The 57671-nt window shown below is 59.8% G+C and carries 47 protein-coding genes and 2 tRNA genes (1 of these 49 running past the window's edge); 24 read left to right on the forward strand and 25 right to left on the reverse strand.

Going from position 1 to position 57671, the window contains the following annotated elements:
- Positions 1–7: 7 nt before the first annotated feature.
- Genes B149_RS0103180 through rpmH form a run of 5 tightly spaced genes read right to left on the reverse strand, consistent with a single transcriptional unit; the run spans position 8 to position 3555 of the window.
- Positions 8–1096 carry a protein jag gene (locus tag B149_RS0103180; RefSeq protein ID WP_018123717.1) on the reverse strand — a complete coding sequence of 363 codons (1089 nt, stop codon included), beginning with the start codon at positions 1094–1096 and terminating at the stop codon, positions 8–10.
- 51 nt (positions 1097–1147) lie between these two features.
- Entirely contained in the window at positions 1148–2800 is a 1653-nt protein-coding gene (gene yidC, locus B149_RS0103185; protein WP_018123718.1) for a membrane protein insertase YidC, read from the reverse strand.
- Between the two features lie 4 nt (positions 2801–2804).
- Positions 2805–3050: a membrane protein insertion efficiency factor YidD gene (gene yidD, locus B149_RS0103190; RefSeq protein WP_018123719.1), complete on the reverse strand. Its 246-nt coding sequence runs from the start codon at positions 3048–3050 to the stop codon at positions 2805–2807.
- Positions 3050–3433: a ribonuclease P protein component gene (rnpA, locus tag B149_RS17725; RefSeq protein WP_156816726.1), complete on the reverse strand. Its 384-nt coding sequence runs from the start codon at positions 3431–3433 to the stop codon at positions 3050–3052. The genes yidD and rnpA overlap by 1 nt, the downstream gene beginning before the upstream one ends.
- Positions 3421–3555, reverse strand: coding sequence for a 50S ribosomal protein L34 (gene rpmH / locus B149_RS0103200; RefSeq protein ID WP_018123721.1), 135 nt, complete (start codon positions 3553–3555; stop codon positions 3421–3423). Before rpmH ends, rnpA begins: the two co-directional genes overlap by 13 nt.
- Before the next feature lie 223 nt (positions 3556–3778).
- Between rpmH and B149_RS18660 the strand changes: the two genes are divergently transcribed.
- Both B149_RS18660 and B149_RS18665 read left to right on the forward strand, forming a co-directional pair.
- Positions 3779–4432: a lactate utilization protein gene (locus B149_RS18660; protein WP_018123722.1), complete on the forward strand. Its 654-nt coding sequence runs from the start codon at positions 3779–3781 to the stop codon at positions 4430–4432.
- Between the two features lie 3 nt (positions 4433–4435).
- Positions 4436–5182 (forward strand): UPF0280 family protein, encoded by a 747-nt coding sequence (locus B149_RS18665; RefSeq protein WP_018123723.1) that lies wholly within the window; start codon positions 4436–4438, stop codon positions 5180–5182.
- A gap of 4 nt (positions 5183–5186) precedes the next feature.
- On the opposite strand, the gene B149_RS0103215 is transcribed toward B149_RS18665, so the two are convergent.
- Positions 5187–6140, reverse strand: coding sequence for a GGDEF domain-containing response regulator (locus B149_RS0103215; protein ID WP_018123724.1), 954 nt, complete (start codon positions 6138–6140; stop codon positions 5187–5189).
- Between the two features lie 74 nt (positions 6141–6214).
- Between B149_RS0103215 and B149_RS0103220 the strand changes: the two genes are divergently transcribed.
- The 6 genes from B149_RS0103220 to B149_RS0103245 all read left to right on the forward strand — a co-directional run bounded on the left by B149_RS0103220 (position 6215) and on the right by B149_RS0103245 (position 23938).
- Positions 6215–9262: an AsmA family protein gene (locus B149_RS0103220; protein WP_018123725.1), complete on the forward strand. Its 3048-nt coding sequence runs from the start codon at positions 6215–6217 to the stop codon at positions 9260–9262.
- Positions 9263–9265: 3 nt separating this feature from the next.
- Entirely contained in the window at positions 9266–9847 is a 582-nt protein-coding gene (locus B149_RS0103225) for a DUF1318 domain-containing protein (RefSeq protein WP_156816727.1), read from the forward strand.
- Positions 9832–17919: a CHAT domain-containing protein gene (locus B149_RS0103230; protein ID WP_156816728.1), complete on the forward strand. Its 8088-nt coding sequence runs from the start codon at positions 9832–9834 to the stop codon at positions 17917–17919. The genes B149_RS0103225 and B149_RS0103230 overlap by 16 nt, the downstream gene beginning before the upstream one ends.
- 218 nt (positions 17920–18137) lie before the next feature.
- The gene (locus B149_RS0103235) at positions 18138–19517 is read left to right on the forward strand and encodes a DUF4139 domain-containing protein (protein ID WP_018123728.1); all 1380 of its coding nucleotides are present in this window, start codon (positions 18138–18140) and stop codon (positions 19515–19517) included.
- Positions 19518–19527: 10 nt separating this feature from the next.
- Positions 19528–20739 carry a hypothetical protein gene (locus B149_RS0103240; RefSeq protein ID WP_018123729.1) on the forward strand — a complete coding sequence of 404 codons (1212 nt, stop codon included), beginning with the start codon at positions 19528–19530 and terminating at the stop codon, positions 20737–20739.
- Positions 20740–20770: 31 nt separating this feature from the next.
- Positions 20771–23938 (forward strand): beta-phosphoglucomutase family hydrolase, encoded by a 3168-nt coding sequence (locus B149_RS0103245; RefSeq protein WP_018123730.1) that lies wholly within the window; start codon positions 20771–20773, stop codon positions 23936–23938.
- Positions 23939–24088: 150 nt separating this feature from the next.
- Here the strand turns inward: B149_RS0103245 and B149_RS18820 are convergent, their stop codons facing one another.
- Positions 24089–24412 carry an IscA/HesB family protein gene (locus tag B149_RS18820; protein ID WP_245533184.1) on the reverse strand — a complete coding sequence of 108 codons (324 nt, stop codon included), beginning with the start codon at positions 24410–24412 and terminating at the stop codon, positions 24089–24091.
- Between the two features lie 150 nt (positions 24413–24562).
- On the opposite strand from B149_RS18820, the gene pyrR reads away from it, so the two are divergent.
- Genes pyrR through B149_RS0103270 form a run of 3 tightly spaced genes read left to right on the forward strand, consistent with a single transcriptional unit; the run spans position 24563 to position 26240 of the window.
- A complete protein-coding gene (gene pyrR, locus B149_RS0103260) occupies positions 24563–25111 on the forward strand; it encodes a bifunctional pyr operon transcriptional regulator/uracil phosphoribosyltransferase PyrR (protein WP_018123734.1) in 549 nt (182 codons plus the stop codon).
- On the forward strand, positions 25108–25644 hold the full coding sequence (gene thrB, locus B149_RS0103265; RefSeq protein WP_018123735.1) for a homoserine kinase: 537 nt from the start codon (positions 25108–25110) through the stop codon (positions 25642–25644). Before pyrR ends, thrB begins: the two co-directional genes overlap by 4 nt.
- Positions 25641–26240: a hypothetical protein gene (locus tag B149_RS0103270; RefSeq protein WP_018123736.1), complete on the forward strand. Its 600-nt coding sequence runs from the start codon at positions 25641–25643 to the stop codon at positions 26238–26240. The genes thrB and B149_RS0103270 overlap by 4 nt, the downstream gene beginning before the upstream one ends.
- 105 nt (positions 26241–26345) lie before the next feature.
- On the opposite strand, the gene B149_RS0103275 is transcribed toward B149_RS0103270, so the two are convergent.
- Entirely contained in the window at positions 26346–28445 is a 2100-nt protein-coding gene (locus tag B149_RS0103275) for a methyl-accepting chemotaxis protein (protein ID WP_018123737.1), read from the reverse strand.
- A 247-nt stretch (positions 28446–28692) separates the two neighbouring features.
- Positions 28693–29037, reverse strand: coding sequence for a PAS domain-containing protein (locus B149_RS0103280; RefSeq protein ID WP_018123738.1), 345 nt, complete (start codon positions 29035–29037; stop codon positions 28693–28695).
- A 353-nt stretch (positions 29038–29390) separates the two neighbouring features.
- Here B149_RS0103280 and B149_RS0103285 point away from each other — a divergent pair, with 353 nt between their 5' ends.
- On the forward strand, positions 29391–30842 hold the full coding sequence (locus B149_RS0103285) for a catalase (RefSeq protein ID WP_018123739.1): 1452 nt from the start codon (positions 29391–29393) through the stop codon (positions 30840–30842).
- 77 nt (positions 30843–30919) lie between these two features.
- Positions 30920–31450, forward strand: a complete 531-nt coding sequence (locus B149_RS0103290; protein WP_018123740.1) for a ferritin-like domain-containing protein — start codon at positions 30920–30922, stop codon at positions 31448–31450.
- Positions 31451–31586: 136 nt separating this feature from the next.
- Here the strand turns inward: B149_RS0103290 and B149_RS0103295 are convergent, their stop codons facing one another.
- From B149_RS0103295 to B149_RS0103315, 5 genes are all read right to left on the reverse strand, one after another.
- A complete protein-coding gene (locus tag B149_RS0103295) occupies positions 31587–32381 on the reverse strand; it encodes a dimethyl sulfoxide reductase anchor subunit family protein (protein WP_018123741.1) in 795 nt (264 codons plus the stop codon).
- A gap of 2 nt (positions 32382–32383) precedes the next feature.
- The gene (locus tag B149_RS0103300; RefSeq protein ID WP_026167427.1) at positions 32384–32944 is read right to left on the reverse strand and encodes a 4Fe-4S dicluster domain-containing protein; all 561 of its coding nucleotides are present in this window, start codon (positions 32942–32944) and stop codon (positions 32384–32386) included.
- Positions 32945–32956: 12 nt separating this feature from the next.
- Positions 32957–35209, reverse strand: coding sequence for a molybdopterin-dependent oxidoreductase (locus B149_RS0103305; RefSeq protein WP_018123743.1), 2253 nt, complete (start codon positions 35207–35209; stop codon positions 32957–32959).
- Entirely contained in the window at positions 35187–35831 is a 645-nt protein-coding gene (locus tag B149_RS16295; RefSeq protein WP_018123744.1) for a TorD/DmsD family molecular chaperone, read from the reverse strand. Before B149_RS16295 ends, B149_RS0103305 begins: the two co-directional genes overlap by 23 nt.
- A gap of 78 nt (positions 35832–35909) precedes the next feature.
- Positions 35910–37244: a LuxR C-terminal-related transcriptional regulator gene (locus B149_RS0103315; RefSeq protein ID WP_018123745.1), complete on the reverse strand. Its 1335-nt coding sequence runs from the start codon at positions 37242–37244 to the stop codon at positions 35910–35912.
- A gap of 79 nt (positions 37245–37323) precedes the next feature.
- Between B149_RS0103315 and B149_RS17730 the strand changes: the two genes are divergently transcribed.
- On the forward strand, positions 37324–37731 hold the full coding sequence (locus B149_RS17730; RefSeq protein ID WP_018123746.1) for a hypothetical protein: 408 nt from the start codon (positions 37324–37326) through the stop codon (positions 37729–37731).
- Positions 37732–37865: 134 nt separating this feature from the next.
- Here the strand turns inward: B149_RS17730 and B149_RS0103325 are convergent, their stop codons facing one another.
- Positions 37866–38978, reverse strand: coding sequence for a linear amide C-N hydrolase (locus tag B149_RS0103325; RefSeq protein WP_018123747.1), 1113 nt, complete (start codon positions 38976–38978; stop codon positions 37866–37868).
- Between B149_RS0103325 and B149_RS18520 the strand changes: the two genes are divergently transcribed.
- The 6 genes from B149_RS18520 (at position 38944) to B149_RS0103350 (ending at position 43738) form a co-directional block, all read left to right on the forward strand.
- Positions 38944–39423, forward strand: coding sequence for a hypothetical protein (locus tag B149_RS18520; protein ID WP_156816729.1), 480 nt, complete (start codon positions 38944–38946; stop codon positions 39421–39423). The genes B149_RS0103325 and B149_RS18520 overlap by 35 nt on opposite strands.
- A gap of 26 nt (positions 39424–39449) precedes the next feature.
- On the forward strand, positions 39450–39758 hold the full coding sequence (locus B149_RS0103330) for an HMA2 domain-containing protein (protein WP_018123748.1): 309 nt from the start codon (positions 39450–39452) through the stop codon (positions 39756–39758).
- Positions 39759–40256: 498 nt separating this feature from the next.
- On the forward strand, positions 40257–40448 hold the full coding sequence (locus B149_RS0103335) for a hypothetical protein (RefSeq protein ID WP_018123749.1): 192 nt from the start codon (positions 40257–40259) through the stop codon (positions 40446–40448).
- An 11-nt stretch (positions 40449–40459) separates the two neighbouring features.
- On the forward strand, positions 40460–40990 hold the full coding sequence (locus tag B149_RS0103340; protein ID WP_018123750.1) for a hypothetical protein: 531 nt from the start codon (positions 40460–40462) through the stop codon (positions 40988–40990).
- 63 nt (positions 40991–41053) lie between these two features.
- Positions 41054–43192, forward strand: a complete 2139-nt coding sequence (locus tag B149_RS0103345) for a heavy metal translocating P-type ATPase (RefSeq protein WP_018123751.1) — start codon at positions 41054–41056, stop codon at positions 43190–43192.
- A gap of 123 nt (positions 43193–43315) precedes the next feature.
- Positions 43316–43738, forward strand: a complete 423-nt coding sequence (locus B149_RS0103350; protein ID WP_018123752.1) for a magnetosome protein MamC family protein — start codon at positions 43316–43318, stop codon at positions 43736–43738.
- A gap of 144 nt (positions 43739–43882) precedes the next feature.
- Here the strand turns inward: B149_RS0103350 and B149_RS0103355 are convergent, their stop codons facing one another.
- The 6 genes from B149_RS0103355 to B149_RS0103385 all read right to left on the reverse strand — a co-directional run bounded on the left by B149_RS0103355 (position 43883) and on the right by B149_RS0103385 (position 46969).
- Entirely contained in the window at positions 43883–44314 is a 432-nt protein-coding gene (locus tag B149_RS0103355) for an HMA2 domain-containing protein (protein WP_018123753.1), read from the reverse strand.
- A gap of 521 nt (positions 44315–44835) precedes the next feature.
- Positions 44836–44913: transfer RNA gene (locus tag B149_RS0103365), tRNA-Glu, on the reverse strand.
- 6 nt (positions 44914–44919) lie between these two features.
- Positions 44920–44994 (reverse strand) — tRNA-Gln (locus tag B149_RS0103370).
- 60 nt (positions 44995–45054) lie between these two features.
- On the reverse strand, positions 45055–45402 hold the full coding sequence (locus B149_RS0103375; RefSeq protein ID WP_018123755.1) for a hypothetical protein: 348 nt from the start codon (positions 45400–45402) through the stop codon (positions 45055–45057).
- Between the two features lie 31 nt (positions 45403–45433).
- Positions 45434–45919 (reverse strand): DciA family protein, encoded by a 486-nt coding sequence (locus B149_RS0103380; RefSeq protein WP_018123756.1) that lies wholly within the window; start codon positions 45917–45919, stop codon positions 45434–45436.
- 66 nt (positions 45920–45985) lie between these two features.
- Positions 45986–46969 (reverse strand): universal stress protein, encoded by a 984-nt coding sequence (locus B149_RS0103385; RefSeq protein WP_083909137.1) that lies wholly within the window; start codon positions 46967–46969, stop codon positions 45986–45988.
- 87 nt (positions 46970–47056) lie between these two features.
- On the opposite strand from B149_RS0103385, the gene B149_RS0103390 reads away from it, so the two are divergent.
- From B149_RS0103390 to B149_RS16305, 4 genes are all read left to right on the forward strand, one after another.
- Positions 47057–47965 carry an ArsR/SmtB family transcription factor gene (locus B149_RS0103390; RefSeq protein ID WP_018123758.1) on the forward strand — a complete coding sequence of 303 codons (909 nt, stop codon included), beginning with the start codon at positions 47057–47059 and terminating at the stop codon, positions 47963–47965.
- 49 nt (positions 47966–48014) lie between these two features.
- Complete coding sequence (gene ahcY / locus B149_RS0103395; RefSeq protein WP_018123759.1) at positions 48015–49442, forward strand: adenosylhomocysteinase; 1428 nt, start codon at positions 48015–48017, stop codon at positions 49440–49442.
- A gap of 192 nt (positions 49443–49634) precedes the next feature.
- Positions 49635–50555 carry a YitT family protein gene (locus B149_RS0103400; protein ID WP_018123760.1) on the forward strand — a complete coding sequence of 307 codons (921 nt, stop codon included), beginning with the start codon at positions 49635–49637 and terminating at the stop codon, positions 50553–50555.
- 61 nt (positions 50556–50616) lie between these two features.
- Positions 50617–51564 carry an NADase-type glycan-binding domain-containing protein gene (locus B149_RS16305; RefSeq protein ID WP_018123761.1) on the forward strand — a complete coding sequence of 316 codons (948 nt, stop codon included), beginning with the start codon at positions 50617–50619 and terminating at the stop codon, positions 51562–51564.
- Here B149_RS16305 and B149_RS0103410 read toward each other — a convergent pair.
- The 4 genes from B149_RS0103410 to B149_RS0103425 form a co-directional block, all read right to left on the reverse strand.
- The gene (locus tag B149_RS0103410) at positions 51561–52802 is read right to left on the reverse strand and encodes a molybdopterin molybdotransferase MoeA (protein WP_018123762.1); all 1242 of its coding nucleotides are present in this window, start codon (positions 52800–52802) and stop codon (positions 51561–51563) included. The two genes, B149_RS16305 and B149_RS0103410, sit on opposite strands and share 4 nt — an antisense overlap.
- 66 nt (positions 52803–52868) lie before the next feature.
- On the reverse strand, positions 52869–53300 hold the full coding sequence (locus B149_RS0103415) for a hypothetical protein (protein ID WP_018123763.1): 432 nt from the start codon (positions 53298–53300) through the stop codon (positions 52869–52871).
- A gap of 1205 nt (positions 53301–54505) precedes the next feature.
- On the reverse strand, positions 54506–56110 hold the full coding sequence (locus B149_RS0103420; protein ID WP_018123764.1) for a SulP family inorganic anion transporter: 1605 nt from the start codon (positions 56108–56110) through the stop codon (positions 54506–54508).
- 411 nt (positions 56111–56521) lie between these two features.
- Positions 56522–57671, reverse strand: partial view of an L-cysteine desulfidase family protein gene (locus B149_RS0103425; RefSeq protein WP_018123765.1) — the 3' portion only. 164 nt of this gene lie beyond the right edge of the window; 1150 of the gene's 1314 nt are visible here — the last part of the coding sequence; its start codon lies off the right edge, out of view; it ends in the stop codon at positions 56522–56524.

Here is a 57671-nt window from a genome sequence, read left to right on the forward strand (position 1 = left end):
GAATACGTTATCGTCTGCCGTTGTTCCTGCGGCCGCCTCCGCGGCGTTTGGGGATGATCAGCACCCGCTTGAGCGGGCCGTCTCCCTTGGAACGAGTGAAGACAGTGTCGTCTTCCTGCAGGGCGAGGTGCACCACGCGCCTGTGGTAGGAACTCAGAGGCTTGGTGCTCTGGGTGCGGCCGTGGTTGCCGGCCTTTTCAGCCAGGTGGAATGCCAACTGGCGGAGTTTGTCATCCTGTCGTTCGCGATAGTCCCCGGTGTCGATCTGAATGCGCACCGAGGCTTCCATGCGGCGGGAGACGAGGCGGTTCGTCAGGTACTGGAGCGAGGAGAGCGTCTGACCCTCGCGACCGATGATCAGCCCGCTGTTTTCCTCGTCGTCGATGAAGACCTTGACGCGGTCGGGATCGAACGTGACGTCCAGCTTGGCTTCGCCAACGATGGGTTCGAGCATGCGACCCAGTATTTCGCGCACGGCCTTTTCGACTTCAGCCTTGTCCAGATTCTCCAGGGAGCTGACGGTTTCGTTGCCGGGCTCGGGAGCGTCGCCCTCCTGCTGGAACTCGGCGACGTCATCGACGGGTGCCTTCGGTTCGACAACAGCTTCGTTGCCGGGTTCGGGGCGGTCCGGGATTTCCTGCTCGGGGGCGGACTCGGCTTCGCCCGCTTCCGATGCGGCCTTGAGTTCGGGGTTCGGCTGCGGCTTGGGGGCGGCCCTGCGCTCCTTCTTCGGAGCAGGGGCGTCCTTTTTGGATTCCTTGGCAGGCTTGTCCTTGCCCTTGGTCTCCTTGGGGGCCTTGTCATCTTTCGGAGCCTTGTCAGCCTTTTTCGGCTTGGGCTCGCGCTTGGGTTTCTTCTGACCGGACTTGGGTTCGCTCTTCTTCTGCGATTCATCCATCAGGGAATCGGCCTTGAACGCCTTGCGCGGACGGGCCTTGATGGTGGCCTTGCGCACGCCGACGATACCGAAGACGCCGGTGGAGCCGCCCTTGATGATCTCGATTTCGAGTTTCTCGCGGTCCAGGTCAAAGTGACTGCATGCCGTCTTGATCGCTTCGTCCAGGTTTTTGCCCTGGAATTCCTTGAATTCGCTCATACTGGTTCCTTCGTTCGGGAGGGGGCCTTGCCTCGTGTTGCTTCGTGTAAACTAGGCCGCTTTCTTCTTGCTGCTTTTCGACGTGATGAGCCACTGCTGCCCGATGGAGAGCACGTTGTTCATCAGCCAGTAGACGACCAGTCCGGCGGGGAACTGCAGGAAGAGGAACGTGAACACCAGCGGCATGAACATCATGATCTTCTGCTGGGTCGGATCGCCCGTCGAAGGGGTCATCTTCTGCTGGAGGAACATGGTGGCACCCATGATGATGGGGGTGATGTAGAGCGGGTCCTTGGCGGACAGGTCTGCAAGCCACACAATGTCGGTTCCGGGCAGGTACTCGATGAACGGAGCGTGTCTCAGCTCGATTGCTCCAAGCAGCGCCTTGTAGAGACCGAAGAAGACGGGAATCTGAACCAGCATGGGCAGACACCCGCTGGCAGGATTGACCTTGTACGTTTTGTACAGGGCCATGGTCTCCTGATTGAGGCGCTGTTTGTCGTCGCCGTATTTTTCGCGCAGCTTCTGGATCATCGGCTGCAACTGCTTCATCTTGTCCATGCTCTTGTAGCTCTTCTGGGAAAGGGGCCAGAAGATCACCTTGATGATGATGGTCAGGATGATGATGGCCATGCCGTAGTTGTTGACATACTGGTTGAAGAAGACCAGCGCCATAAGCATGGGCTTGGCGAGCGGGTCGAACCAGCCGAAGTTGACGGCCTGGTCCAGATCGTTCGGCATGCTGGCCAGCAGGCCGCGGTCTGCCGGTCCCAGATAATAGGACGTTTCAAGCGTTTTGCTCATGCCCGGCTGGAAGGTGTCGGACTGGTCCACCGCCATGCGGAAGATGCCGTTCTGCACGCTGGCGAACAGGGATGCATCCGGATTGTTCGGGACGATGGACATGATGAAGTAGTTGGACTCGATGGCGCCCCACTTCAGGCCGCCGGCTGCGGAGACGCCTTCTTCCTGAAGCGTCTCTCGGTCGTCCTCTTCGCTGCGGCCGTCATTGACGAGCCACGCGATGCGTGTGGGGTTGTACTGGTTGTCCTCGGCGGTCATGGACTTGGCTGCGGCGGTGAATGCCACGCCGGCCTCGGTACCGCGCTCCTCAAGGTTCACCATGGTCAGTGCCTCGGTGATGAGGTAGCTGTCGGAGTGGATGGTCAGGCGGCGTTCCAGTTCAAAACCGGCTGCGCGACCCTTGAAGACCAGAACGTGTTTTTCGCCCTCGCCAATGGAAATCTGTTCGGCACCTTCATACGCCCATTTGCCGTTGAGCCAGGTATGATTCTCGGAACCGCGCCTGCGGATGATGACGCCAAGCGGGCCCTTGGACACGGACTTCGCGCCGATCAGGTCCACCTGCTTGGAGCCGGCTTCGATACCCTCATGGTAGTTGCGAAGGACAAAGCGTTCCAGCACACCGCCGGAGGTATTGAAGGTGGCCCGAAACAGCGGGGTCTCGACGTGGATGTCCTTGCCTGCGGTGGGCACGAAATCCTGCGGGGAGGGCGTTCCCTGCTCACCGTTTTCTCCGGCCAGCGGGTTGATGGGTGCCGGGGCTTCGCCTTGGGCCTGTTGTACGGCCTGTTCCTGCACGGGAGCGTTGCTCTTGGGCGCGGGCTGGGGGAAAAGCATTTGCCAGCCGACGAATACGGCGAAAGAAAGTGCCAGAGCAAGTATGAATCTTTTGTTGTCCATTTGTTTACTGTCTCGCTTTGTGGTTCAGAACGGGCCATTGGGCGGGGACGGGGTCATAGCCCCCCTTGCACAGGGGCTGACAGCGCAGCAGACGCCACGACGTCAGCAGCAGCCCCTTGAAGGCGCCGTGCACGATGAATGCTTCCCGGGCGTACTCGGAGCACGATGGAAGAAACCGGCAGGAGCCGGGAAGAAGGGGGGAGATGCAGATCTGGTAAAAACGGATGAGCGCCAGAAAGATGTAGCGCATCACGTCCTCTCTGCGGAACTCTCTGCCGCCTTGCGCTGCAGGTGTTTCAGCGCGGGCAGGAGTTCGTCCGTGGCGAGGGCAAGGTTCAGGCTTTTCGGATCGAGATTTCGCTTGGGGACCACGACGATGTCGAGCGGGAGGTCCACCTTGTCCTGATGCAGCCTGAAAAACTCGCGCAACACTCGTTTAACGCGGTTGCGCGTCACTGCGTGCCCCGTTTTCCTGCTGACCGTCAGGCCCACCTTGAAGGAGGGCCTGTCCGGCTGCAGCAGCCCGAAAAGTATAAAATTTCGAGTGAAATGTTTGCTACCCTGATCAAAACACTTCACATATTCGGGGCGTTTCAGCAGCCGACGCTGCCTCGGCCATGTTAGATGCCTAATCTCTTGCGTCCTTTCGCGCGGCGGCGACGGATGGTGGCGCGGCCGTTTTTGGTGCGGGAGCGCACGAGGAAACCGTGGGTACGCTTGCGACGGATCTTACTGGGCTGATAAGTGCGTTTCATGGTTGTATATCTCCTAAAATGATGGTGTCTGTTCCTATGGCGTCGAACGGTTGCATATAGCGAGAAGAAGCCCGTTCGTCAAGGGGTTCTTGCCCGTGCTCCCCGGTGCGCGCCAAGCCTTTCGTCCGTTCGGCTTTTGCTGTACATACTGAAAAGAGTCAAGCCCGCATTTGTGAACATGCGTAAAAAAGATATCCGGGGTCAGCCCCCGGCAGGAGGAATCATGGAAAATCCCACCCAGATTTACTGGAATCTCAAGCTCGTCGCCGCCGCCGGAGCGCTTGAAAAGAACGGCTACGAAGCCAAGATAGTGGAGTCCAAGGAAGAGGCCGCAACCCTGATCAAGGATGAGCTGTTGCCTTCTCTCGCGCCCAAGACCGTTTCGTGGGGCGGTTCGCTTTCCTTTACCGCCACGGGACTCTACCACGCCATCCGTGATGCGGGCGACTACGAGATCATCGACACCTACGACAAGAGCCTCGAAGGTGAAGCGAAGATCCAGCGCCGGCGCGAAGCGCTCGACAGCGACGTCTATTTCACCGGCACCAACGCCCTGACGGAGAACGGCTGGCTGGTGAATCTCGACATGATCGGCAACCGCGTGGCAGCCATGACCTTCGGTCCTCGCAACGTGGTGGTGGTCTGCGGCCGGAACAAGCTGGTCCCGGGGCTTGAAGAGGCCATGCAGCGCATCAAGGATTACTCGGCTCCGGTCAACGCCATGCGCCTCGATATGAAGACTCCCTGTCGCAAGACCGGCGTCTGTCACGACTGCGACAGCCCCGAGCGCATCTGCAACACGTGGACGATTCAGGAAAAGTGTTTCCCCAAAGGACGCATCCACGTCATCCTCGTAAACGAAGACCTCGGATTCTAGACCGTGAAGCGGATTCATTCCGATCCGAACCGCAGGTACCGGGACTCTGTCGCGCCATCGGGGAACGAGGTCCGTTTTCAGGTGGCGGTTGAGCAGACCGACCTGTTGGTCGTGGCCCGTGAAGACCTCTCCCGCGAAGTGGCGGGGGTGGTCTCCGGGCTGCGCGGATCCATCAAGAACCATATCCTTTTCCATCCGGAATTCGCGGAATCGCTCGTGCCGGTCGAGGTGACCGATTCGGCTCCTGAAATTGTCCGGGCCATGGCGACCGGATCGGCTCCGTGCGGAGTCGGTCCCATGGCGGCGGTGGCCGGAACAGTGGCCGAGTTTGTGGCCCGCGAATTCGCAACGCGCTCGCCGGACATCATCGTGGAAAACGGTGGTGACATCTTCATGCACTCCACGCGGGAAAGAGTCGTGGCGCTGTTGCCGGATCCGGAATCCGGAGCGAGCATCGGCATTCGGCTCACCTGCGACCGTTTTCCGCTTTCCGTCTGTTCATCCAGCGCCACCATCGGTCATTCACTGAGTCTCGGAGCCGGGGAGCTGGTGACCGTGGCGGCGAAAAGCGGCGCGCTTGCGGATGCTGCCGCTACGGCGCTGTGCAACATGCTTCGCAACCGGTCTTCCATCAACATGCTTTTGGCTGAGGCAGAACGCCTGTCGGCCTACGGGCTCGAAGGCGTGTTCGCGCAGGTGGACGGGCAGGTCGCCGCCTGGGGCGAGGTGGAGCTGGTGGCTGTGGAGTAGGTGCTCAGGCCGCGCTTTCGATGCGGTTTTTACCTTTGTCCTTGGCCTGATACAGCGCGTTGTCTGCGGCTTCTATGAGACTCTCGCCGCCCGTTGAACCGTCAGGAGTCGCCGTTGCGAGCCCAATGCTGACAGTGACGTACTTGGCCGCGGGCGAGTCCGGATGTTCGATGCATTCTCCCTCAAGCTGCTTCATGATCATCTCGGCCACGTCCTTTGCTCCGGTGGAATCCGTGTTCGGCAAAACCACGACGAATTCCTCGCCGCCGTAGCGTGCCACCATGTCAGCGGCACGGCGTGTCGATTCCTGCAGAATCGCTGCTACGCGCCGCAGGCATTGGTCACCCTGGATGTGTCCCTGCGAGTCGTTGAACTGCTTGAAGTTGTCGATGTCGATGAGCAACAGCGAAAGCGGCATCCTGTCCCTGCGGGCGCGCTTCCATTCCTGTTCGAAGCGTTCGTCAAACCAGCGGCGGTTGCCGACGCCGGTGAGTCCGTCAATGCTCGAAATCTTGCGCAGCTTGGCGTTGAGTTCTTCGAGTTCCTTTTCCCTCGCATGCCGCATCTGCATTTCCTCACGCAGCTTCAAGGCGGAGCGGACTCTGGCCTGAAGCTCCACGCGACTGACGGGTTTCTGGATATAGTCGTTTGCTCCCGCGGAAAACGCGGCCTGAAGTCGCATTTCGTCTTCCACGCCGGTGACGACGATGATGGGGATGTCCTCGGTGGCGGGGTCGGCCTTGAGCAGGCGCGTGGCCTGAATACCGTCCACGCCGGGCATGTTGATGTCCATCAGGACAAGGTCGGTGCAGTCTTCCTTCGAGCGGCAGCTTTCAAGGATGCTATGGGCTTCATCGTAAGAATATGCGGAAACGATATTGGAATACCCGGCATTGCCGAGTATGGTAGTGAGAAGCAACTGGGAAGTCTCGGAGTCGTCGATGATAAGTATCTGCATCTTTTGGATGTTACCATCGAATCGACAAATGAGCGAGAGGTTTGGAAAATAAAATAACGGGTTCAAGGTATAACGTGACTTCTTCCCGCATCCGGCCATGGCTCAAATGGGGGCTTCTCCTGACAGCCGGGCTCCTGCTCCTGCTGGCGGCTGTGCCCTTTTCCCTGAACACGCAATTCGTCCGGGATACGGTGCTCGATGCCGCCCGAAATGCCGTCGGTGCTCCGGTGGATTTGGACGAGCTGCGGTTTTCCTATTCAGACGGTGTCACGCTTCGCGGGCTCCGCGTTGAAGGCCCTGCCCCGATGGAGACGTTTGCTCTTGAGGAATTGATCGTCCGGCCGGGTTGGAATGAATTGCTTTCAGGCCGGGTGGCGCTTGATATCCAAGGGCGCGGTGTGCGGTTGAACGCGTCATTGCCCGAATCGGCAGAAATGGAAGAGCCAGAGCCCGAATCCGGCGGGCTGCCGGATATTCCGGGGCTGCTGCACCAATTGCAGGTTCCGCACTGGCTGATGCTGAAAGCGCGAATTGAAGATGTCGCCGTGAAACTTGAGACGGGTGAAAAGCGTTTAAATCTCTCCGAAACACGCCTTTTCGCCGATGTGGATGGCGGCTCCGGCAGGGCGAATGTCGGTTTGACTGGCAACAGCTCAAAAGGGGCCGTTGCCATTGCGGCGTCGGTCTTGCCAGAGGTCGTTTCCGCCGAGGCCACCCTGCCCGGGCTTGAGCTGACCGCCGAAATCGGGGATGAAAACCTCGTGGTCTCCGTTGAATCGGATATCGCACGTCTGACCGAGTTCGCCTCGCCATTTCTTCCCCCCGAACTGCCGTCGGTTGCAGGCCGGTTCCGGCTGGCCGCGTCAGGACCGGTCCCGGACCAAACCATTTCATTACAGATACAGGCCGGGCTTGAGAATCTGAGGGCATCCGGCCCTTCGCTTCCTTTTCCGGTCGAACTGAAGCTGGTGGAGACCTCGTGCAAAGTCGTTTTCGAGCCAGTGGGCGAATTGTCCGTGCGAGAGGGAAGGTTGCAACTGCCGGGGCTCAACACGACGTTCAGCGCACGTTATGCTCCTTCCGGCAAGTGGTTCGCAGCCGCATCCGGGCTGCGACTGGATATCCCGAAACTGATGGCTCTTGCGGCACCGCTGGTTCCGGAAGACGTCAGGCTCGGTTCCGGCTCCGTGGAGCTTCGGGCGCTGGCTGCCGAAGGTGACGGCGGTGGCCCGGCTGCCGCCTCGGTGGAAGGGCTGGAGTTTGCGTTTGGCGACATGCGGGTGCCCGGCGATGTGCGCGTTGCGACTCTGGACGGCTGGCTTGATTCCGCCACGGTGAGACTGGGCGAGGTTCCTGTGGCGGATGTGCTCGGTTTGCGCATCCATGGACGTGAAGTCGGTCTTCCCGCGCTGGATCGTCCTCTTTCGGGCACTGTTCATGTAGCCGCCAGTGGATTGAGCGCCATGCCAGCGGTTCGCGACCTCGCGCTACAGGCGGCGTTGGATGGCGGAGCCGTGCGTTTTGACCTGTCCGGAGCCGTGGCGCGTCGCTTTTCGCTTTCCGGAGATGGCAGCGTCAACCTTGCCGCGCTCGGTGAATACCTTTCCCTGCCCGCAGACTCCGGTACCGTGAAGCTCGCATTCGACACGGAAGGGATCATGCCGGAACCGGAGAAGCTGCAGCTGCCGGATGGGAGTTTGACTGCATCTGCTTTGCTGGGGCTGACTGATTTTCTGGACCGCCTCATGCTGAATCTGCGCCTGGACGCGGTGAGGCTGCCTCGCGTTGCCGGCGGTATCCTCGTCAGCTCCACGGAGCCGCTGGAAGTCGGGCTGCAAAACGGGCTGCAAAGGATACGGGTGGAGCTGCCCGTGGACATTTCCGGTGCCGCGCTTCCGGTTTCGCCCCGAGTTATTGGTTCCGCAACCATAACGGATCTGGATCAGGCGGAGTGGAACGTGCGTACCAAACTGCCCGAACAGTCGCTTCAGCTCGATTCAGGCGGCACGGCCAGCGGCATTACGCGCTTGCTTCGCAGGGGCGGCGATCCGCTCTCTGCGCTGCTGTCCACGGTTTCGGCCCGTACAAGGCATCGCGTGGCTCTGGATGGCGCCTCGGGCTTCGATGGACGTGAGCTTTCCGGCAAGGCGGAGTTGATTGCAGAGGCCGACCTTCTCCCGGACGAACGTCTGGAGGGCGGGCTGACGGTTTCCCTGCATGAACTTGCTGCCCGTCTCGGCGACATCCGCTTGGATGGCCTGCAAGGGGAAATGCGCCTGCGTCGGGCGTTTCCTCTGCTCGTTAATGAGCAGAATCAGCAGCCTGACGAAGCGGGGCTGAGTCACAGGGTGCTGGAGCGCGGCGAGGCGCAGCGGGATGAGGCATCCGAACCCGCGTGGGGCGAAGGGCGGCTGTACTTCGATGCGCTTGAGGTGGGTGGCCTTCCGGTTCCCCTGTCGCTGAGTCGCGGGGAACTCGTACCCGAGTTCGGCGCCGCACCGGGGCTCAGGCGTTTCGGTTTCGACCTGCTTGGCGGTTCCGTGCGCGGCAGTGCGGTGCTCGATTCGGGGCCGGACCCGGAAACGCGGCTCGAAGCGGTGTTCACGTCCGTGGATTTCTCGCGCCTGCTGGATGCGGCCCTCGCCGATCCGGTGGCCGCCGGGGACGCCAGTGTCAATGGCCGGGTGCGCATGACCGTTCCCGTACAGTCCGACGTCAGGCGTATTCTGGAGGAAGTGGGTCTTGAAGCCCGAATCCCGAGCATCGGGCCTTCGACGCTCGACGCCATGCTAGCGGCCATGGATCCGCACGGAGCGGATTCCGCCATCGCGGCCCAGCGGCGCATGGTGGCCATGGGCGGTCCGAGAAATCTCGTGATTACGGTGCGCAACGGCCGCCTTTCCCTTGAGGGCGAAGTGGAGGCCTTTGGCGTGCGCCTGAAACTGCCGCCCGTGCGCCGGGTTTCGCTTGCGGACCTGCCGGTGCGTGATATGATGGAACCGCTCGCCGAAGCCCTCGGCTCGGTGGGACGCATGGCGCGGCTCTGGCGCGCCGCAGCCATAATTCTTGAAGATGACGGAATCCGCTTTTCAAAGCGGCGTCCGGTATCGTCCGCGAGGTAGACCATGAAACGCATACCGATGATTCTTCTGCTCGTCCTTCTGGGTGGCTGCACGCTGGCCGAGGTCAACGTGGAGGTGGCCGGGGAGCGCACCTCTCTGGAAAAACAGGTGCTCGGCTCCTACAACGCCCTGACGCAGCGGGCCATGCTCTCGTCCTCGGTGCGCGGCGTGGACCCGCTCGGCAACGTGGAGCGTCCGCCTGAGCTGAGCGCCGACGGTCAGGAAGCTCTCGATGCGGTGCAGACATTGGCGTTTCATGCGGATGATCTGGACGCCTTCCGCCGCCTCGGCTGGGTGGGCGAAGGGAACGACGGCCTGCTGGCCCGGTTCCCCATGGATCGTGAAGGCGCGCCCGACGATCTTGCCGGATTTGCCGACGGCTACGGGCAGAACGAGTTCGAGGCGGTTGTCTCGGAGATCAACGCCTCGCGTCTTGTGCTCATGCGCCGCGTCATCCGCACTGATGACCGGTTCACCGAAGCGGACTTTCCCGAGATTCGCACCGTGTTTGCCCGGCTCAATGCCAGACGCGCGCTGCCGGGCGAGCGCATTCAGGGCCCGGACGGGCAATGGACGGTGAAATGATGCTGCGAAGATTATTGCCGCTGCTCCTGATCCTGTTTGCCGCAGTGCCCGCACAGGCCCGACGGCCGCTTCCGCCGCCGGATGTGCAGCGCGACCAGTTGACCTTCAGCACGTCCGCCGTGACGGATTATGCCCTTTCACCGGACGGCACGCGACTGGTCATGGCGGTACGCGATGCGGGCTTTGCCCGGCTGATGCTCGCGTCCGTCGATCCTTCCGGGGCGCTGCCGCGCGTACTCACCCCGGAACCGGCTGGCTACTCCGATCCCGCCTTTTCCCGTGACGGGAGCGCCATTGCCTACCGCGCCGACATCCTCGACGCCAAGGGCGACATATTTCTGCTCAAGCCGGATGATCAGAACCCACAGCCGCGTCGCCTGACCGGAGCGGAAACCGAGGATTTCTCACCTTCCTTCGGCCCGGACGGAGCCATCTGGTTTCTGTCCAGAACCCCCGGCAGCGCCGAAACCGTGCTGAATCGCCTGAGACCCGACGGTGAAATCGAGCCGATCCTTTCACGAAACGACATGCGCTCCGCCTCGGTTTCGCCGGATGGGCGGCATGTGGTTTTCCTCTCTGCAGGCGATGAAGCCCTCTATCATTATGATACCCGGACCGAAGCGGTTCGTCGCCTGACTCCGAAGGGCGTGCGCGCAGCCGACCCGACATGGAAGGGGAACGAGCAGGTTCTTTTTGTCCGTGAGGGCGTGCGCGGAGCACAGCTTTCGTCGCTGGCGCTGGACTCAGGCGCCGTGACGCGGTTGACCGTTGCGGGACGCGGCGGGGGAAATCCGTCGAGCTGCTCGGGCGCGGCCTGTGACGGTATGGTGTTTCTGGCCGACTCCGGTAGCGGCAGCAATGTCTTTCGACTGCCTGAGGCCGGAGAAATCCGGCTCGGTGATGACGCCGAAGGACAGATGACCATTGCCCGCCGGGCGCTGGATGCGGTGCCGGAAGATTTTGCCATGGCCAGCCTCGCCCTTCGTCGAGTCAAGGATCGGTTCCCTGACAGCAGAGAGGGCGACCTTGCCATGATCCGGCTGGGTGGATTGCTTGAAGCCGAAGGCTTCGACCGGGAAGCTGCCAGCGCCTACGCGCAGGTTTCCGAGCGCGAGGGATCGCTTTTTGACGAAGCCAGAGTGCGCATTGCGTATATGGAAGCAGTGCAGGATGTTTCCGCCTCGGTGCAACGGCAGACGGCACTTGCCGATGCTATCGACGCTGTCCGGAAAGCGTCCGGAAAGCCTTCGCCGGTGGCCGATCTGTTGGTGGCTTCCCTGCTGCAACGCTATGGCAGCGGTGCGGCGCAGCTGCGCGAGGGGCTTCGTCTCGCCGGGCGGGCTGTGAGCTCGGAAGATGCTCGTCCCGACATCCGTGCCGAGGCTGCCTTGCTGGAAGCCGGACTTGTGCGTCGGTTTACGCCGTCCGCTGCGGTGGATTCCTATGTTGACGTTGTCAGGCGGTTCCCCGACTCCGTGCAGGCCGCGACTGCCGCTCGCCGAGTTCTGGATGTGGTGGAGAACGAGGGGCCGCCGGAGTCGGCCACCGAACGTCTCACGCTGTTTGCCCAGCGCCGCGAGGGGCGGGTGCCCTATCTGGCCGCCGCCGCGCTCAACCGCGTGGGCGACCTGTTGCTGAAACGCGACGAAACGCCCGGAGCCAGAAGCGTCTACCGACAGGTGCTGACCGAGTTTTCCGATTCCGGGCGACCAGCGGCCGCCGCGCGATTGGCCCTTGCGGAGCTGCTTTACCGCGAGGCCCGCTATGCGGATGCCGTGGACCTTTACGAGGGCGCGCTCGGGCCGGAAGCCGTGGAGGATGATGTATACCGTCTTGCGCGGCAGGCATATCTGGAAAAAACCTCGGCCGCGGGCAAGGATCTTCTGCGGCGGGGCGAGGTCCGGGCGGCCAGCAGCCTCTTCGCAGATCTTATCCGTTTTGACGATACCTATCTGCCCGGGCATCGGGGCTGGATTCGCGCCGCATCGGCTTCCGGTGAGCTGGATCAGGCCGTATCGCGCTACCGCGAAGCCGTAAGGACGAACCCTGCCGACCCGGTCTCGGCCTACAATCTCGGGCTTGCCATATCATATCGCGAGACCGCACCCGCGCTGCGCGAAGCGCGAAAGCTCCTGCGGCAAAGCATCCGGATGGGCGGCAACACCCGCTACAATTTTCTGACTCTCGGCTATGTGGAAGAGGCACTTGAAAAAGCCTACGGCGAGCAGGGCGGGTACGAGCGCGCTCTCTCGGCGTACGAAAAGGCGTGGTTCCTCTCCCCGCAGGGCAGCGCGGACCGGGCCGATGCGGCCCTGAACCTCGGTAACGTGAACCTTGCGCTGGGTCGCAGCCTCGCCGCATACCGTTTTTACGTGCAGCGCATGGAGTCGGGCGAACCGTTTGTCTCGTCGGACACGGAACTGCTTTTTTACCGGCATCTGGGAATGGCCGCTTTCCGTGTGGATGACCCCCGGATGACTGTCGAGGTGTTTCGCAAAGCGCTTGCCATGGTCCGGCAGCGGACTGCGCCGCTTGCACCGTCCAAGGCGTTCGGCAAACTCTCCGAGGCCATACGCGCCCGCGCCCTGCGGCCTGCCATGGAAGATGAGTCGCTGAAGGAAAAGGCTCTGCCTCTGGCACGCCGTCAGGCGGAGATTGACCGGGAACTGGTCGAAGTCGGGCAGGATGTGGCCGGACCGCCGCCGTCGCCGCAGTGGTATGCGTATCGCGACGCAGTTGCCGACCTGCTGGAGCGGGAGGCCGAAGTGATGCGGTCCGCAGCCGCGTTTGCCCCGGATGCTTCGGTGGGCGCCGTGTTCGAGCATCTGCACGCGCAGGCGGCGGCAGCTCTTGAAGAGCCGCTGCGGATGGCCGAAGCCGAGGCCGAACTCGCCAACCGGCTGGCCCTCGCCCTGCAGGATGCGGGCAGGTTCGCCGAGGCCCGCGAGGCTTTCGAGGCCACGCTGGAAGTCAACCGGCGCATCGGTGCCGTGCGTAATTACGGTATGCTCACCCGTGCCGCGGCGTACAACGCTTTCCGGAATGCCGGGGATTATACCGGCCGCGAACGCGAACGATTGCTTGACGATTCGGCAGAGCTTTTCCGTACGGCGCGCGATTTGGTGCAACAGCATGGCGTGCCAAAGCGCGAAGGTGGCGGCGGTGCGCTCATATCTATTGATATTAGCACCTCGCCCGACGAGGCAATGGCCACCCGTGCCTCGCAAGGATTCTCGGCGGCGCAGGAAATCCGTATCTGTGAAACGTTTCTGGCGCGCATCGCCCTTGAGCGGGGCAGATTGGGGCAGGCCGCCGACTTCTATGCTCCGCAGCTTGCCGCGTCGTCAGGTGCGGTGGAGCAGGGGGATACGTACGAGGTCTCGGTGTTGGAGCATCGCGCCGCCCTGCTGGACAATGCTTCGGACCGGCCGCAACGCGCTTTCGAACGTTTCGCCCGTTCGGCCGAACTGGCGATCCGCGCCGGAAGCCGTCCCGGGGCTATGGTCAACTTCATGAACATGGCGCACAGCCTGTCCGCAATGCGTGGCGAATCGCGCATCGACGGGGTGCACCGCCTGCACCGGCTCACGCGCCGGGCCGCGCGGCTGCTGGAGCGAGCCTTTGCCACGGAAGAGGCCGAATGCCGCAACACGCTGGCCGCTTTGCTTATGGGACTCGCACCGCGTGGCGAATCCATGCAGGAGGCGGTTCTGCGCACGACCATGCTCGCCGACGCGGGAAAGCACCTGCTGCGGGCGACGGACCGGCTAGGCGGCATGCAGCGTCCCGACCGCGACGCGCTCTCGCTGAGGGCGGCGGCGGAATTGAACCGTGCGCGGCTGGCCCGTATGGCCGGAGCCGATCCGAAACCGTTTTTCACATTGGCGCTGGAGGCGTCCCGCAAGGGACTGCTGCCGCGTTTCGAGTGGCGCGCTCTTGCCGGGCTCGGACAGTTTGATGCTGCGCTGGAAACGCTTCGTGGTGTGCCTATGTCCGGGCTCGGTTGCGGAGCGGGAGAAATCGTCTCCACGTTCGCTCCCATGGTGGGTGATATGGTGAATGCGGGGCGCACCGAGGATGCCCTGAATCTCGCTGAAGAGCTTCTTGAGCTGGAGCGCGTGAACCGCATGGGACCGATGTTCCATGCCCGCGTTCCCGATGCCGAGGCGGATATCCTTGTGCGTACCGCGCCGCGTCTCTTGCGGATACGCTCGCTGCTGGCGCAGGAGGATGGGGAGCAGGCCGAAGCGCGCACCCGTGAACTGTTGGAGCAGGAACGGGAAATCTTGCGGAAGGTGCTGGGCGAGGACGCCGATCGGCTGCCGGGAGTGGCTCTGTTGGCGCGCAGCCGTACCGAACGCAGTTGGCTGACGGTGCTCACGGGACTCGACGAGGCCCTGAACCGTGCAGCCGATGCGGCCGTGCGTGATCCGGGAGGCGAGGCCGCGGCAAAGGTCGCTGCCGCGCGGGACAGCTATCGCAGCGCGGTGGACATGGCCCTTGAGGAAACCCTGTTCGACGAAAACGCCGGGGCGCTGGAACTGTTCCTGCCGCGCGCGGCGGAGGTCGCGGATGTGCAGTTCTCCCCGGTGCAGCCGCTTGATATCCGCATGATCTTTCCCGATGGGAGCGGCGGGTTTCTCTCCTTCCTCGTGACCGCCGACGATGTCTCGGTGCAGTCTTTGGCATCCGCGCCTGAATGGGGGGGCGAAGATGTGGCGGTGGCTCCGGCGGTGGGAGCGTTGCCCGAAGGCCGGGCGGTCGCCCTGAGTCTTACGCATTTCCTTCGCGCCGCCGATGGCCTCAAGCCGTTTCGCAGGCGTTTGATGACGGTGGGACCGCGACCCGTGATTCCCGAGTTTTTCGAAAGCGTCGAGGGCAACCGTACGGCTGCTGCGCATACGTTGGCGGTCACGGCTCCGAGCGGTGTCCGCGATTCCGCCCCGGCGCGTCCGGGACTGCGGGCGATGCCGGAGCCGGTGACCATGAACGAGGGCGTGCGGCTTCCGCTGGTGGCTTATGCGCGTGATGGTGCCTCCCTTTCCTCGACGGCCTTTGCCCCGCTTGCCGACGGCGATGCGTATGCCATGGCGCATCTCTTCGCGCTTTACGGTCTGCCGTCCATGTATTCCGGGCCGGTGGATGATTATCTGGCCGCGCTGCCGGAAACGTCCCCTGAGGGAGCTTCGGCCAACGGAACGCTTTTCGGCCATCCCGGCCTGACGCCGGAGCAGGACGCCGCATTGGCGCGTGATCGCCTGCGGACTCTGGTGACGCAGGGGCAGGAGAATTTCCGTTCCGGCAACAACGAGGCCGCGCTGGCGTCATTTGCCGATGCTGTGGCCATTATCGACGAGACACCTCAGTATCGATCCAATCTCCCCGCCGCCTTGTCCTTTGCGCGAGAGGCCGCCTACCGGGCCCGGCGTTATGACGAGGCCGCCCGCTTCGGGGGCAGGCTGGTGGACATCCTCGCGGAATCCGCACCGGACAGCCCGCGCCACGGCGACGCCCTGATCAAGTACGGCGTGCTTCTGGCGGCATCCGGACGCTACGGCGAGGCCGTCCCTGCGCTGGAGCGGGGCACCGCGATTCTGTCTGAAACCGGAACCCTTGAGGAGCACGCCGAAGCTCTTGCCCAGTTCGGCAACGTGCTTGAGCAGTCCGTGAACTTTCCGGCGGCGCTGGGCAAGTTCGAAACCGCCGCAGAGCTCGCGGACGAGGCCGGACGCGACATGCTTCTTGCGCGCCAGCATTCCAACATGGGGCGCATTCTGGACCTGCGCCTTGATGAGTATGTTCGCGCCAAGCGGCAGTATGAAAAGGCCTTAGAGATTCATCAGCTCATGGGCGACGACCGCGCGGCCGCGCAGGATATGCTCGATATCGGTCGCTGCGACAGGCTCATGGGCAGTCTTCAGGCGGCGCAGGAGCGGTACGCTCAGGCGCAGGAGCTGACCGACGATCCGGGCCTGCGTGCGCGCATCGATCTGGAGCGCGCCAATAACGCGTGGTTCGCGGCGAAGTATCAGGATGCGTTCGAGATTCTGGCCGAGGTGCTGGGACAGGCGCGGGAATCCGGCGACCAGATGCTGGAAACCCTTGCCGTCAACACCTCCGGGCTGCTGCATTGGACGCTCGGCGACGTGGAGCGGTCACTTCGCGAGCTGAATGAGGCCTACAGGCTCTCTCTTAAACTGAAGAACCGCACGGACATCACCGCGTCCATCCTGAACAATCAGGGACTGGTGCTGCGCGAGGCCGGAAGATTGGACGAGTCCATGTCGCGGCTGGAAAAGGCCCTTGCCATGGACCGTCGCGCAGGCTCCCGTTGGGGGCAGGCCTATGCCCTGCGCAACATGGCCCGCACCATGCTGGAAAAGGGCGACCCCGAGGCGGCGTGGCCGCTTCTGGAAGAGGCGCTCGCGCTGACGCGACGCATCGGCAACCGCATCAACGAGGCCAAGGTGCTCGCGGTGATGGGCTCGGTGCGTTTGGAGCAGGGCAGTGCCGGAGAGGCTGCGGAACATTTCGAGGCGGCGCGAGCCGTGGCGCAGGAAGTAGGATTGCCCGAGGTGCGCTGGCGTGCGCTGCACGGATTGGGTTCCGTGGCTAGGGCCAATGGAGAGCTTGAGCGCGCTCGTGACCTGTTTGGCGAAGCCGTGGAAATCATCGAAGGACTGCGGGCCGCCGTGTCCATGCAGGAATTGCGGGACGGCTTTTCGGTGGGCCGGACGGAACCATATGAAGATTTGGTGCGCGTGCTGGCCGATCTCGACAGGCCGAGGGAGGCGTTCCACGTGGCCGAACGCTCCCGTGCGCGCAGTCTCGTGGAGATGCTTGGAAACGGCCCGCGTCGTATGCGCGATGAGCTTGGCACGCAGCTGTACAACTCCCTGACCGCGTTCCGTGACCGCATCCGCGAGCAGCGCGCCCTGCTGCGGCGCAGCGAGCTGGAAGCCGAGCAGGAAGTCTATGCGCGGAATCTGGCGCTGCTGGAAGACCGCTATTCCGACCTGCTGCTGCGGGCCAGAAACGAGAACCCGGAACTTGCGAACATCGTGGAGGCAGACGCCCTGCATCTGGCCGAAGTCTCCAGGTTGCTCGACGAGGGCGTGTCGCTGCTGGTGTATTATCTGCTGGATGATGAAATCCTGTGCTGGGTGGTACGGCCCGATGGGTTTACTCTGCACCGCACGCCCGCCGATCGTATACAGCTGGGAAAGGATGTTCTGGACTACCGTCGCGCGTTGCAGAATCTGGAACCGGAGGACCGGCTTTCCCGGAGTCTGTATGACCGACTGCTCGGCAGATTGGATATTCCCGAGGGGACGGTGGGCATCGTTCCGCACGGCGTGCTGCATCACCTTTCCTATGCCGGTCTGGATGACGGGGACGAGTATTTCGTGGATCGTCACCCTCTGTTCCGTGTGCCGAGCGCGTCCGTCATGGCGTACACGTTCAAGCGGCGCGGCAGGAATGCGGGCGAAGTGCTCATCGCTGCCGACCCCGATTTGGGCGACTCTGCGTTGGAGCTGCCCTTTGCGCGCAGGGAGGGGCGTTCGGTGGCTTTCAATTTCCCGGATGCCATCCTGCTCACCGGAAGCAAGGCGGCAAAGCCCGAAGTGCTTCGCGATATGGGACGCAGCCGCATTGTGCACATTGCTGCCCACGGCGAGTTCGACCGCGAGAATCCGTTGCTGTCCACGGTCAGGCTCGCATCCGGGCAGGGTGGCGATGGCGACCTGAGCGCGTCAGAGGTCTTTGGCGTAAGCACGCCCGCCGATCTGGTGGTGCTCTCCGCCTGCCAGACGGGGCTGTCCGCGGTGTCGGCCGGGGATGACGTGACCGGACTGAACCGGGCCTTCATCTTTGCCGGAACCCATGTGCTGGCTGCTAGCCTGTGGCGCGTGAGCGACGTGGCCTCGGCCATGCTTATGAAGAGCTTCTACCGGAATCTTGAAACCATGACTAAATCCGGGGCCATGCGCCGGGCAATGCTGCACGTGCGGCAGCGGTATCCGCATCCGGGATACTGGGCTGCCTTCACGCTCACGGGCGATCATCGCTGACGCTCCCGCCCCCCTTGCGCCGCCTCGATAAAACGGCTCCGCTACCGGAATGGTGGCGGGGCCGTTTTATCGTGATCCGCACCGGGAGCCATGATAATTTTTACATTATTTTGCAAAAAGTCATTCAAACGGGTAGTCTCTCCGGTAAGATCGTTTTTCCCCTTAGGGGGAGGAGTTTCGATAATGCAATGCAATTACCCGTGGAGAATGAATTTGTTATGGTGAAACGACTGGCTCTGACAGCATTGCTTCTTCTGATGGCTGTGCCGGCATTGGCTGCTTCGCCCGTGGATCTGACCGTTTACCAGAACGGAACCGTACTGGTTCGGGAAGTTCGCGGCTTTGAGCTGCACAAGGGGACCGGAGAAATAGCTGTCATGGGACTGCCCCGCTCCCTGCGGCCGGGGACGCTCTCGGCCGAATCCGTTACCGCGCCGAAACTGTTTCGGGTGCTCTCGTCGCAGTTCAGGTCCGGCGGTCTCTCCTCGACGCAGATTCTGCAAAGACATATAGGAAAGATGGTGCAGGTGGTCCTGCCGGATACGAGAGACACCGACTCGCGTCGTGTGGCCGAGGCCCGGTTGCTTGGGGTGGAAGGCGCCCGTGCCCTGCTTGAGCTTGAGGACGGGCGTATGTGGATAGGCCCTTACGAGGCCGTGATGTTGGAGCAGGCGCCCGCAGACGCCGTACTCTCTCCGGTGATGGCGTGGCGGTTCCGCAATACCGGACCGAAGCGGCAGGATGTGGCACTGTCCTATCTGGCCGACGGCATGGATTGGAACGCGGATATGGTGCTGACCCGTCGTGGTCACGATCAATGGGGCCTGAAGGTATGGGCCACCATGCGAAACGAGAGTGGAAGAGATTTTAAAAACGCCCGGCTGCGGCTGGTGGCGGGCGAGGTGAGTTCCGGTGCCCCAAAGCCCATGCCCCGCAATATGCTCAAGGCCGAGGTTATGGTCATGGATGCGGCCCCGGGTGGCGCTTCGCGCAGCGAGTTCGGCCAGTGGCATCTGTATGATGTGGGCGAAGGGTTTTCGCTGCCGCAGGGGGCCGTAACGCAGGTGCTGCTCTTTGAAGTGCCGGACATGCCCGTGCAGAGACGCCTTCTGGCGGAATCCAATGTCGGCGTATCCCCCCGTTCGGGAACGGATCGTCGGCCGTTGGAGGTTCGGCTCGAAATCGATAACAAAGACTCGGATCAGCCGATGCCCGCCGGAACCGTGCGCGTCTTTGAACCCGGACCGGAAGGAACACCCCTGTTTGCAGGCGAGGACGCTGTTCCCGGCGTGCCCGAGGGCGGCAGGGCCGTCCTGCGGCTCGGACGTGCTTTTGACGTAACCATGGAGCGCAGACAGACCGATTTTTCCCGCTCCGGGAAGCACCGTCTCATTGTGGCATATGAGCTGACGCTGAGGAACGCCCGTGAAAAGACGGCTGCGGTCCGCATACGCGAGCGCATCCCCGGACAGTGGAAGCTGCTCTCGGCCAGTGCGGAAGGCCGGCGCGAGGATGCCGGAACGCTGGTGTTTGATCTGGACGTTCCGAAGAAGGACAACCTGACACTCACCTACAAGGTGCAGGTGGAACTGAAATAGGCAGGAGAACATGAGCGAACTTTCGATACCGAAAACGACGCTTGAGACGCTGAAGGACTTCTACGCGCTCATGGACAGGACCCGCACGGTCCGCCACCGGGCTGTGGAATTGATCTTCGGCGGCAAGGAAGTGCCGGAGGCTCTGGCTGAATCCCTCAGGAATGCGCAGGCTTCGCTTGAAGCCGTTCCGCAACGTGAGGGCAAGCGCGTCCTCTCGCTTGACGGCGACAAGGACATCCTTCTGGATATCGACTACGAAGTGAACGAATGCGCCAAGGATGTTCTGTATTTTGAAAAGGGCGAAAAGGCCCTGCTCGGATATCTCGCCGAGCTGCATCCGGATTTCGAGAAGCAGGTACAGGAGGGCGTCAAGGCGCTTTCGGGCGGCAGATACCACAGTTTTGTCACCGACCGCGACGGCACGGTGAACAACTACTGCGGCCGTTACCGTTCTTCCATCCAGTCAGCATACAATGCGGTCTTTCTGACCCGTTTCGCACAGCGGATGGCGGATAATCCCGTGGTGCTCACCTCGGCGCCGCTCATGGACGTGGGGCTGGTGGAGATAAGCGTCAATCCCGAATACGCCATGTATTATGCGGGATCCAAGGGGCGCGAATGTCTCGATCTTGAAGGGCGCGTGCGCCAGTTCCCCATTGACCCGGACAAGCAGCAGATACTGCGGACGCTCAACGAGAAGCTCACCGCCATGCTGCATCTCGATGAGTACGAGAAGTTCTCCCTCATCGGCTCCGGGCTCCAATTCAAGTTCGGGCAGACTACGGTGGCCCGGCAGGATATCAGCGGCTCGGTCCCGGCCAGGGAGTCGGAAGCCTTTTTGCGTACCCTGGAAGAGATGGTCGTATCCATAGACCCGAAGCGCGAGAATTTCCGCATTGAAGACACCGGTCTCGACGTGGAGATCATTCTTACCATCTCGGGCGATAGCGGTCTCAAGGATTTCGACAAGGGTGACGGCGTACGGTTTCTCAACGAGGAATTCGAGTTCCGCATGTTCGAGGGACGCAACCTCATTTGCGGCGATACGTCGAGCGACGTGCCCATGCTTGAGGCGTCCCTGAGCATGAACGGCAATACGCGGACCGTCTTCGTGACGGAGAAGGAAGAGCTTGCCGCCAGAGTGCGCGGGCTGGCTCCGGAGGCGGTGATCGTGCCGCAGCCGGACATGCTCGTGACCATGCTCGGCAGGCTGGAAGAGTAGAACGAAACAGTCCAACATTGCGAGGCAGATAATGGAATTCAGGGGAGTGGTCTTCGACCTCGACGGTGTCATCACGAGAACCGCCAGGGTTCACGCACAGGCGTGGGAAAGCGCTTTTAACGATTTTCTGAAAATGGTTGCGGAGCGGGACAATGTCGCGTTCCAACCCTTCGACCGCACCCACGACTACCATAATTACGTGGATGGCAAACCCCGGTTNGAAGGGGTGTTGTCCTTTCTGAAATCGCGCAACCTGACCCTGCCGCCGGGAACGCCGGACGACGAACCGGGGATGGACACCATCTGCGCGCTCGGCAACCTCAAGAACGAGCTCTTTCAAGACATCCTGCGCCGCGAAGGCCCGGAGGTGTTCGAGACGTCGGTAGAGCTGGTGGAGGCGCTCAAAAAGCGCAACATCCGGGTGGCCGTGGCAACATCGAGCCGCAACGGTCGGTTGGTATTGCAGCTGGCCGGGCTGGACGACATGTTCGAAGTGGTCGTGGACGGCGTGGTTTCGGAGCGGATGCAGCTCAAGGGCAAGCCCGAACCGGATATCTTCGTCACCGCAGCAGAAGAAATGGGCCTGCATCCCAGTCAGTGCGTGGTGGCGGAAGATGCTATCTCCGGCGTGCAGGCGGGCAGCGCGGGCAACTTCGGTCTGGTGCTCGGCATAGCGCGCAACATCAATGGCGAGATGCTCAAGCGTTTCGGCGCAGACCTCGTGGTTTCCGATCTCGGCGAGATCACCATTGAGGACATCGGGGAGTGGTTCTCATCCGGACTTGCCTCAGACGACTGGCGTCTCTCATATCACGGCTTCGAGCCGGGCGACGAAAAGCTTCGCGAAACCCTCACCGCCGTGGGTAACGGCTATATGGGCGTTCGCGGTGCATATGAGTGCGAGTGTGCGTCGTACTATTTCTATCCGGGAACCTACATCTCCGGCATCTACAACAAGGTGCCGAGCAAGGTTCAGGGGCGCGATATCTACAACAACGATCTGGTGAACTGCCCCAATTGGCTCCCGGTGGAGTTCAAGGTGGGGTCGGGCGATTTCGTCTCCCCGCTGTCCATGGAGATACTCAGCTACGCCCATGTGCTGAACATGAAAGAGGCCGTGGTCGAACGGCACATCGTGGTCAAGGACAAGGTCGGCCGCATAACGCGCGTCTCAAGCAAGCGGTTCGCCAGTATGCACGACGCGCACGTCTGCGCGTTGAAATTCGAAATGACGCCGCTGAACTACTCCGGGAAGATAACCTTCCGCTCCGCGCTGGACGGCAACGTCACCAACGGCAACGTGGCGCGCTACAGCTCGCTGACCTCGAATCACCTCTGTCGTGTGGCGGGCGGTGCTCTCGGCGACGGCTCCTTCCTGCACGTGGAGACGACCCACTCGCGCTACCACATCGTCATGGCCGCCAAGACCCGCGTGCTGGAGAGCGGCCGTGAGATCGAGCTCAAGAAGGTGGTCTCTCAGGAAAAGGCCAAGGTCGTGGAGGAAATGTCCTTCATGGCTCAGGAGAACGTCAATTACAGCCTCGAAAAGTTCGTCAGCGTGCGAACCTCGCTGGACAGGGACGCCGAGCCCGATCTGGTGGCACAGGCCATGGAGCGCCTCGGGCGCGTCAAGACCTTCCATTCCCTGTTCACGCCGCATTACCGCGAGTGGAACAAGCTGTGGGAAAAGGCCGACATTCGCGTGGACGGCGACCGGTTTGTCCAGCGGGTCATCCGGCTGCACATCTTCCACCTGCTGGTGACGGCCAGCCCCAACACCGTGGGACGCGACGTGGGAATGCCCGCGCGCGGTCTGCACGGCGAGGCCTATCGCGGGCACATCTTCTGGGATGAGCTCTACATCCAGCCATTCTACGACAGCCATTTCCCGGACATCTCCAAGGCGCTGCTCGAATACCGCTATAACCGGCTCGATGCGGCGCGTGAGTATGCGAAGGAAAACGGCTACAAGGGTGCCATGTATCCGTGGCAGACCGCGGACGACGGCTCCGAGGAGACGCAGGAGGTCCATTACAATCCCGAATCCAAGGAATGGGACCCGGACCTTTCGCGCCGCCAGCGGCACGTATCCATAGCCGTGTTCTGCAATGCGTGGCGATATGCCCGCTGGACCGGCGATACAGCCTTCCTCAAGAGCATGGGCGCGGAAATGATGCTCGACATCGCCCAGTTCTGGGGCTCCATTGCCGAGTACGACAAGGAAACGGACAAATATCACATCGAAGGCGTCATGGGGCCGGACGAATTCCACGAATCCCTTCCGGACTCTGACGAGCACGGCCTCAAGGACAACGCCTACACCAACATCATGGTGGTCTGGCTCATGGAGCGCGCGCTCAAGCTGCTCGACAAGCTCGACTCCAAGACCGTGTCCGCCATCAAGCGCCGCATCGGCCTCAAGGATAAGGACATTCAGAAGTGGCGAGAAATGACCACCAAGATGAATGTCATCCTCACCGAGGACGGCATCATCTCCCAGTTCGACGGTTACATGGACCTCAAGGAACTGGATTGGGATGCCTACCGCAAGCGGTTCTACTCCATTCATCGCATGGACCGCATCCTCAAGGCCGAGGGCGACACGCCTGACAACTACAAGGTCGCCAAGCAGGCCGATACGCTCATGCTCTGGTACGTGCTGGAGATTGACGAGGTGGCACGCATCCTCAAGCAGCTTGGCTACGATCCCGGCGATAAGCTGGAGATGCTCAGGAAGAATTACGACTACTACGAAAAGCGCACCAGCCACGGCTCGACCCTTTCCAAGATTGTCCACTCCGTGCTGGCGGGATACATCTATCCCAGCGAGGTGGCCTGGAACTGGTTCATGGAGGCCATGAAGAGCGACATTTACGATACGCAGGGCGGTACCACGCCCGAGGGCATCCATACCGGCGTGATGGCCGGGACGCTGGAAGTGGTCAAGCAGGACTTTGCAGGACTGGACCTCTCGGGCAAGGTCATCGCCCTTGAGCCGGATCTGCCGAGGCATTGGAAGACGTTGTCATTCCGCTTCTGCCACCGCAAAGTCTGGTACGACGTGGAGATCAACCATTCCTACGTGCGCGTTTCGGCCAAGACCAGAAGCGAGCGCAGGATTCAGGCCATCATCTACGGCACCAGAATAGAGGTGGGGCCGGAGCCTGTGGAGATCGCCAATCCCAAGAGTCCCGAGTAAGCCGCAAGCAGGAAAGGCATAGGTTTGCCGCAAGGGTTGCAACAAGGTTCGGGGTCGTCCATGGTGGGCGGCCCCGTTTTTTTGCAGGGTAAGGAAGGCGCAAAAAAAAGACGCCCCGGTTAAGGGGCGTCTTTGAGTCGGCCGTATGGTCTAGCAGCCGCAGGAGCCGCTGGAGCATGCTCCGGGGGAGCACCCGCCGCCCCCGCCTACGGGGTTGGCGGAATCGACGGTGAACCCGTAGTAGGTCATGTCGATTTTCACTTCGCCGGTTTCAGATGCGAGTTCTTTGTCGATGAGGAAGGTGAAGTCACCCACTTCAGTCACATTGTCGGTGTCCTTAGGCTCATCCAGAGCCAGAGTCAGTCTCGGACCCGCTCAGCCGCCGGATGCGAGGTAAACACGCACCGGAGCTTTCTCTTTATCCGCAAAGTAGCTTTCCAGCTGCTTCTGAGCGGCTTCGCTAACATTGATCATCTACGTCCTCCTTGTCATTGGCTGGGGACCAAACACGTAAGCATGACCCATAGGTTTGTCAAATACATTGTGGTGCTTCGGGCCAAGTTCGGTTGACCGCAGGTACAGCATGGATTATTCCAAGGCATCCCCGAAACGGAGGACATTATCATGAAAGAATGCGGAACCATTCTCAATAACAAGGAAATGGCCCGGACGCTGGAACGACTGGCTTCCGAGATCATCGAACGCCGGGGCGACAACGAATCGCTGGCGCTTGTCGGCGTGCAGCGCCGTGGCGCGGATCTGGCCGAGCGGCTGCAGGCCATCCTGTCCGACAAACTGGAGCGCCGGGTGCCGCTGGGCAAGCTGGATATCAACCTGTACCGGGATGACTGGACCACGCTGAACATCCAGCCTTCCATCAACTGTACGGAAATCCCGTTTGACGTCGAAGGCAAGAGCATCGTGCTCGTGGACGACGTGCTGTTCTCCGGACGCACCACCCGTGCCGCGCTGGAAGCCGTGCTGGACTACGGTCGGCCGCGCCGCGTGGAGCTGCTGGTGCTCATCGACCGGGGGCACAGGGAGCTGCCCATACAGGCCGACTACGTGGGCAAGCGTGTGGATACCGGCGACGCAGAACACGTCAATGTGCTCGTGAACGAGCGCGACGGCGAAGACCGCGTCTGCCTGACGACCGGAAAAGACGACGCATGACATTTACCAAAGTCGAACGCGACAGCGAGCCGAAGCCCTGCATAACGCTGGTGGGCATGGCGGGAGCGGGCAAGTCCACGCTGGCCCCCATGCTGGCAGAGGCGCTGGGCTGGAAGCACATGGACACGGACCGCCTTCTGGAAGCCTTCTACGGGCGTCCGCTGCAGGATATCTTCGATGGCTACGGCCTTGAAGAGTTCCTGCGCATCGAGGAACAGCTGGTGAGCGAAGTGTTCCTGAACCGCACGGTCATATCCACCGGCGGCAGCGTCGTGTACGGCAAGCGCGCCGTGGATCGTCTCAGGGAACTCGGCTCCGTGGTTTTTCTCGAAATCGACGCCGAGACCTTCGAGAAGCGCGTGGGCGACGCCGAGGGCCGAGGACTGGCCATCGCGCCGGGCAAGACCCTGCGCGACCTCTTTGACGAGCGTCAGCCGCTCTACCGTGCCGCCGCAGACGTCACGGTGCGCACCGACCGCTGTACGCCCGAGGAGTGCGTCAGCGAGATTCTGGAAAAGGTGGACATCGAATGAAAAAGCTGACCCCCAAGGCTGCGTACCGCAAGTTGGCGGCCCTGTATAAGCGCATGGCCGATGAATACTCGGACGTGGCCGGTGCCGTGGGACTGAGCTGCGAAGGCTGCAACGACAATTGTTGCCGCAGTTACTTCCAGCATCATACCTATGTGGAATGGGCCTACCTCTGGGAGGGACTGAATTCCCTGCCGGGGGCCGAGCGCGAGGCGATCCGTCAGCGCGCCGAGACCTATCTTGATGAGGCTCGCATCGCTTTGGAGAAGGGCGAGCGTCCGGCGGCCATGTGTCCGCTCATCCGCGAGGACGGCCTGTGCGGACTGTACGAGTATCGCCTGATGACCTGCCGGATGCACGGCGTTCCCAACGTCCTCGTGAGGCCCGACGGCCGCGTGTCGTCGTTTCCGGGATGCTGGCGCACGCAGGAACTGGCCGGGGATCAGCCCGAGCAGCTGCCGACCTTGAACCGTACGCCCATGCTCAAGGAGCTTGCCCAGTTGGAGATGCAGTTCGTGGGTAAGAAGTTGCAGCAGATGCCCAAGGTGGACCACACCATTGCCGAGATGATTCTCATCGGACCGCCGAAATTCAGCTGATTTCTCAATATCTTTACAACGCGAAAACGGGCCGCTTCCCTGGGGAGGCGGCCCGTTTTGGTTTTATCCTGCGACAACTTTCAAGGCCGTCGCGTGTTGCATGACCTAGAAGCGTTCGAACTCGTCGTCATCCAACTTGAGGTCGAGGCCGCCGGAGCTGTTGCCTTTGCTTGCCTCGTCCTTGTCCGCAGGCTTGTCCTTTTTCCCCTTTTTGGCGGGCGGAAGCTGGTTGCCCGAAGACGCGGCCTTGGCTTTGCGCTTCTGGTCGGGACGGGGGCGCGACGAGGTCACGCGCGCCTGTTGGCGGGACTGGCCCGCACCGGTGTTGAAGAAGCGCAGCACTTCCTGAAGCTGGACGGCCTCTGCGGAGAGGTTCTCCGAGGTGGAGGACACTTCCTCGGACGAAGCGGCGTTCTGCTGAATGACCGTGTCGAGCTGCTGGATGGCGCTGTTGATCTCGGTCACCGCGGCGTTCTGTTCATTGGTGGCCGTGGATATTTCCTGAATCATCTCCGCCGTGCGCTGGATGTCCGGCACGAGCTGGCCGAGCTGCTCGCCTGCCTTCTCCGCCACGTGGACGGTGGAGGATGAAAGCTCGCTGATCTCGCCTGCGGCACCGCCACTGCGTTCCGCCAGCTTGCGGACTTCCGCCGCCACGACCGCGAAGCCCTTGCCGTGTTCCCCGGCGCGGGCCGCCTCGATGGCCGCATTGAGGGCCAGCAGGTTCGTCTGCCGGGCGATCTCCTCGATGACGGTGATCTTTTCGGCAATATCCTTCATGGCGGTGACGGCCTGCGTCACCGCGCCGCCCGTTTCTTCCGCGCTCTTGGCGGCGGAGCGGGCCATGCGCTCGGTCTCCACCGCGTTTTCCGCGTTGGTCTGAATGTTGGATGTCATCTGTTCCATGGAGGAGGATACCTCTTCCACGCTGGCGGCCTGTTCTGTGGCGCCCTGCGACATGCTGATGGCCGAAGAGGAGAGCTCCTCGCTGCCGGTGGCCACGGTCTCCGCCGCGGACTGCACGTCGCCGATGACGTTCTTGAGTCGTGTGGTCATGGAGCGCAGAGCTTGGGCAAGCTGGCCCACCTCGTCCTTCTGGTCAACGTCGATGTCGCGTGTCAGGTCGCCCTCTGCCAGCCCTTCGGCCAGCTGGATGCCCTTGCTCACGGGCTTGGTGATGACGCCCGCAATCACGTAGAGGACGATGAAGAGAATCACGACGGCGGCTATGCCTATCCAGATGCCGATCATGGCTATGGAGTTGGCCTTGGCATTGACCCGTGAGAGCGGAATGCTCACCGCGAGCGTCCACGATTTGCCGCTCTTGCCAATCCTGATGGGAGCAAAGGCCACGAATTGTCCGGAGCCGTCCTCGTCCGAAGCCATCGTGACGGAGAGGGAGTCCCCGTTTTTCACGGCCCGCATGACCTGATCGCGGTTCTCGCCGTCGATGACGCCTTCCAGCTGCTTGCCGTTCAGGTTTTCGTCAGGGTGGGCCACGATGAATCCGGTCTCGGTGACCAGATAGGCGAAGCCGGTTTCGAAAGGTTTGATGCCGAGTACCGCTTCGCGCAGGTCGTCGAGGTAGAAGTCAACGCCGACCACGCCGATGAATTTTCCGTCCTTCTTCACCGGGGCGCCGGTTGAGGCGAGCCAGTACTTCTTGCCGTTCGCTTCCCAAGGGTAGGGCTGGCCGAGAATCTCGTGACCCTGCCGAATGGGTTCCTCAAACCATGCCTGCCCCTCAAGCTTTTCATCTCCCGCAAAGTCCGAAATGATCTCTGAACCGTCCCGGTGATACCAGTTGCGGTACGCCCCTTTGTAGGTGTCGCGGTACTCGTCCTCGCGGTCGTCGTATGTGTTGGGCGGGAAGGTGCACCAGGCACCGGACAGCTCCTCGTTTCGCTCAAGCACGTCGATAAGGACGGAGTCCAGAAACTCGCGGTCCGGAATGGGCCGGTATTCGGCTCCCTGTTCGAACATTCCAGCAAGGGTGCGCGTGACGCTCATGGCGAGATTCAGAGTTCGGCCCATCTCCAGCCCGTAGCCGCGGGCCTTGTCCTGTGCCAGCTCCTGAGCCTGTTCCACCACGATGTTCTGGGCCCTTGAAGTCATGAACCACGTACTGGTTGCAAGTACTAAAATGATGATGGTGAATGTCGGAACCAGAATCTTCAGCTTCAGGCTCCAGTCCTTGAAATGCATGCAGTCCCTCCCGTTATGGTCGATGTGTCAAACCGGTTGCAGCGCCATGTGAATCAACCAAACCACAATCGGTGCGGCAAGTAAATGATATTGCTTGCAGGTAACCGTGGCGTGACCTGCCTGAAGCTTTCATGAAACAGGCACGGAGAGAGCGTTTTCCCGAGAGGATGGAAAATGTCTAGGCGGGTGCAGACCCGCGAAAGGATTCTGTTCGGAGAATAGGGGGATTGGTGCCTTTCACGGTTTGCTACAGGGGATCTACGGTTGCGGCCAGATGTGGCTCCCCGTCAATCATGCCGGCAAAGATCACATGCTCGGCATCGCCGATGGTACCGTCGGCGTGAAGGATTGCCAGGTTCAGCGGGGTGTCCAGAATGTTCGTATTGCCGGTCTCGACGTATGTGGAAAAGGCGATTTGGTGTGCCTGACGCATTTTCTCGGGGATGATGCGGTTGAGGCCACCCCCTGTCAAATCCTCTGCCCGCCAGCCGAATGCTGCGGTGAACCGGTCGTTGATATGCGTGACGACTCCCGCGGAATCGACAACGATCAGTGGCTTGTCCGTGATGCGGATCAACTCTTCCAGATGCATGTGTTCTCCTGAAGGCTGAATATAATATTCTATATGCTTTGGTAGCACGTCTCGGTGTCAGAAAAAATGACGTTATAATGAGAGGCTTCTCAGTACCTGAAGGCCTCCTGCAGAATGGACGCATGAGACGAAAGAAAAGGTCCTCAGAAATAATAATACTCCACCGAATCTTTGCTTTAATGATTTATTACAGGATATTACAATTGGTCGCAGGGCCGGTTGGAAATACCACGAAGAAATGTCTTTCGATTCGTTTGACCAAAATATTCTGATAATGATACGCAGAAAATAGTAATCAGAATCCATCAACAGTGGATTGCAGGCTTCAGCCGCTTTCCAAGGAGGTACATTCGATGGCGAACGACGAAACCAAATACACGACAAATGATGCGGGCATTCCCGTTTCCAGCGACGAACATTCACTGACTGTCGGTCCGGACGGACCCATTCTGCTTCAGGACCATTATCTCATTGAGCAGATGGCCAACTTCAACCGCGAACGGATTCCCGAGAGGCAGCCGCACGCCAAGGGATCCGGCGCGTTCGGTCACTTCGAGGTGACACAGGACGTGAGCGCCTATACCAAGGCCGCGCTCTTCCAGCCCGGCGTGAAGACCGATACGCTCATCCGCTTCTCCACCGTTGCGGGCGAGCGGGGCAGCCCGGACACGTGGCGCGACCCTCGCGGATTTGCCCTGAAGTTTTACACCACCGAAGGCAACTTCGACCTTGTGGGCAACAACACGCCGGTCTTCTTCCTGCGTGATCCCATGAAATTCCAGCACTTCATTCGCTCCCAGAAGCGTCGGGCAGACAGTGGCCTACGCGACCACGACATGCAGTGGGATTTCTGGACCCTTTCGCCCGAGTCCGCGCATCAGGTGACATGGCTTATGGGTGACCGCGGCATTCCCAAGACGTGGCGCCATATGAACGGCTACTCCAGCCATACCTACATGTGGGTGAACGCGGATGGCGAGCGGTTTTGGGTCAAGTATCACTTCAAGACCGATCAGGGGATCGAGTGCCTCACGCAGGAAGAGGCGGACCGCATTGCGGGCGAGGATGCCGACTACCACCGCCGCGACCTGTTCAACAATATTGCGGAAGGCAACTATCCCAGCTGGACCCTGAAGGTGCAGATCATGCCCTTCAAGGACGCCGAGACCTACCGCTTCAATCCGTTCGACCTTACCAAGGTCTGGCCGCATGGGGACTACCCGGTGCATGAAGTCGGCAGACTGACCCTGACCCGCAATCCCACGGATTTCCATACCGAGATCGAACAGGCCGCGTTCGAACCCAACAGCTTTGTTCCCGGCACCGGCCCCAGCCCGGACAAAATGCTGCTCGGCCGCCTGTTCTCTTATGCCGACGCACACCGGGCAAGGCTCGGGGTCAACTACAAGCAGATTCCGGTCAACCGGCCCAAGAGCCCGGTACATAGCTACAGCAAGGACGGCGCCATGCGGGTCGAGAATGTCTCGGACCCGGTGTACGCGCCCAACTCAAAGGGCGGTCCCCAGGCTGATCCGCAGCGGTACCCCGAAGTGGCGACATGGAACGCCAGCGGTGACTTCATCCGCGCGGCCTACACCCTGCGCAAGGACGACGATGATTTCGGTCAGGCCGGGACTCTGGTGCGCGAGATCATGGACGATGCCCAGCGTGACCGTCTGGTCTCCAACGTGGCCGGACATCTCAGCAAGGGCGTTACCGAACCCGTGCTTGAACGCGCCCTCGAATACTGGCGCAACATCGACAAGGAAACCGGCGACCGCATCGCCAAGGAACTGGGTAAATAACCGTATCGCATGGTAAAAATGGCTTGAAAAACTGAACTGATTCGACGCGATACGAAGAATAAAGGAGTAATGGACCGATGGACAAAAAGGAAAGGCGAAAGAAGGTAATCGAGGTGCTGAACAAGGCACGTTCCATGGAGCTGTACGCCATCTCGCAGTACATGATTCAACATTACGCGTTGGACGCCATGGATTACGGTGAGCTTGCCAAGAACATGAAGCTCATCGCCATTGATGAAATGCGCCATGCCGAACAACTGGCCGAGCGCATCAAGGACCTCGACGGCGAGCCCACCACCGAGCTGGCCGATGAAGTCCGCAAGGGACAGAAAGTGGGCGAAATCTTCGACTTCGACGCCGAGGTCGAGGACGATACCGTGGATGCCTACAACCAGTTCCTGAACACCTGCCGCGAAATGGGCGACAGCATCAGTGCCAAGCTCTTCGAGACCCTCATCGAGGAAGAGCAGGAGCACTCGGACCACTTCGACAACGTGGGCGGCCACATCAAGAACCTCGGTGACACCTACCTCTCCAAGGTGGCCGGGACTTCGGCATCCACCGGCGGGTCCACCAAGGGCTTCACCATTTCCGCCGACGCGGAATAGACCGGCGGTAGCTTGACGCGAGGGCACGAAGTCCCGCCAAAGCCATGCTGAAATAATGAAAAAGGCCCCGGGAGCATTGCTTCCGGGGCCTTTCGTTGTGATGTGTGTCAGACCCGAATAGGGGAAGGGATGGCTGTTAGTAGAGCCCGCCCATGTTGGCGGCAGTGTGGACAGTGTCCGCAAAGAAGCCTGCGCGTCCGAGCAGCTCGCCTAGCAGTACGAGAACCGGCAGCCAGACCGGGATGGTCCGGGTCTTCCAGATCACCAGCGCAGAGGCGGCCATGATGCCGATGTGGCTCCAGTAGAAGCCGGAGCCAAGCCATTCCTGCGCGGTGAGGCGCATGACCTCGCTGCCCGAGAGCCAGATGCACGGGGCCGCCAGATGGATCACCAGTCCCACCACGAGGGTCGAGGTGAATATCCGGGCCAGCAGCGGCTGATGGCTCTTTGTCGCGAACCAGCTGGCGAAGCCCGATCCGAGCATGACTGCCGAGACGAGGAAGAAGATGGTCGGCAGCGCGTTGTTCAGGGCTGGGAACGCCGGGGGGGCGTACGTCATGCCCGTGGACAGAATGACCACCGCGCCGAGGACTGCGCCGCCCCATGCGAACACGGGCTTGCCTTCCTTGCCGGAGGCCAGCGCGGCCAGTATGGCCAGTCCCACGAAGAGTCCTGCGGACAGGGCTTCGCGGCTGAGCCACGCGTTCTCCAGATGTTTCAGCGCGGTGGGCGCGCCTGTGGGATGCCCGAGGTGGAAGAGGGACGCGATCAGGCCCACGAGCATCAGCCCGGCGACCATGCGCCATTCGTTACGTGCGTCGCCGCCCTCTGCCCCTGCGGGTTGCCTGACGGCGCGCATGAAGGCGATGCCGATGGCCGCCTGCGAGAGTACCGTGAACAATACGAGCGGAAGTTCCATTGACTGCTGCATGGTTACCTCCTCACCATCTTGGGGGCTTTGGGCAGGATGAAACGCGTGGAGGGATTGAGCTTCTCCATCTTCGGGTATCCTGCCGGATACTGCACTTCATTGGTCACTTCCAGCTTGGCGAGGTCCACGATCTGCAGCGCCTCGGTGGGGCAGGCCATGATGCAGGCCGGCTCCAGCCCCGCGTCGAGCCGTTCGTGGCAGAAGCTGCACTTCTCGGCCCGCTTTTCAACGGGATTGTACTTGGGAACGCCGTAAGGACAGGACCGGATGCAGTTGCCGCAGCCGATGCATTTTTCCTGATGGTGAACCACCACGCCGTCCTCGTCGCGCTTGGTGTAGGCCACCACGGGACAGACGTTGAGGCAGGCAGGGTCTTCGCAATGGTTGCAGGCCAGCGAAAGGAAGGCCCGCTCACGGTGCGGATATATCTCTTCGTCGAGAGGGTAGACCTGACGCCATATGACGCCGTCCACCTGCTGGTAGTAGCTCTTGCAGGCCATGGCGCAGGTGAAGCAGCCGATGCAGCGTTCGGCGTCCACGCGGAATGCATATTGTTTTTTCATGATCATGACTCCTTAGGCCTTTTCCACGTTGGCGAACTGGTCATGGATGGCCACGCCGGGGGCTCCGGCCTTGAAGGCGCCCATGTCGGCCGATTCGTCATCCACGAGGTTCTGGACGTTGAAGTCGGTGCCCTTGCCGAACCAGGCCTCGTACATCATGAGGCAGTTCTTCGCCACGTTGGTGGACAGCTTGACCCGCACCTTCTGCTCGCCCACCTTGTTGAACACGCGGACCATGTCCAGATCGGCGATGCCCTTTTCCCGGGCCGCGTCGGGGTGCATATAGACGAACGGCTCGGGGTAGTACTCCTGCATCCAGTCAAGGTTGACGAACTGGGAGTGGATGCCGAACTTGGTGTGCGGCGTGAGCAGCCGGAATTCGTCGTAGCTCTTGCGACTTTCCTTGTATTCCGGAAGCGCCTTGTGCCCGTTGGCGGCGCACTGCTCGGAGCGGAATTCGTACTTGCCCGAGGGTGTGCCGAATTTGTAGTCGCTCCATGCGGCGGTGGAAGTCAGCTTGGCCTTGACCGGGCCGTTCTTCAGGTCGGTCCAGTCGTTGATGCCGAAGTAGTCGTAGATGCCCTTGTTGAATTCCTTGGCCATCCACTCGCGCGTGTCCACTTCCTGCGGGAAGGTGCAGGAGCCGGGGGACAGCTCGTTCATCTTCCTGGACAGAAGCGCGGCTATCTCAATGTTGGACTTGCTTTCGTACAGCGGCTTGACGGCCTGCTCGTTGATGCCGAGCCAGTAGTGCCAGTAAGACACGTTCACGGTCCATTCCTCGAACATGGTGGTGACCGGCAGGACGATGTCGGAGTTGGCCACCGTCTCCGTGAAGAACTGCTCCACCGAGACCACCATCTCCAGTTTGTCGAAGGCTTTTTCCAGCTTGGGCCGGTCGAAGTCCTGCGCAAACGGGTTCTTGCAGGATACCCAGAGCATCCTTACGGGCGGGTCGTTGGTGTCGAGAATCTCCTGCGCCGTCTTGTTGATGTTGACGGTACGATTGCTGTAGCTGGCGGCGTCGCCTTCCGTGAAGTCGAACTCGCCCTTGGCTGCTCCGCCGATGAACCCCTTGGACCCTTCGGGCGGGCTCTGGATCATGGCGTGGTAGTTGAATCCCCACGTCTGGAGATGGCCGTAGCGCGCGCCGCCGCCTTCCTTGCCGACGTTGCCGGTCATGGCCACGAGGGCGTCGATGGAGCGCACCGTGGCGCCGCCGTTGACGTGACGCTGCAGGCCGTAGCCGATCCACACGGTGGCGGGGTCCGCGGAGGCGAACTCTTCGGCCACTTCGCGAATCTGATCTGCGGGAATGCCGCTCTTTTCGGCGGCCCATTCAACCGTGACGTTGTTGCGCAGGTACTCGGCGAAATCATCGAAGCCGATGGAATGGCTGTTCACAAAGTCGCGGTCCACCATGTCCTTGTCGAGGATGTGGCGGGCCATGCCCAGTGCGAGCGCGCCGTCGCTGGAGGTCTCCGGCTGCCAGAACACGTCGCCCTTGGCTGCGGTCTGGGTGAAGACCGGGTCGATGACCACGACCTTGGCGCCGCGCCGTTGGGCTTCCATGATGTATTTCATGGTGTGCACGGAACACCACGCCGGGTTGGCGCCCCAGACGATGATGTACTTGGCCTTGACCATGTCTTCGGGATCGTTGCACCACATGTTGCCAAGGTCGTAGTTCTGGGCGTCGATGCCTGCGGGCCAACACGGGGTTCCCACGAAGCGGGTGGTGTAGCCCAGCGAGGACATCATGCCCTCGACCACATAATTGGTGATGCCGAAGTGGCCTGAATATTTGGTGAGGCCGAGGCCCAGCAGGCTGTCGTCCTTCTCCTTGATTTCGAGAATCTTGCCAGCGATGCGGTCCATGGCCTCGTCCCACGAGATGCGGCGCCATTTGCCGGAGCGACGGCCGTCCTGCACCATGGGGTATTTGACCCGGTTGGGGCTGTAGAGCTTTCTGGGATACGAGTAGCCCTTCACGCAAAGCCCGCCGTGGGTGAAGGTGGACTCCTGCGCGCCCTCGATGAACTGGACCACGCCGTCCTTGACGTATGTCTTGATGCTGCACGTGTCGTAGCAGTTGCGTGGACACGCGTTGCGGAACGTGGCGAATTCGCCGGCCTTGAACGCTTCCGCCATGGCCTCGTCCGGGACGAGCAGGCTGCACGGAAGCATGGCCGCGGCACCCGCGGCGGCCGTCCCCTGCAGAAAACGCCGTCTGCTCAGACTGTTACCTTGTTTCGTCATGGACATCCTCCTCTCCTGATGATGGTTCCATGTGTTGATTCGCATGATCCTGCGTGCGCGACTCGTCCAGCCACTGTTCAAGCATGGCCACGGCCGTCAGCACGGGCGCGCTCGCGTCCTGTTGATCCCTCACGGCGCGGATGAACTTGGGTACCCAGCCGGACATGTGCCGGTCCACGAGCCATTGCCGCATGGTGGCGGCATCCGTCGCGCGTTCGGATTCCGAAGCTTCCAGAACGGCCAGCCCGAGGGCCGCATCCAGCTCGAAAGCGAGGTGATCGTCCGGCACGCTTCCCTGATCCGGCACGGCCAGTCCCATTCGGCGATACAGGTCGCGCGCCTCCAACGCGGGAGCGCCCATGAGGGTCGGCTCGGTGCCGTACGCGGACGCATAAGGCGGGGATGGCAGCGCGGCAGGACCGACAAAAAGGCGGTTGAAGTCGTACTCCACCTCGACCCAGTCGATGTCGTCGCGAAGGGCGACGCCGAAGTGCCGGGCGATGCCTTCTGAAGCGATGAGCAACTCCCCGGCGTTGGTGGCCGCGAAGAAATCCCTGAGCGACTGAAGGCCGCCGAGATGATCGGGTATGTGACAGAGGTTCATGTCTACCAGTGATACATTGTTCATGTATTACCGATATTATAACCCTCGTTAAATGTGACAGACGGGAAAGAGGGGTCAGATTGGGTAGTTCGAATTACCCAATCAGCCGGTGAGGCCCACGGTCTTGAGGTGGCTGTAGAGACTGACGCGTTTTCCATGCAGGCCGAGCTTGCCGCGGATGTTCTTGCGGTGCGTCTGGACGGTCTCAACCGAGAGGTTCAGGCTGGTGGCGATGTCCTTGGAGGCGTAGCCCGACTGGATGAACTGGGCTACCTTGGTTTCCATGTGGGTCAGCTTGAGCAGTTGCGGGTCCGCGGTGCCGCTGCCCGGCGCGAGGCGGCGCAGCTGGTCCCGTACGACCGTGACGTAGCCCTTGCGTATGGAGGGGTCGTCCTCGGTCTCGATGCGCTCCAGCGCGGGCACCACGAGGCTGTTGATCTTCACCGAGACGTCGTCGAACAGTTCGTTGCGGTCCTTTTCAATATTCTGCAGGACGTTGCGCAGGGTTACGTTCATGCCTTCGAGTTGTTCCTTTTCCTGACGAAGGGCGTCGGTCTTCTCGGCTACGACCTTTTCCAGCATCTCGCGCTGGCTGGCCTGCGCCGTGATGTTGGTCAGCATGATCATGTACTGGTCGCTGGCAAGGCTTACGCTGCTCAGTGGGGTGACCTGCATTCGGTAGATCTGCTCGTCGTGGAACGGACTCATCTCGCAGGACATGCCGGGAGGGTAGTACTTGAGCAGCTCGTCCATGGACTGGGCTTCAAGGTCGAGCACTTTCCAGACGGGCGATCCGAGCAGGCCGTCCATTGGCACCGCCTCTTTGACCGCGGCGTTGGTCTCGGTGACGACACCGTCGGAATCCATCACGAGGATGAGGTCCGAGCTGGAATTGAGGATGTTCTCAAAGCGACATTTTTCAAGCGTCAGCAGGCGGTTGGTCTCGTCGAGGCGCTGTCTGGTGAGGTCCGGCAGGGTCTGCGTCCAGTCCTTGACGAAGAGCACTTCGAGCGCGTCCCCGTAGAGGCGGATTCGTCTTCGCGCCAGCGCCTTTTCCGTTTTGTCGAAATCCGGCATGGCCTCGATGACATCAAGGAGGGCGTGGATAAAGGTCTTGAAGCAACCGAGAAACATATCCGCAGTGATGCCGCGCATGCGGTGGCGTCTGGCCGACTCCACCATTGGCTGCGCCCACTGGCCTTCATGGCTGGTGAGCCACGAAAAACCGGGATCGTCCATTCCCGCTTCGGCATGGGCGAGCAAAGGCGTCATGAAGTCGTACAGTGCCTGCTGGCAGTCCACGCGCTTGGCAGTGGTATGTTCCAGATATCCGGCGCTGCGCATACGCTCGGACCAGCGCTGGAAGTACAGCTCCTCGTGGTCCTGAAGTTTTTGGAGAAGGGGCAGGTGACCGCGTATCGTGTGCGTCGTATGCATGAGAACCTCGTTTAAGATGCGCTACCCATCGGCTACCCAATGCTATTGTCTTATTCGCCGGAAGGCTTATTATCAAGTCATGCAGAAAAGAAATATCCATTCCGGCTACGGCCTCGCGGCGGTGCTGCTGCTCGTTCTCTCGCTTTGGTCCGCTCCGGCCATGGCACAACAAGAAGGGACGCCCTTCAGCGGGGCTCTGAGCATTGAGGGCGTCATGAAAACCGGGATGCCAGTCATGGCGGTCTTTGACCTTGGCAGCTATGAGATTCCGCGCGGGACCTATACTTCGATCAACATCCGCATGAAGTCCGGACCGGAAGGGAAGAAGCCCACGGTACTGCCGGGATACCCGGAATCCACCCTGACATTTCACCAGCCGGGGACGTATGTGATGCGCTTCATCCTGAGCCGCGTGAGCAAGTCCAGCTGCGGAGGCGCGGAGGCTGTGCCGTTGGTCCGGGAGACCCGGACGCTGGAGATCGAATAGCGCTTTTTGAGAAAAGAAAAGGCCTCGCCGAAAAGCGGGGCCTTCTTTGTTCAAGCTGTTTTCTGCATCCGCTGCTGTTGGCCGCACTCTCGGCGGCCTGAATGCAGGGACACCATGATATGAACGCGTTGGAGTTACTGCAACTTGTCAGAGACGTCATTGATGTCCTGTTTGCGTTTGGCGTCCAGCGGGACAGAGCGGGGAGCGCCCTTGTCGAAATCGATGGTCTTCATGTCCAGCTTCCGCAAGCGGCGGTTGTACATGGTATGGTAGTACAAGACCATGTTTTTACTGTCTGTTGCCACCGTCCACTGGGTGGCGCCGGGCATGGCGACCTCGCCATCGGGAACAGAGCCTTCAGCCTGCTCCGAACCGAGGTTGAAATTGTCCAGAATCCTGAAGAGCTCCTGCGCGGTATCAAGGCCGCCGCTGGTTTTTCGCGAAGTCTTGGAGAAGACCACGGCGCGCACAAAGCGTGAGGGGGCGGTAAAATCCCCGGGAAGGCCGAGGAATCCCGATCCGGCAGCCAGAGGCGTTATCTTGAGATCGCCCCATTGCTTCGTGGGAAAAGGCTGCTTGGAAAGAAAGCCGTAATTTCGCAGATTGGTGAGGTGCCAGTCGAAGGTGGGGTTGTTGGTGATCACCCCGACCGGGTTGTCGTAGAAGACGGGACTTCCGCCCAGAAATTCGATCACGATGTTTTTGCCGTCCGGGTCGCTGACCATGAGGTGCATGGGGACGGGTTTGCCGAAGTCCTTGTCCTCGACAGGTTCGACCTTCACTTCGTCAAAAGCCTTGCGGACATCGTCCAGGGTGGCGCATTCAGACAGGATGTAGTGAATGACATCGTCAGGCGAGAGCGATTTTCCGGCATCTTTGGGATCGTACTTTCCATAGTCGGCAAAGCCCGAGTGGTAGAACATGCCGGCGGAAAGCCCCTTTTCGTTCATGCCGTCGCACACGGCCCTGCCCAAAACCTCGACTCCGGCGAATCCGTAGTCTCCCTCCCAGCTGAACCCCTTTTTCCCATCCGGAGTTTTGGAAACGAACCGTGTCCCGCTCGGAACCACGGCCAGTTCGGAATGCATGTCGAATTCCCCCCATTCCATGGTGCGTCCCCGTACCACGGTGCCATCGTCTCCAATGAGTTGCAGGCCCGTGCAGGCAAGGGCCGACATGTTGAAGGCGGTCAGCAGGGTTACCGTGGTCAGGATGAAGCATAAGCTTTTTTGGGTTCCTCGAAGCATCGTCCCTCCGGCATGGTTTTATGTATTCTTTATTACCAACATGATACTTGATGACATCAGTGGCGGACAAGGTCAAACCGGCGGGCAGGTCGATGCGAATGCCATTCGCCAAAATACGAAGTGGATCGCAGCCCTTCAGGAACGAGGTGAAGAGCGTGCTCTCAGGGCCGCAGTGACAGAAGAGGAATCATCTTCTTTATCAGCAGGTGTCGCAGGCCGTCGGCCGTCGCCCGGAAATCATGGGGTGGATAGGGCTGATAAAGAAGTACATCGTAAGGAGGCAGATGGATTTCCCGAAGATGAATCCATCGAGATGCGGAGACGGCTATTCGTTGGAATGGGATGTCAGCCGGGTAACACAGTTCATCTTTGGCATGTTCAGGTCTCATGGGGCATTCAGGGACTTGCCCTTGCAGCCGGAAAAATGCATGCACTCAGGGCCTGAGGGAGTTCCATGCAAAAGGAGATACAATGGATTTTTCCACCATAGCAAAGTTGCGCAAATATCTATCCATCAAGCACAGCCTGCCGGGACGTATCCGGATCAAGTTCTCACTCGGCATCATGAAGGACAAGGAGGCACTTGCCTTGGCACAGTCGCCACCGGAAATGCCCGATGCTGTGACGGAGACCAACTTGAACCTCTTCTCGCGAACTCTGCTTATCGAATATGATGCCGAGCAGGTTCCACCTCATTTGCTCGAAGAGCTCATCACCACTGACGATGATGACCGGGCGGCGGCCATAGTCAAAGAGTTGCACGAGATCCTTTTCGGGTAAGCACCACCCTTTGAGGTGCTTCGTAGATAGCCGGACGTAGGAGGGCGAAAGTATTCTTTTGAGTTGACGCTGAGAATCGTTTTCAATAAATTGAGGCCCGACATGCCGCGCCGCTGGTTGTCAACGGTGCTCCAGCAGCCTGGCCTTATTGAAATGCAAGGTGAAAATTGTTCTCGGGGGTTCTTCCATGAAGAATGGTGCCAAATCGAACGGATTGCGTTCCAGCCAACATCGGTCGTCCTTTGACGCAGGCCGTAACAGGGCCACTCTCCAGACCGGTGGCGTTCTGTTGTCCCTGGCGGGTGTCCTGGCCTGCAATTATCTTGGGTTGGGTTTGGGCAGAGCCGTTTGTCATGGCCTTTTGGTAGCCTCTCTTGGAGCGCCCATGAGACGTGCCGCTCCTGAGCGTGTTCGTGGGGGAGTATAATAATTCTTATGAGTTTTGAGGTTTGCTATCCAGTATCGTGCTATTCCCTGCTACAATAAGGAGAGTGTGGAATGAATGAGTTTACGGAGAAGTTGTTGCTGGTTGCCGCGGGCGCTGCCGTTGGAGCGGTGGGGTATATGGCAATCAAGCACCCTGATGAGTTGAAGGAACTCATGGGGGATGCAGCAGAGTTGGGGCAGAAGTTTTTCGACAGGACAGTCAATGAAATGGCTGAACAGATGAGCCAGCCGGAAGATGCATAGGAGCAGGATGTATGGCTGTGAACAGGTTTGCATATCTCATAGCAGGCGCAGTGCTTGGCGCGGCAGGTACTGCTCTGATCAAGGAAGGCAAGGGAGATAACCTCTTGCAGAATCTTGTTCAGGGTGGGCATGGATTGACCGAAAAGCTGCTCTGTACTGTGGAGACCGTTAAGGAAGACGTGGAAGATTATTTGGCGGAAGCCAAGTATATGCATGAAGAAAAAGCGGCTGCGGCTGCCGCTGCCGCAACCGGTGCTGCAAAGGAAGAAAAGGAACCGGCTGCGGAAAACAGTGAACCCGATAAGAAGCAGGCGGCAAAAAAGGCTACGACGAAGAAAACTGCGACAAAAAAGAAGACTTCTCAAAAAAAAGCGGCCGAGGAAGCCACTGAGAAAGAGGCTCCTGCAAAGAAAGCCGCAGCCACCAAAAAAACCGCGGCTACCAAGAAGAGTACGGCCACCAAAAAGTCGGCAACCAAGCCGTCCGCAAAAAAGACTGCAGCAACGACCGGCACAAAAAAGAAGTCCACTTCTTCCGAGTAAGTACTCTGGCGGACGACGGGTTGAAGAGGCAGCGTTTCACGAGCATAAAGTCAGGTTGGGTTCATGAGAATTGTTCGAAGCATACCGGGTAGAATTCGATTCGAAGCTGAGTCCGAGCAGGCCGTTCTGTACGTGCAGGAACGGATCGACGCCGCCTTGGGTGATGACGTCGGCGATATCGAATTCAGCTACAGCGAGCGCTCCGGAAGAGCTCTCCTGCGCTTTCCCCCCGACCCGAAGCTGACGGAGCAAATGGAAGAAGTGATGGTCGATACCGTGACCAAACCGTCGCTTTCTGAACTGCCGGATTGCCGTGGTGCCGATCTTGGTGATGAAATGGCCTGTACGTTGCCAGCGCCGGCGTACGGAGTTTATGAACCGGCCGAGTTGCAGAATCCGTTCTGGACCGTTGCGAAGAAGGTCATCAATTTTTATACGACCCGGCTCTTCATGCCCATGTGGTTGCGCCCGTACTGGACGGCTTTCAGCGTGGCTCCGCTGCTCTATGAGGGGCTTCGCAATCTGTTTCACCGCAAGGTCAATGTGGCAGTCCTTGATGCCGCTGCCATAGGCGCGGCTTTGAGTATGCGCGATTTCAATACCGCAGGCACCATCCATCTCCTGCTGGATATCAGTGAGACTCTTGAGGACTGGACGCGAGAGAAATCCAGAAATGACCTCGCCTCGTTGTTTGCCGGCGATGGCAAGCCGGCGTGGGTGTTGCGCAGGGGAGAAGAAGTGCAGATACCTCTGGATGAGCTTGTTGCCGGAGACCTGGTCGTGGTCCGGTCCGGTGCCCGCATTCCAGTGGACGGCGTGGTGGCGGATGGCACGGCCATGGTCAATCAATCTTCCATGACCGGAGAACCGCTTTCCGTGAAGCGCGGGGTCGGCAAGGAGGTCTTTGCCGGTACTGTTGTCGAGGAGGGCAAAATCGTCATCCTTTCCGAAGAAGTGGGTGATGAGACGCGTTTTGCCAAGATAGCCCACGTCATTGCCGACTCCGAAAACATGAAAGCGGAGATTCATGGTCAGGCAATCCAGCTTGCTGACAGGATAGTTCCGTTCTCCTTCATCCTGTTCGGAGTCATCTTTGCCATAACGCGCAACTGGAGGCAGGCCGCGGCAGTGCTGATGGCGGATTATTCTTGCGCCATCAAGCTTTCCACCCCGTTGGCGGTTCGTTCCGCCCTGCTTGAGTCCGCTCATTGCGGTGCGCTTGTCAAAGGGGGCAAGTATATTGAGCAGCTTTCCAAGGTAAACGCGGTCGTTCTGGATAAGACCGGGACCCTGACCCGCGCTACCCCTGAAGTCATCGACGTTTGCCCGACCAACGGATATTCTCGCGAATTTGTCCTGCGAAACGCGGCCTGTATGGAAGAACATTTTCCGCACCCTGTGGCGGATGCGGTCGTCCGAAAGGCTGATGAGGAAGGGCTGGAGCACGAGGAACGACACGCCGAGGTGGAATACATTCTTGCTCATGGCATTTCCACCACGCTTAACGGCAAGCGCATGATTCTGGGTAGCCGTCATTTCATTCATGAAGACGAAGGCGTGGATCTGGAGTCTGCCAGAGAGCAGATCCGGCGATGCACCGAGAACGGGTTGGCCGCGCTGTACATGGCCGTTGACAATGAATTGGCGGGGGTCATTGCTCTGGAAGATCCTCTCAGGGACTCCGCGTATCGTTTCATCAGGCGTCTGGAGAACATGGGAATGCGACGCATCATCATGCTGACAGGCGATGGGGAGACAACGGCCAGAGCGGTCGCTGAAGAACTTGATATCAAGGAATTTTACGCTCAGGTCCTGCCCGGCGACAAAACCGAGCTGGTGGATACCTTGCGTGAGCAGGGGTATACCGTTGCCATGGTCGGGGACGGCATAAATGATTCAGCGGCCCTCAGTCATGCGCACGTTGGCGTTTCCATGAAGCATGGTGCGGATATCGCTCAGGAAGCGTGCGATGTCATGCTGACCAGCGAACGTCTCGATTCGCTTATGGACTCCATGTCCATATCAAAACTGACCATGCGACGTGTCAGGCGCAACTACAAGTTCATTGTTGTCAGCAATACCTTGTTTATCGGGCTGGGTGTGTTCGGCCTGATAAGCCCGGCTTTGCTGGCACTGCTGCACAACTCCGGTACAGTGTTGACTTGCGCCTACAGCATGCGCCCCATGCTACCGAAGCAATAGAAGCGGATGTATAATGGTTTTTTTCAATCGGCACATTCTATCAAGAATGTGCCGATTGCTTTTGCAAACCACACCGTAATCGTCTGAAATATAGGTAACCAAAACAAAGAGTAAGGTGATCAGATGAAGAAAATGCTTCCCAAGAAACCATGGGCTGCCGCTGGCCTCGGGGCACTCGTCGGAGCCGGTATCGCCGGTTACAAGATGTGGAATCAGTACAAGGAAGGTGAGGTTTCGCAACAGGAGGCCGTGAGCAAGGTCGTCAAACAGTCTCTCTTGTTCGGGGGCGTCGCGGCGTTAAGCACCTTTGCCGGTGGCGGCGGAGGGGGCGGTGCAGGTATCGCGGCCATGTCTGTGCTGGGGATGAGCGGCGGCGGTGGAAAAGGGCAGCAAAACCTGTTTTCCGAGCTTGTGATGGAAGCATTGAACGGAGAGCAGGAAGGCAAAAGGCATGGCCGCAGAGGCCGTGGAGAGGGACAGCCCCGCAAGATTGGAGAAAACGCTGAAGCGGTTCTGGAAGGGACAACTGCGGACGAAGGGGCCTGAGCCCAGTACCAGAATACACCATCTCGACAGAGTAATGGGGTAAGCGCAATATATACCCTTGCCCCCAAACTCCAACCGTGTGACTGCGTTCGCTGAATGTCCGGTGTAGACCGGCACATCGTTTTCCGCCTCGGCGGTGCTGGGCTATTTCATCAGCGTCTTTTTATTCTGGTACAGATGAAGAGCCAAAAAGTGGACAAAAGCCACCCCGGCCACAACATGCCATTTTTCAGAGAAGTAGACGATTCCGAGAGCGGCGGCTATTGAGGCCAGCATGCCTCGTTTGACAAGGCGCCGACCTTTCCTGCCCGCAAGTGCCTTTTGCACATCATTCATCCCGCTCTTTACTTTGGCCAGATCAATGCCAAGCGCATCGGCAATGGTCTTCAGGATTTTCTCGGTGGAGATCTTTGTCTTATCAAACAGAATAAGGATGCTCCCGATCCGCTTGTTGACCTGAACCTGAACAACTCCCTTGGCTTCAAGCAGGGCGTCCCGTAGGGTATATCCGAATTCGGCAACCTTGAGAGCCTCGTTTCTGAATCGAATCCTGCCTTGCGTGGCTGCGGCGTGCATGTATTTTACTCCTTCGCTTGATGACAAAGTTTTACGACTATAATAGTTGCACGATTTTAAAGGCGACTGTCAACACCCGGGAATTATTATCAACGGATTCATCCCGGCGGATGACGTAACATGCGGGAATATCATAATCAGATTGCCATCAAATCAGCGTTCGAACTGTCATCTCATTGAAGGAGCAGATTTGCGATAGTTAATTCATATATCCTCAATCCAAAATAACACCCATTGGCTGATTATAGACCGCCAGCTGTATGACATCACGCGCATCAGCAAGACAAGCCCCTAAGTTGACGGGTGGATCTGCTGTTTTTCAGGACACTGATGGCGATTCACGTCTAGGGCAAGGAGGATAGATTGGTCTGTGAGCAATGCTTCGCCGTCATTGACAGCATGATTCTCATAGCGGCAGGCTTTCCGGTGGCACGTGTGCACAGCCGCGTGAATCAGCAGTAAACGACGAGATACCAGAACACGAAAAAAGCCTTTCGCTTTCGCGAAAGGCTTTGATTTCTTGGCGTCCCCAAGGGGATTTGAACCCCTGTTATCGGCGTGAAAGGCCGACGTCCTGGACCGGGCTAGACGATGGGGACGTTTTATGGCTGGGCTGCAAGGACTCGAACCTTGATTGACGGAACCAGAATCCGCTGTCCTGCCAATTGAACGACAGCCCAACAACGAAGAGAGGATTTATAGACTCCCTGCCGGGATGTCAACCTCTTTGTTGAATTTTTTTAGACCGCGTTCGCCAGACGACGGGTGCGCTTCTTCAGCTTGTTGATTTTCTTGCGCAGGTAGTCGCGCTTGGCGCGGTCTTCCACTTTGTCCTTCTCGGCGCGAAGATCGCGGATCTCGCGCTTGATGGTCAGAATCTGATCCTTGTACGGGGAAACGCCGCCTTCTTCGGTGAAGCCGAAGATTTCGCGGATAGTAGCGATAAGCTCTTCCTTGCTCTTGGAAGATGCGCCCTGAACCATGGGCAGCTTCTTGATGCAAAGCTCACGGAGCTCTTTCGCGGTCATCTTGTCGAGGGACTTGGTCAGTCCCAGGTCCTCAAAGGAAATTTCGATTGCGTCGCTCATGGTGTCCTCCTGCCCTGAAAGCCGGGCTTTATCACTCGTCGTCAAAAATTTTCTGGTAGGCCCGGTAGCACCTTCCGACAGGGCTTTCCGGATCTATCTGGTCGTTCAAGGTCCCGAGAACCTTTGGCTTTTTATATCTCAAGGGTTCCTCCCGCCGAGCGGTGGCGGAGGGCTTGCCCAAAGGAACTCTGCCGTTTAACAGCTCGAACCGCACTTTGTCAAAGACTTCTTCGCCAAAATGACTGTTGATGCGATCCGTAATGATCTGGGAGAAGTATGCGGCCTCGGCCGCGATCATGGGGTCTTCCGCGTAGAGGATGAGTGTCTTGCCGCGATGACCGAGCGGACGCACCATGCTCGCGAATTCGCCGAGCATTTCGTCCCACTGACGCCATACGCGAACCAACCTGAGGCTGCCGTCGGAGTCCAGCTCTTTCAGCATCTCGGGCATGGCGTTTCGCATGTCGCGCGTTTTGCGCTTGCGGTTCTTGAGGTCTTTTCCCCAGTATCCGTACATGATCCTTCCCTGCGGCACGGCCGCGCGCATTACATATAGTATGAGCGGGCGCTGCGCAACAACGGATCACATGCAGGCCTTGGCCCGGTAGTTGATTACCGTGGTGGGGCAGCTCGGTGAGAGCGCCACCTGCGCTACGGTAGAGCCGATGAGCACCTGATGCGACTCCTTGATGGACGAGTGTCGCGCCATGACGATCATATCCGCCTCGTTCCAGCGGGCGGCCTTGAGAATCTCCGTATAGGGAACGCCTTCCCATGCGAGAAATTCGTGATCCACGTGATGGACGAGCTTGCTGTACTTCTGCTCCATGCGCGTGATGGTGTCCTGTACGAAGTCCTCCATGTCGCGCTGGTAGAACCTCGGGTTGGGGTAGCTCATGCCGATGTCGAGCACCGAGAAGAGAATCAGCTTGCCGCCGGTCTCCTGCGCGATGCTGGAAGCGTGGCACACCGCATTCTCGGAAGGTATCTTCATGTCGGTGGGGACAAGAATGGTCTTGGGTTCGGATTCCAGGATGGATGCGGGACGGGTCACCACCATCACTGGGGCCACCACGAGGGAAGTCACGCGCTGGACGGTGGAATCCACGTGGCCCCACATGCGGTTTCCAGGGCAGGTGCCATTGCGACAGTGCGGGCCCATGACGATGAGATCAGCGCCCTCGCGCGTGGCGACGCAGGCCAGCTCCTCGGCCGGGTCGCCGCACACCACGTGGGTGGTGTAGTCAATGTCGTCAAGGCGTCCGGAGTAGTTGTCGATGATATCCTTGCGTGTGGTCTCCACCAGTTNGTCCCGTGAAACAAGTCGTTCCAGAGTACCCCAGCCCTCGCTTGGCAGACGGCAGGCGTGGAAGATGACGAGCTTGGCGCCGTGCCTGCGGGCAAGCGCGAATGCCGCCTGTGCTGCGTGGTCGGTTTCACCGCGTGACGTGGCTGCGAGTATGATCTTGCGATACATGGTGGCCCTCCTGATTACGGAAATGGGTTCATACTTCCTGTATCCCGGAAAAAGCACTTCATGTCCACCCGGTGAGGCCATTTTTATCATGTCCCCGGCGGCGCTTGACCAATGACGCGGAAACGGCTAAGTACTGATCAACGTATATCAAGATATATTGATATTTAGGAGTGGCTGTTGAAGATTCTTAAATATTCCAAGGCGCTTGGCGACGAGACCCGGGCCCGCCTCATCAACGTTCTGCTGAAGCATGAGCTCAATGTGGGCGAGGTGGTGCAGGTCATGGAGATGGGCCAGTCGCGCATCTCCCGTCACCTGAAGATTCTGGCCGAGTCCGGACTGGTGGAGTGCCGCCGGGACGGCCTGTGGGCCTTCTATCGCGCCGCGCGCGAGGGGGACGGGCGCACTTTTCTGGAGGGCGTGGAGCCGCTTTTCGACGACGAGGCCGTTTTCGGACGCGACATGGCACGGGCGGACTCCGTGGTCCGCGACCGCACCGTGGAGACCCGCCGCTTCTTCGATGCCATCGCCGAAGACTGGCGCAAGTTGCGCGAGAACGTTCTTGGCGGTCTGGACCTGCATGCGGAAATCATATCGCGTCTGGGAAACTGCGGTATCGTGGCCGATCTCGGCTGCGGATCCGGCGAGATTCTCTCGGTTCTGGCTGGGGCCACCGATTCGGTCATCGGCGTGGATAACTCGCCGAAAATGCTTGAGCTGGCCGCTGAACGCTTTGAATCCGACCCGAAGGTCAGCCTGCGCATCGGCGAACTTTCGCATCTGCCGCTTCGCGACTCCGAGGCCGACTGTGCGGTGCTTTCGCTGGTGCTGCATCACCTGGCGAATCCGGCGGAGGCGCTGGGCGAGGCCGCGAGGGTGCTGGGGCGTGGCGGTTCGCTGGTCATTGCCGAGTTCGACAGCCACGGGAACGAGGTCATGCGCTCCGACTACGGTGACCGGCTTCTTGGCATCGGTCGCAAGGAGATGGAGCAGATGCTCGCGGATGCGGGCTTCCGTCTGGAACGCGCCGACGAATTTTCCGTTAACATGGGACTGACGGTCATCCTTTACCGGGCCGTCCGCTAACGGGGCTTTGCCCGCAATTGAGAATATCAAACCTCAAATGGAGGAAACAATGAGCAATGTTCAGCCCGTGGATCCGAAACTGGACCACAAAATCGCCGACATTTCCCTTGCCGACTGGGGCACCAAGGAACTGCAGCTTTCCGAACGGGAGATGCCCGGCCTGATGCAGCTGCGGGAAAAGTACGGCACCGAAAAGCCGCTCAAGGGTCTCAAGATCATGGGCTCCCTGCACATGACCATCCAGACCGCCATGCTCATCGAGACCCTGCATGACCTCGGCGCGGATATTCGCTGGGCGTCCTGCAACATCTTCTCCACGCAGGATCACGCCGCCGCGTGTATCGTCAAGAAGGGCTCCGCCAAGGTATTTGCCTGGAAGGGCGAGACCCTCGAAGAATACTGGTGGTGCACCGAACAGGCCCTGACGTGGCCCGACGGCTCCGGACCGGATCTCATCGTGGACGACGGCGGCGACGCCACCATGATGGTGCATCAGGGCGTGAAGGTGGAAAAAGATCCGTCCCTGACTGAAAAGAAGTACGACAACCCCGAATTTCAGCTGGTCATGAACCGCCTCAAGGCTTCCTACGAAGCCAATCCCACCAAGTGGCAGAAAATCGCCGAAAACATCCGCGGCGTTTCCGAAGAGACCACCACCGGCGTGCATCGCCTGTACGAAATGCAGCGCAACGGCGACCTGCTTTTCCCGGCCATCAACGTCAACGACTCCGTGACCAAGTCCAAATTCGACAACCTCTATGGTTGCCGCGAGTCGCTGGCAGACGGCATCAAGCGTGCCACCGACGTGATGATCGCCGGTAAGGTCGTGGTCATCTGCGGTTACGGCGACGTAGGCAAGGGTTGCGCCCAGTCCATGCGCGGCTTCGGCGCACGCGTGCTGGTCACCGAAATCGACCCCATCTGCGCCCTGCAGGCCTCCATGGAAGGCTTTGAAGTCATCCCCATGGAAAAGGCCTGCGAGCTCGGCGATATCTTCGTCACCGCCACCGGCAACTTCAAGGTCGTCAGCGGCGCGCACATGGAGCGTATGAAGGACGAGGCCATCGTCTGCAACATCGGCCACTTCGACAACGAGATCGACATGGCCTATCTGGAAAACAATCCCAAGTGCAAGCGCGACGAGATCAAGCCGCAGGTGGACAAGTGGACGCTGGAATCCGGCCGTTCCATCATCGTTCTGGCCGAAGGCCGTCTGGTGAACCTCGGCTGCGCCACCGGTCACCCGAGTTTCGTCATGTCCAACTCTTTCACCAACCAGGTGCTGGCACAGCTCGACCTCGCCAAGAACGAATACGAGCCGCGCGTCATGATCCTGCCCAAGAAGCTGGACGAAGAAGTGGCCCGTCTGCACCTCGAACGTCTCGGCGTCCAGCTGGACAGCCTCTCCAAGGACCAGGCCGACTACCTCGGCGTGCCGCAGGAAGGCCCCTACAAGCCGGACCACTACCGCTACTAGTCCGTTTCTCCGGACGTCCCGACCAAAAATCATGCCCCGCAGGCTCTGGCCTGCGGGGTTTTCGTTTGTCGGTCGGAGTACTGTCAGAGTCGTAAAGAGTAACTTTTGTTTGTCACGGAGAATCCGGCTGTGATAGCCCTCGCGAAGACGACATCGCGCCGTCTGTCAAAACGCAAGCAAAAGGCAAGACCAATGGGTATTTCAAATAAAGTCGAACGCAAATTGCACCAGCCGATTCAGGTCAGAATCCGTCGGCTCATAATCCGAAACTTCATGGTGCTGTTCGGGGCGGCTCTGGCTGCGCTCGGATTCGTGCTTTTCCAGATTCCGTACAACATCACCGCTGGCGGAGTCAGTGGTCTTGCCATTATCATCAACCATTACACGGGGATGTCGGAGGGCCTGCTCATCTGGCTCTTTAACGTGCCGCTTCTCATCCTCGGGTATTTCTTTCTGGGCCGGTGGCGGTTCATCGCCTCGTCCATCCTTGCGGTCGTGGCCTTTTCCGCGTTCATCGAACTGTTCCTGAACACGCTGCCGCAGGCACTTTCGCCATACCCCATCACCCACGACAAGTTTCTGGCCTGTCTGTATGCGGGTGTGCTGTTCGGCCTCGGCAACGGCATCATCTTCAGGTTCGGCTCCACCATCGGCGGAACATCAATCCCGGCCCGCATCATCCATAATTTCACCGGCTACCCCATGAGTCAGGTTTACCTCTTCACCGACCTTGGCGTCATCTGCCTCGGCGGGCTGACCTTCAGTTGGGAAATGGCCATGCTCGCACTCTTCACCCTCGTGATGACGGGCATTTTCTCCGACTTCACGCTGGAGGGCGTTAGTCAGCTGCGCACCGCCATCGTCATCACCAAAAAGGCCGACCAGATGCGCTATGCGCTGGTGAACGAGATGCGTCGCGGTGTGTCCATGTGGGAAGTGACCGGCGGCTACACGAGAGAGCCGAGCACCATGCTCTACTGTACCGTCATGCGTTCGAAAGTGAATGACTTGCGATATATGGTCTCACAAATAGACCCAGACGCATTAGTCATAGTAGGGGTGGTGCAACAGGCGTGGGGCGGCTTCGGTAACCTCAAGCTGAACAAGGATTGACCGGGTGAAAAGGCGGTTTCTCCGCTTTACATCGCTTCATCCACCCCGCTAAGGTCTGCGCATGAAAACGTTTCGTCTGCTCCTGCTTGCCGCATGTCTGGTTCTGCTTGCGTCCGCTGCCTCCGCCTTTGAGGCGCGTGTGGTTGTCTCAAGCTTTAAGCCCGATGTGCTGGCGACTCATGTGCCCGGCCACCTTATGGATAATGACCCCGCCACCGCCTGGGTCTCGCTGGGTGATGGCAGCGGGGAATCCGTCACCGTAAAATTCAGCGCCCCGGTTCGTGTGGTGCGGCTGGGTATCTTCAATGGCAAGCAGGGGACCGGAGCTTTTGGGCTCCGTAACCGCATCGCTCGCGGAAGAGTGGTCTATCCCGATGGAACTGAGGTTCCATTTGCGCTTGATGATACGGGCGGGGAACAACTCGTTCCCTGCGATAGCGGCAAGCCGGTCGAATCGTTCGACATGGTTGTGGATAAAGTGACGCCCAAGGGACCGAAAGCCGAGCATCGCGGCGTGGCTGTCTCCGAAATCAAACTGTATCTGGCATCCATTCCGAAGACAAAAGCCGAGATCAGCGCACAGCGGGAAGTCCGGCAAGATGAGAAATTGCTGGATGCCACGGCTCCGGTCATCCGCAGCTTTCTGGTGCTCAACACTCGTCTCGATGAAGATGTTCTCCTGCTGTATCCAAAAGGACTGCGCAGTCAGGAACGAATGAATCTGTATGTATTCCAAGAGTTTCAGAAGCAGCTGGGCACCTTTGAGATGCTGCGCGCCGCAAGCGTGGATACCTCGGACATGACGTTCGAGGTGGTCAGCAACACGGATACTTCGGCTATCGTTCACGCGAAAGGGAATATGGTGGTGGAATCCGGCAACCGGACTGCGTCGGCGCCAGTGGACAGCGACTTTGAAATGCTGCTGTACGCAGAGGAATGGAAAATCGGTGGCGAGCGGCCTCGGGAATCAAACGATCTGAATCGAAGTCTAATGAATCCTGACCGTTAAATGGACAGTATTTTTATCAACGCATCCTTGTAAAGGCCTTCTGCATCGGCCGGAATCACGGCCAGCCCCTCTGCCCGAAGCATGGTGCGCAGCAGTCCGGATTTGCCAAGCACCGGATGCGCCAACGGTGGCATTCCCTCGCGCTCTTCCAGACGAACCCGAACATAATCCTCACGTCCCTGCTTGGACGCCACGTTGCGGGCCATTTCCGCATGAACGCACGCCCAGCCTGCGCGTTCGTATGCTGCGGCATGCCCTTGCAGATGCCGCAAAAACGGCTGCACCAACACCGCCATGACCACCTGCGCTGAAGCAACCTGACCAGGCAGGCCCAGAACGGCTCGCTCGCCCACGCGGCCGAGAATGGCCGGTTTGCCGGGGCTGATGGCCACGCCGTGCGCCAGCAGGCTGGATTCGGGAAGGGCTTCGATGGCAGCCACCGTATAGTCGCGCACACCAATGGAACTGCCGCCGGACAGCAGCGTCACGTCGTTTTCCGCCACCGAGCGCTTCAACGCTTCAGTTAACGAGTCCAGATCGTCGGGAGTGATGCCGTAACAGGTGCAACTCGCACCGCAAGTCTCGCTCATGGCCGCCAGTGCGGAGCTGTTCACGTCGCGGACCTGACCGGGGCGGGGTGTGTCGGCAACTGGCACCAGCTCGTCGCCGGTGGACAGAATGCCCACACGCGGACGCAAGCCGACGGAGAGGGTTTCGAACCCAAGCGCCGCCGCCATGCCGACTTCCTGCGCCCGAAGCGGAGTTCCTGCCTCAAGCGCGGTCGCTCCGGCCCGTGCGTCCTCACCACGGCGCATGACGTTCAGACCCGGCGCGGCGGCCTTGTGAATCTCAACGGTGCCGCCTTCCATGCTCAGGGTGTGCTCCACCATGACCACTGCATCGGCTCCGGCGGGCAGGCTGCCGCCAGTGGAAATCCGCGCACACTCACCGCGTTCCAGGGTGATGACAGGCTCTTCCTCCACGGAAAGCTCGGCCACGCACTCAAGATAGGCGGGGTTGGATTCGGATGCGCCAAACGCGTCACGCGCATTGACCGCAAATCCGTCCATGCAGGAGCGGTCGGTCAGCGGCCAGTCATGCTCCGCAACAAGCGGTTCTGCCAGAATCCGCCCGGAGGCACTGTATAAGGAAACGGCCTCGGTCCCGAGCCTCGGAAAGCCAAGCAGGAGTCGCTCGAAAGCCTCGCGGCTGATCATGTCGAAAAACCCGTGTTTCATGAAGCCGATCCTGCCCTTTGAATATGGAAAAGCAACACAAGGGCTTTTCCCCTTGATGTCGCACCGTTATTGCGTCGGCTCGGTGCCCGGCTGGTACTGCATGTTCTGACGCACGATGTCCGCGAACATGTCCTTGAAGCGGTACACGTCCTTCTTCTGGATGCCCTTGCGAATCTGCGACTCGTCCTTGATCTCGGAAAACTTCACGTGAAGGCTGCACACGAGAAAGACGCCCATCGGTTTGTCGCCGTGCATGATGGAAGCCAGCACGTTGTAGAGACCGAGCCGCTTTTTGAGCGCCGTAGGCATCTTGGTCTCGTTCAGCGCCTTTTTGGAGTAGAACATATAAAAAATCTCGGCGCCGCCAACGCCCATGGGCGAGTGGTCGAAACCGGCATCCACGTCGGTGCCCTGCTCATGGGCGGCTTCCAATGCGTGAAAAATATCGGATGCGATCGTATCCTCGTAGGAACGGGGATTGGTTTTCTTTTCGGACATGGAATCTCCCTTGTGATTTCGAGGTCACGCATTCATGCCCTTCCGTTAGCGTTCCGTCAAGATTTCGCCGTGCTTGTGTGGTTGCGAATAGGGGGAGATTACGCTGAAGCCATTGCCTATTCGTATCCATTAGTGATTTCGACCTGTCGGCCGACCTTCTTTTTTGCTCGCGCAGAAAAAAGAAGGCAAAAACTGCGCTGTTGGGGGTGAGCCGCCGCTCTCGGCGAGAGACTCTATGACGCGGTCACTGCTCCGGGTGAAACGTTTGTGGCTACCAAACACCACCCGGACCTGCGCGACCGGTCAAAAGAGCCTCTATGCCTCGATCGGCATTGCTGCGGTACTCGGTTGGCGGGAGTAGCTGCTTTGTTGAGAGTACTGGTGAGCGTGTGCGCCGTGAGAGTCCCTTGAAATGTCGTTTGGTTTACAGAGTTCGTCAGCCAAGACGCACAGAACCCAAAATTCCCGTCAGCGGGGTTGCAGCTGGGACGCGAGTTGTGCGGCCGCATGACCCCAGCAGCTGCAACGCCGCTGACAACTCAGGGATTCCAAAGGGGGCCCGCCCCTTTGGTCCGCCTGAAGGGCCCGCCGGAGGCATCCTTACTAGCACCAGTTGCAGGTTTCGGCCTGTTGGCCGACCTTCTTTTTTGCTTGCGCAGAAAAAAGAAGGCAAAAACTGCGCTGTTGGGGGTGAGCCGCCGCTCTCGGCGAGAGGCTCTATGACGCGGTCACTGCTCCGGGNGGCCGACCTTCTTTTTTGCTTGCGCAGAAAAAAGAAGGCAAAAACTGCGCTGTTGGGGGTGAGCCGCCGCTCTCGGCGAGAGGCTCTATGACGCGGTCACTGCTCCGGGTGAAACGTTTGTGGCTACAAACATCACCCGGACCTGCGTGACCGGTCAAAAGAGCCTCTATGCCTCGATCGGCATTGCTGCGGTATTTGGTTGGCGGGAGTAGATGTTTTGCTGGGAGTATTGGTGAGCGTGTGCGCCGCGAGAGTCCCTTGAGATGTCGTTTGGTTAACGGAGTTCGTCAGCCAAGACGCAAAGACCCGATAATTCCCGTCAGCGGGGTTGCAGCTGGGATGCGAGTTATGCGGTCGCATGAACCCGGCAGCTGCAACGCCGCTGACAACACAGGGATTCCAAAGGGGGCCCGCCCCTTTGGCGGGGTGCAGGGGCAGCGCCCCTGCCCGCCGGAGGCTCCCATTATGAGGCTTCTGCGGCGAGTTGTTCCTGGTATTTTCGGTAGTCGTCGATGCTGACGAAGTAGTCGGGGTCTTCGAGCACGTTTACGACGCAGATCTTTTCGGCTTTTTTGATGAGTCGGATGCAGTCTTTGCTCAGATGCCAGAGGTGGATGGTTTTTCCGGCTCTGTCATAGAGGGCGGCGAGCTTGTTGATTGTTTCGATGGCAGACTGGTCCATGATTCGGGACTCTTCGAAGTCTATGATGACTTCGTCGGGGTCGTTGGCGACGTCGAATTTGCTGAGGAAAAGCTCGGTGGAGGCGAAGAAGAGTGGGCCGTATATCTGGTAGTGTTTGATGCCGTGTTCGTCGATCATTTTTCGGGCTCGGATTCGCAGGGCGTTTTTCCAGGCGAAGATCAGGGCCGAGATGATGACGCCGCAGACGACTGCGATGGCGAGGTCGTATTTGACGGTCAGCGCGGTTACGAGAGCGATTACCAGAACGTCCCATTTGGGGATCTTGTTCATGATCTTGAAGGTGCTCCAGGCGAAGGTCTTGATGACTACGATGAACATGACGCCGACGAGTGCGGCGATGGGTACCTGTTCGATGTATTGTGATGCGAACAGGATGAAGATCAGCAGGGCGCAGCCTGCGACGATGCCTGAGAGGCGGCCTCTTCCGCCGGACGTGATGTTGATGATGCTCTGGCCGATCATGGCACAGCCGCCCATGCCGCCGAACAGGCCGTTGACGAAGTTGGCGATTCCCTGGGCGAGACACTCCTGATTTCCTGAGCCGCGGGTTTCGGTCAGTTCATCGATAAGCGACAGCGTCATTAGCGACTCGATGAGGCCAATGGCCGCGAGGATGAGTGCGTAAGGTGTGATGAAGGCAAGGGTTTCCCACGTGAAGGGGACGCTGGGAATTGCGAATGTGGGGAGCCCTCCCTGAATGCCGGTGCCGCCGTTGGACTGGATGTAGGAAAGGACGGTCTGGGTGTCGATTCCGGAGAAGATGACCAGCAGGGAGACTGAGAGGATCGCTATGAGGGCACTGGGTGCCTTGCTGGAAATTTTGGGGACGATGTACATGAGCGCCATGGTCAGGGCAACAAGTCCGGCCATGATCCATAAAGGCTGTCCCTGCATCCAGTTGCCGCCGGATTTGAACATTTCCAGTTGGGACAGGAAGATCACGATCGCCAGTCCGTTGACGAATCCCATCATGACGGATCGGGGTACCATGCGAATGAATTTGCCGAGGCGGAAGATGCCGGCAAGCATCTGGAAAACACCGACCAGCAGGAGTGTGAAGAAAAGATATTGCAGCCCGGTGTGGGACCCTGCTGCGCCGAGGGCGTTGCCTTCCTGAACGAGGCCGACCATGACGACTGCCATGGCGCCGGTTGCGCCGGAGATCATACCCGGGCGTCCGCCAAGTACGGCGGTGATCAGACACATCATGAGCGTGCCGTACAGGCCGACCATGGGAGATACGCCTGCTACAAACGAAAAGGCCACTGCTTCCGGGATGAGGGCGAGGGCGACGGCGGATCCGGAGAAAATATCGGCAAGGGCGCTGCCTTTGGACTTGGCAACAAAAGAGGGACTCGCTTCCATGAAGATCCTTTAAGAAACGGTAAAAAGGTTGTGATGTCGGCAACTCCCGACACCAAAAAAAGACACCGGGCGTGACCCGGTGCGAATGCAAAGGGGAGCCTTGGGGGCTCTCGGCTGAAACGGGGACGTATATTATGGGGAGTCGGACGAAGGGCTGAAAGCAGGAACCTCGAACTGGGCCATAAAATATGACGAAATCTCAGGCGGCGACTCTAATGACTGATAAGTTGGGCAGAGTCAACATATAACTCTTCCGGGAAATGATTACTGCTGTCGATGGAACGCGCACTTCGACCGAGTTGTCGTAAAGACTGTGAAATTGGCGGCGATTTCTTTGCTCTTGCGACAGAAGGAATCAATAAAAAGGCGGCATCCCGGGCTGCCGCCTTTGGCTGAGAAGGGTCTTGGGGGCTACACGTCGGTAAACTTTTTTTCCAACATGATGTTGAGAATGGTGCGGTCGGTGGCGATCATGCCTTCGGTGGAGAGGGTGCCGACGTTTCGCATGGTGTCTTCGGGGGACTGCCCGATGATGCCATCCGTGAAATGCACGTTGACACCCTGAAGGGAGAAGAGCGCTGCCTGAACGGCGGTGCCTGCTGCGGTGGCGAGCTTCAGGGAGCAGCCAGCCTTGGCTCCGTCGCAAATTATGCCTGCGAGGTCTTCCATCAGGTTCTTGATGGCTCCGGCGATATGGCGCACATCGCCGCCGAGCAGGTGTGTTACGCCCGCCGTGGCTCCGGCGCCTGCGGCCACAGAGCATCCGCAGACGGCTGAGAGCCTGCCGGTGTGTGCTTTGACGTAGGCGGTGATGACGTGCGAGAGGGCCACGGCTTCCAGCACCTGCCTCGGGGTCACGTCGAGGTAGTCCTTGACGGCCCAGATGGTCAGGATGGCGGTGAGGCCGTGGTTTCCCGAGCCGCCCGAACTCATGGCGGGCAGCGGCGCTCCGGCCATTCGCGCATCGGAGGCCGAGGAGGTCAGCATCCGGGCGGCGAGGATCATGTCCTTCTTGATGAGCTGCTGCCGCACGAGGCGTTCCAGCGTTTTGCCCACGCCGAGTCCCATGCCGAACTTGAGTCCCTGTTCGGCAAGGGCGATGTTCATGTCCACGCCTTGTTGCAGGAAGTCGAGGTCTTCGTCGTCCAGCTGGTCAAGCAGGGCCACGAGTTCGCGCAGGGAGAGCGTCTTCAGCCAGTTCTCAAGATCGTCGATGCGCGACGAGCCGCCGGGCGTGCAGCCGGGGACGATGAGCGGGCTTTCCACTTCCTTTCCGTCAAGGGAGAGGGCGACGATGTTGTCGTGCAGACCCTCAATGAATGCCTCGGCTTCATGATTGGCCGAGATGGCCCTGGCTCGCACGTGAAGGCCCCGGACATCCGGCAGGAGGGTGACCTCGACGCGCCCGGATGCGGCGGCTTCGCGTGCTGCGGCAACGCAGTCCCCATCGACCTCGGCAAGAACCTCCAGCTTGCGCTCGGGAAGGCCGCAGGAGGCTCCGAGGGCCGCGGCCAGATCCAGACCGGAGAGGCCGTCCGTGCCGGGGATGGAGACTGCCAGA

This window comes from Desulfovibrio oxyclinae DSM 11498, from assembly GCF_000375485.1.
In the GTDB taxonomy this organism is placed as follows: Bacteria; Desulfobacterota; Desulfovibrionia; order Desulfovibrionales; family Desulfovibrionaceae; genus Pseudodesulfovibrio; species Pseudodesulfovibrio oxyclinae.

Bases quoted from the DNA above. Each gene is read 5' to 3' on its own strand.
- ahcY (WP_018123759.1), top strand. From the start codon at position 48,015: ATGAGCAATGTTCAGCCCGTGGATCCGAAACTGGACCACAAAATCGCC.
- yidC (WP_018123718.1), bottom strand. From the start codon at position 2,800: ATGGACAACAAAAGATTCATACTTGCTCTGGCACTTTCTTTCGCCGTA.
- B149_RS0103345 (WP_018123751.1), top strand. From the start codon at position 41,054: ATGAGAATTGTTCGAAGCATACCGGGTAGAATTCGATTCGAAGCTGAG.
- B149_RS18520 (WP_156816729.1), top strand. From the start codon at position 38,944: ATGAAGCATAAGCTTTTTTGGGTTCCTCGAAGCATCGTCCCTCCGGCA.
- B149_RS0103235 (WP_018123728.1), top strand. From the start codon at position 18,138: ATGGTGAAACGACTGGCTCTGACAGCATTGCTTCTTCTGATGGCTGTG.
- B149_RS0103330 (WP_018123748.1), top strand. From the start codon at position 39,450: ATGGATTTTTCCACCATAGCAAAGTTGCGCAAATATCTATCCATCAAG.
- B149_RS0103305 (WP_018123743.1), bottom strand. From the start codon at position 35,209: ATGTCCATGACGAAACAAGGTAACAGTCTGAGCAGACGGCGTTTTCTG.
- B149_RS0103230 (WP_156816728.1), top strand. From the start codon at position 9,832: ATGGACGGTGAAATGATGCTGCGAAGATTATTGCCGCTGCTCCTGATC.
- B149_RS0103375 (WP_018123755.1), bottom strand. From the start codon at position 45,402: ATGAGCGACGCAATCGAAATTTCCTTTGAGGACCTGGGACTGACCAAG.
- B149_RS0103415 (WP_018123763.1), bottom strand. From the start codon at position 53,300: ATGTCCGAAAAGAAAACCAATCCCCGTTCCTACGAGGATACGATCGCA.
- pyrR (WP_018123734.1), top strand. From the start codon at position 24,563: ATGAAAGAATGCGGAACCATTCTCAATAACAAGGAAATGGCCCGGACG.
- B149_RS16305 (WP_018123761.1), top strand. From the start codon at position 50,617: ATGAAAACGTTTCGTCTGCTCCTGCTTGCCGCATGTCTGGTTCTGCTT.
- B149_RS0103350 (WP_018123752.1), top strand. From the start codon at position 43,316: ATGAAGAAAATGCTTCCCAAGAAACCATGGGCTGCCGCTGGCCTCGGG.
- B149_RS0103180 (WP_018123717.1), bottom strand. From the start codon at position 1,096: ATGAGCGAATTCAAGGAATTCCAGGGCAAAAACCTGGACGAAGCGATC.
- B149_RS0103285 (WP_018123739.1), top strand. From the start codon at position 29,391: ATGGCGAACGACGAAACCAAATACACGACAAATGATGCGGGCATTCCC.
- B149_RS0103410 (WP_018123762.1), bottom strand. From the start codon at position 52,802: ATGAAACACGGGTTTTTCGACATGATCAGCCGCGAGGCTTTCGAGCGA.
- B149_RS17730 (WP_018123746.1), top strand. From the start codon at position 37,324: ATGCAGAAAAGAAATATCCATTCCGGCTACGGCCTCGCGGCGGTGCTG.
- B149_RS0103280 (WP_018123738.1), bottom strand. From the start codon at position 29,037: ATGCATCTGGAAGAGTTGATCCGCATCACGGACAAGCCACTGATCGTT.
- B149_RS0103335 (WP_018123749.1), top strand. From the start codon at position 40,257: ATGAATGAGTTTACGGAGAAGTTGTTGCTGGTTGCCGCGGGCGCTGCC.
- thrB (WP_018123735.1), top strand. From the start codon at position 25,108: ATGACATTTACCAAAGTCGAACGCGACAGCGAGCCGAAGCCCTGCATA.
- B149_RS0103225 (WP_156816727.1), top strand. From the start codon at position 9,266: ATGAAACGCATACCGATGATTCTTCTGCTCGTCCTTCTGGGTGGCTGC.
- B149_RS0103270 (WP_018123736.1), top strand. From the start codon at position 25,641: ATGAAAAAGCTGACCCCCAAGGCTGCGTACCGCAAGTTGGCGGCCCTG.
- B149_RS0103325 (WP_018123747.1), bottom strand. From the start codon at position 38,978: ATGCTTCGAGGAACCCAAAAAAGCTTATGCTTCATCCTGACCACGGTA.
- B149_RS0103240 (WP_018123729.1), top strand. From the start codon at position 19,528: ATGAGCGAACTTTCGATACCGAAAACGACGCTTGAGACGCTGAAGGAC.
- B149_RS18660 (WP_018123722.1), top strand. From the start codon at position 3,779: ATGGAAAATCCCACCCAGATTTACTGGAATCTCAAGCTCGTCGCCGCC.
- B149_RS0103355 (WP_018123753.1), bottom strand. From the start codon at position 44,314: ATGCACGCCGCAGCCACGCAAGGCAGGATTCGATTCAGAAACGAGGCT.
- yidD (WP_018123719.1), bottom strand. From the start codon at position 3,050: ATGCGCTACATCTTTCTGGCGCTCATCCGTTTTTACCAGATCTGCATC.
- B149_RS0103400 (WP_018123760.1), top strand. From the start codon at position 49,635: ATGGGTATTTCAAATAAAGTCGAACGCAAATTGCACCAGCCGATTCAG.
- B149_RS0103420 (WP_018123764.1), bottom strand. From the start codon at position 56,110: ATGGAAGCGAGTCCCTCTTTTGTTGCCAAGTCCAAAGGCAGCGCCCTT.
- B149_RS0103300 (WP_026167427.1), bottom strand. From the start codon at position 32,944: ATGAAAAAACAATATGCATTCCGCGTGGACGCCGAACGCTGCATCGGC.
- rpmH (WP_018123721.1), bottom strand. From the start codon at position 3,555: ATGAAACGCACTTATCAGCCCAGTAAGATCCGTCGCAAGCGTACCCAC.
- B149_RS0103290 (WP_018123740.1), top strand. From the start codon at position 30,920: ATGGACAAAAAGGAAAGGCGAAAGAAGGTAATCGAGGTGCTGAACAAG.
- B149_RS0103315 (WP_018123745.1), bottom strand. From the start codon at position 37,244: ATGCATACGACGCACACGATACGCGGTCACCTGCCCCTTCTCCAAAAA.
- B149_RS0103295 (WP_018123741.1), bottom strand. From the start codon at position 32,381: ATGCAGCAGTCAATGGAACTTCCGCTCGTATTGTTCACGGTACTCTCG.
- B149_RS0103215 (WP_018123724.1), bottom strand. From the start codon at position 6,140: ATGCAGATACTTATCATCGACGACTCCGAGACTTCCCAGTTGCTTCTC.
- B149_RS0103340 (WP_018123750.1), top strand. From the start codon at position 40,460: ATGGCTGTGAACAGGTTTGCATATCTCATAGCAGGCGCAGTGCTTGGC.
- B149_RS16295 (WP_018123744.1), bottom strand. From the start codon at position 35,831: ATGAACAATGTATCACTGGTAGACATGAACCTCTGTCACATACCCGAT.
- B149_RS0103380 (WP_018123756.1), bottom strand. From the start codon at position 45,919: ATGTACGGATACTGGGGAAAAGACCTCAAGAACCGCAAGCGCAAAACG.
- B149_RS0103275 (WP_018123737.1), bottom strand. From the start codon at position 28,445: ATGCATTTCAAGGACTGGAGCCTGAAGCTGAAGATTCTGGTTCCGACA.